47 protein-coding genes (1 of these 47 running past the window's edge) are annotated in these 57,671 nt (G+C 71.6%); 18 read left to right on the forward strand and 29 right to left on the reverse strand.

What is annotated here, in order from left to right; translation table 11 throughout:
- Positions 1 to 159 precede the first annotated feature (159 nt).
- On the reverse strand, positions 160 to 1,128 hold the full coding sequence (locus ACH499_RS00720; protein WP_399013021.1) for a heme o synthase: 969 nt from the start codon (positions 1,126 to 1,128) through the stop codon (positions 160 to 162).
- Positions 1,129 to 1,486: 358 nt separating this feature from the next.
- On the opposite strand from ACH499_RS00720, the gene tkt reads away from it, so the two are divergent.
- From tkt to pgl, 5 genes are read left to right on the forward strand one after another with little or no spacing between them, the layout of a single operon-like run.
- Positions 1,487 to 3,574, forward strand: a complete 2,088-nt coding sequence (gene tkt, locus ACH499_RS00725; RefSeq protein ID WP_356203743.1) for a transketolase — start codon at positions 1,487 to 1,489, stop codon at positions 3,572 to 3,574.
- Between the two features lie 34 nt (positions 3,575 to 3,608).
- Entirely contained in the window at positions 3,609 to 4,727 is a 1,119-nt protein-coding gene (gene tal / locus ACH499_RS00730; RefSeq protein WP_356203741.1) for a transaldolase, read from the forward strand.
- 3 nt (positions 4,728 to 4,730) lie between these two features.
- A complete protein-coding gene (zwf, locus tag ACH499_RS00735) occupies positions 4,731 to 6,254 on the forward strand; it encodes a glucose-6-phosphate dehydrogenase (protein WP_399013024.1) in 1,524 nt (507 codons plus the stop codon).
- Positions 6,251 to 7,303: a glucose-6-phosphate dehydrogenase assembly protein OpcA gene (gene opcA, locus ACH499_RS00740; protein ID WP_356206163.1), complete on the forward strand. Its 1,053-nt coding sequence runs from the start codon at positions 6,251 to 6,253 to the stop codon at positions 7,301 to 7,303. Before zwf ends, opcA begins: the two co-directional genes overlap by 4 nt.
- The gene (pgl, locus tag ACH499_RS00745; protein WP_356206165.1) at positions 7,300 to 8,085 is read left to right on the forward strand and encodes a 6-phosphogluconolactonase; all 786 of its coding nucleotides are present in this window, start codon (positions 7,300 to 7,302) and stop codon (positions 8,083 to 8,085) included. The genes opcA and pgl overlap by 4 nt, the downstream gene beginning before the upstream one ends.
- 61 nt (positions 8,086 to 8,146) lie before the next feature.
- Here pgl and ACH499_RS00750 read toward each other — a convergent pair whose 3' ends face one another.
- The 5 genes from ACH499_RS00750 to ACH499_RS00770 form a co-directional block, all read right to left on the reverse strand.
- A complete protein-coding gene (locus tag ACH499_RS00750; RefSeq protein WP_356206168.1) occupies positions 8,147 to 8,986 on the reverse strand; it encodes a carbohydrate ABC transporter permease in 840 nt (279 codons plus the stop codon).
- Positions 8,983 to 10,341 carry an ABC transporter permease subunit gene (locus ACH499_RS00755; protein ID WP_356206170.1) on the reverse strand — a complete coding sequence of 453 codons (1,359 nt, stop codon included), beginning with the start codon at positions 10,339 to 10,341 and terminating at the stop codon, positions 8,983 to 8,985. The genes ACH499_RS00750 and ACH499_RS00755 overlap by 4 nt, the downstream gene beginning before the upstream one ends.
- A complete protein-coding gene (locus ACH499_RS00760; protein WP_356206173.1) occupies positions 10,338 to 11,663 on the reverse strand; it encodes an ABC transporter substrate-binding protein in 1,326 nt (441 codons plus the stop codon). Before ACH499_RS00760 ends, ACH499_RS00755 begins: the two co-directional genes overlap by 4 nt.
- A gap of 52 nt (positions 11,664 to 11,715) precedes the next feature.
- A complete protein-coding gene (locus tag ACH499_RS00765) occupies positions 11,716 to 13,380 on the reverse strand; it encodes a glycoside hydrolase family 13 protein (RefSeq protein ID WP_399013026.1) in 1,665 nt (554 codons plus the stop codon).
- A gap of 141 nt (positions 13,381 to 13,521) precedes the next feature.
- Positions 13,522 to 14,793 carry an ABC transporter substrate-binding protein gene (locus tag ACH499_RS00770; protein ID WP_399013028.1) on the reverse strand — a complete coding sequence of 424 codons (1,272 nt, stop codon included), beginning with the start codon at positions 14,791 to 14,793 and terminating at the stop codon, positions 13,522 to 13,524.
- Between the two features lie 156 nt (positions 14,794 to 14,949).
- Here ACH499_RS00770 and ACH499_RS00775 point away from each other — a divergent pair, with 156 nt between their 5' ends.
- From ACH499_RS00775 to ACH499_RS00785, 3 genes are read left to right on the forward strand one after another with little or no spacing between them, the layout of a single operon-like run.
- Positions 14,950 to 15,465 (forward strand): PadR family transcriptional regulator, encoded by a 516-nt coding sequence (locus ACH499_RS00775; RefSeq protein ID WP_356206181.1) that lies wholly within the window; start codon positions 14,950 to 14,952, stop codon positions 15,463 to 15,465.
- A complete protein-coding gene (locus ACH499_RS00780) occupies positions 15,462 to 16,217 on the forward strand; it encodes an ABC transporter ATP-binding protein (RefSeq protein WP_356206183.1) in 756 nt (251 codons plus the stop codon). Before ACH499_RS00775 ends, ACH499_RS00780 begins: the two co-directional genes overlap by 4 nt.
- 51 nt (positions 16,218 to 16,268) lie before the next feature.
- A complete protein-coding gene (locus ACH499_RS00785; RefSeq protein WP_399013031.1) occupies positions 16,269 to 18,581 on the forward strand; it encodes an FtsX-like permease family protein in 2,313 nt (770 codons plus the stop codon).
- A gap of 9 nt (positions 18,582 to 18,590) precedes the next feature.
- On the opposite strand, the gene ACH499_RS00790 is transcribed toward ACH499_RS00785, so the two are convergent.
- The 12 genes from ACH499_RS00790 to uvrC all read right to left on the reverse strand — a co-directional run bounded on the left by ACH499_RS00790 (position 18,591) and on the right by uvrC (position 33,978).
- The gene (locus ACH499_RS00790) at positions 18,591 to 19,511 is read right to left on the reverse strand and encodes a hypothetical protein (RefSeq protein ID WP_399013033.1); all 921 of its coding nucleotides are present in this window, start codon (positions 19,509 to 19,511) and stop codon (positions 18,591 to 18,593) included.
- A gap of 88 nt (positions 19,512 to 19,599) precedes the next feature.
- Entirely contained in the window at positions 19,600 to 21,252 is a 1,653-nt protein-coding gene (pgi, locus tag ACH499_RS00795) for a glucose-6-phosphate isomerase (protein ID WP_399013034.1), read from the reverse strand.
- A 114-nt stretch (positions 21,253 to 21,366) separates the two neighbouring features.
- On the reverse strand, positions 21,367 to 21,702 hold the full coding sequence (locus ACH499_RS00800; RefSeq protein ID WP_003976875.1) for an RNA polymerase-binding protein RbpA: 336 nt from the start codon (positions 21,700 to 21,702) through the stop codon (positions 21,367 to 21,369).
- A gap of 199 nt (positions 21,703 to 21,901) precedes the next feature.
- Positions 21,902 to 22,138, reverse strand: coding sequence for a preprotein translocase subunit SecG (secG, locus tag ACH499_RS00805; protein ID WP_356206193.1), 237 nt, complete (start codon positions 22,136 to 22,138; stop codon positions 21,902 to 21,904).
- A gap of 124 nt (positions 22,139 to 22,262) precedes the next feature.
- Positions 22,263 to 23,039 (reverse strand): triose-phosphate isomerase, encoded by a 777-nt coding sequence (tpiA, locus tag ACH499_RS00810; protein WP_356206195.1) that lies wholly within the window; start codon positions 23,037 to 23,039, stop codon positions 22,263 to 22,265.
- A gap of 5 nt (positions 23,040 to 23,044) precedes the next feature.
- Entirely contained in the window at positions 23,045 to 24,256 is a 1,212-nt protein-coding gene (locus tag ACH499_RS00815; protein ID WP_399013037.1) for a phosphoglycerate kinase, read from the reverse strand.
- A 142-nt stretch (positions 24,257 to 24,398) separates the two neighbouring features.
- A complete protein-coding gene (gene gap, locus ACH499_RS00820; RefSeq protein ID WP_356206200.1) occupies positions 24,399 to 25,406 on the reverse strand; it encodes a type I glyceraldehyde-3-phosphate dehydrogenase in 1,008 nt (335 codons plus the stop codon).
- A gap of 226 nt (positions 25,407 to 25,632) precedes the next feature.
- Positions 25,633 to 28,587, reverse strand: a complete 2,955-nt coding sequence (locus ACH499_RS00825; RefSeq protein ID WP_399013038.1) for a M14 family zinc carboxypeptidase — start codon at positions 28,585 to 28,587, stop codon at positions 25,633 to 25,635.
- Between the two features lie 231 nt (positions 28,588 to 28,818).
- On the reverse strand, positions 28,819 to 29,808 hold the full coding sequence (gene whiA, locus ACH499_RS00830; RefSeq protein WP_356206205.1) for a DNA-binding protein WhiA: 990 nt from the start codon (positions 29,806 to 29,808) through the stop codon (positions 28,819 to 28,821).
- Entirely contained in the window at positions 29,799 to 30,890 is a 1,092-nt protein-coding gene (yvcK, locus tag ACH499_RS00835; RefSeq protein WP_356206208.1) for a uridine diphosphate-N-acetylglucosamine-binding protein YvcK, read from the reverse strand. The genes whiA and yvcK overlap by 10 nt, the downstream gene beginning before the upstream one ends.
- Positions 30,887 to 31,921 (reverse strand): RNase adapter RapZ, encoded by a 1,035-nt coding sequence (rapZ, locus tag ACH499_RS00840; protein ID WP_356206211.1) that lies wholly within the window; start codon positions 31,919 to 31,921, stop codon positions 30,887 to 30,889. The genes yvcK and rapZ overlap by 4 nt, the downstream gene beginning before the upstream one ends.
- Positions 31,918 to 33,978 carry an excinuclease ABC subunit UvrC gene (uvrC, locus tag ACH499_RS00845; RefSeq protein ID WP_399013040.1) on the reverse strand — a complete coding sequence of 687 codons (2,061 nt, stop codon included), beginning with the start codon at positions 33,976 to 33,978 and terminating at the stop codon, positions 31,918 to 31,920. Before uvrC ends, rapZ begins: the two co-directional genes overlap by 4 nt.
- Positions 33,979 to 34,397: 419 nt before the next feature.
- Between uvrC and ACH499_RS00850 the strand changes: the two genes are divergently transcribed.
- Positions 34,398 to 35,363, forward strand: coding sequence for a hypothetical protein (locus ACH499_RS00850; protein WP_356206217.1), 966 nt, complete (start codon positions 34,398 to 34,400; stop codon positions 35,361 to 35,363).
- A 29-nt stretch (positions 35,364 to 35,392) separates the two neighbouring features.
- On the opposite strand, the gene ACH499_RS00855 is transcribed toward ACH499_RS00850, so the two are convergent.
- Positions 35,393 to 35,815 (reverse strand): Rieske 2Fe-2S domain-containing protein, encoded by a 423-nt coding sequence (locus ACH499_RS00855; protein WP_399013042.1) that lies wholly within the window; start codon positions 35,813 to 35,815, stop codon positions 35,393 to 35,395.
- 272 nt (positions 35,816 to 36,087) lie between these two features.
- Here ACH499_RS00855 and ACH499_RS00860 point away from each other — a divergent pair, with 272 nt between their 5' ends.
- Positions 36,088 to 36,996 carry a carbohydrate kinase gene (locus tag ACH499_RS00860; protein WP_399013043.1) on the forward strand — a complete coding sequence of 303 codons (909 nt, stop codon included), beginning with the start codon at positions 36,088 to 36,090 and terminating at the stop codon, positions 36,994 to 36,996.
- Between the two features lie 177 nt (positions 36,997 to 37,173).
- On the opposite strand, the gene uvrA is transcribed toward ACH499_RS00860, so the two are convergent.
- Complete coding sequence (gene uvrA / locus ACH499_RS00865; RefSeq protein WP_356199915.1) at positions 37,174 to 40,200, reverse strand: excinuclease ABC subunit UvrA; 3,027 nt, start codon at positions 40,198 to 40,200, stop codon at positions 37,174 to 37,176.
- Positions 40,201 to 40,423: 223 nt separating this feature from the next.
- Between uvrA and ACH499_RS00870 the strand changes: the two genes are divergently transcribed.
- Together ACH499_RS00870 and ACH499_RS00875 are read left to right on the forward strand one after the other, a co-directional pair.
- A complete protein-coding gene (locus ACH499_RS00870) occupies positions 40,424 to 41,116 on the forward strand; it encodes a maleylpyruvate isomerase family mycothiol-dependent enzyme (protein WP_399013046.1) in 693 nt (230 codons plus the stop codon).
- A 45-nt stretch (positions 41,117 to 41,161) separates the two neighbouring features.
- The gene (locus ACH499_RS00875; protein WP_356199919.1) at positions 41,162 to 41,818 is read left to right on the forward strand and encodes an MBL fold metallo-hydrolase; all 657 of its coding nucleotides are present in this window, start codon (positions 41,162 to 41,164) and stop codon (positions 41,816 to 41,818) included.
- 186 nt (positions 41,819 to 42,004) lie between these two features.
- Here ACH499_RS00875 and aroQ read toward each other — a convergent pair whose 3' ends face one another.
- Positions 42,005 to 42,478, reverse strand: a complete 474-nt coding sequence (aroQ, locus tag ACH499_RS00880; protein WP_356199921.1) for a type II 3-dehydroquinate dehydratase — start codon at positions 42,476 to 42,478, stop codon at positions 42,005 to 42,007.
- A gap of 104 nt (positions 42,479 to 42,582) precedes the next feature.
- On the opposite strand from aroQ, the gene ACH499_RS00885 reads away from it, so the two are divergent.
- The gene (locus tag ACH499_RS00885) at positions 42,583 to 43,629 is read left to right on the forward strand and encodes a S66 peptidase family protein (protein WP_399013047.1); all 1,047 of its coding nucleotides are present in this window, start codon (positions 42,583 to 42,585) and stop codon (positions 43,627 to 43,629) included.
- Between the two features lie 23 nt (positions 43,630 to 43,652).
- Here ACH499_RS00885 and ACH499_RS00890 read toward each other — a convergent pair whose 3' ends face one another.
- From ACH499_RS00890 to ACH499_RS00915, 6 genes are all read right to left on the reverse strand, one after another.
- Positions 43,653 to 44,753: a calcium:proton antiporter gene (locus tag ACH499_RS00890; protein WP_399013048.1), complete on the reverse strand. Its 1,101-nt coding sequence runs from the start codon at positions 44,751 to 44,753 to the stop codon at positions 43,653 to 43,655.
- Positions 44,754 to 44,940: 187 nt separating this feature from the next.
- Entirely contained in the window at positions 44,941 to 45,936 is a 996-nt protein-coding gene (locus ACH499_RS00895) for a TerC family protein (RefSeq protein WP_399013050.1), read from the reverse strand.
- A 285-nt stretch (positions 45,937 to 46,221) separates the two neighbouring features.
- Positions 46,222 to 48,264 carry a TerD family protein gene (locus ACH499_RS00900; protein WP_399013051.1) on the reverse strand — a complete coding sequence of 681 codons (2,043 nt, stop codon included), beginning with the start codon at positions 48,262 to 48,264 and terminating at the stop codon, positions 46,222 to 46,224.
- A 95-nt stretch (positions 48,265 to 48,359) separates the two neighbouring features.
- Entirely contained in the window at positions 48,360 to 48,938 is a 579-nt protein-coding gene (locus ACH499_RS00905) for a TerD family protein (protein ID WP_225635961.1), read from the reverse strand.
- Positions 48,939 to 49,081: 143 nt separating this feature from the next.
- Complete coding sequence (uvrB, locus tag ACH499_RS00910) at positions 49,082 to 51,220, reverse strand: excinuclease ABC subunit UvrB (RefSeq protein WP_356199930.1); 2,139 nt, start codon at positions 51,218 to 51,220, stop codon at positions 49,082 to 49,084.
- 40 nt (positions 51,221 to 51,260) lie between these two features.
- On the reverse strand, positions 51,261 to 52,139 hold the full coding sequence (locus tag ACH499_RS00915) for an MHYT domain-containing protein (protein ID WP_399013052.1): 879 nt from the start codon (positions 52,137 to 52,139) through the stop codon (positions 51,261 to 51,263).
- 280 nt (positions 52,140 to 52,419) lie between these two features.
- Between ACH499_RS00915 and ACH499_RS00920 the strand changes: the two genes are divergently transcribed.
- Both ACH499_RS00920 and ACH499_RS00925 read left to right on the forward strand, forming a co-directional pair.
- Entirely contained in the window at positions 52,420 to 53,304 is an 885-nt protein-coding gene (locus tag ACH499_RS00920; RefSeq protein WP_399013054.1) for a glycerophosphodiester phosphodiesterase, read from the forward strand.
- 80 nt (positions 53,305 to 53,384) lie between these two features.
- Positions 53,385 to 53,939 carry a methylated-DNA--[protein]-cysteine S-methyltransferase gene (locus ACH499_RS00925; protein WP_399013055.1) on the forward strand — a complete coding sequence of 185 codons (555 nt, stop codon included), beginning with the start codon at positions 53,385 to 53,387 and terminating at the stop codon, positions 53,937 to 53,939.
- Between the two features lie 45 nt (positions 53,940 to 53,984).
- Here ACH499_RS00925 and ACH499_RS00930 read toward each other — a convergent pair whose 3' ends face one another.
- On the reverse strand, positions 53,985 to 54,413 hold the full coding sequence (locus tag ACH499_RS00930) for a VOC family protein (protein WP_356199937.1): 429 nt from the start codon (positions 54,411 to 54,413) through the stop codon (positions 53,985 to 53,987).
- Positions 54,414 to 54,539: 126 nt separating this feature from the next.
- Between ACH499_RS00930 and ACH499_RS00935 the strand changes: the two genes are divergently transcribed.
- The 3 genes from ACH499_RS00935 (at position 54,540) to ACH499_RS00945 (ending at position 57,641) form a co-directional block, all read left to right on the forward strand.
- Positions 54,540 to 55,448 (forward strand): pseudouridine-5'-phosphate glycosidase, encoded by a 909-nt coding sequence (locus ACH499_RS00935; protein ID WP_399013798.1) that lies wholly within the window; start codon positions 54,540 to 54,542, stop codon positions 55,446 to 55,448.
- A complete protein-coding gene (locus ACH499_RS00940) occupies positions 55,445 to 56,359 on the forward strand; it encodes a carbohydrate kinase family protein (RefSeq protein WP_399013058.1) in 915 nt (304 codons plus the stop codon). The genes ACH499_RS00935 and ACH499_RS00940 overlap by 4 nt, the downstream gene beginning before the upstream one ends.
- Positions 56,360 to 56,513: 154 nt before the next feature.
- The gene (locus ACH499_RS00945; RefSeq protein ID WP_399013060.1) at positions 56,514 to 57,641 is read left to right on the forward strand and encodes a magnesium and cobalt transport protein CorA; all 1,128 of its coding nucleotides are present in this window, start codon (positions 56,514 to 56,516) and stop codon (positions 57,639 to 57,641) included.
- A gap of 19 nt (positions 57,642 to 57,660) precedes the next feature.
- On the opposite strand, the gene ACH499_RS00950 is transcribed toward ACH499_RS00945, so the two are convergent.
- Positions 57,661 to 57,671: the 3' portion of a uridine kinase gene (locus ACH499_RS00950; protein WP_399013061.1), read on the reverse strand. 622 nt of this gene lie beyond the right edge of the window; 11 of the gene's 633 nt are visible here — the last part of the coding sequence; its start codon lies off the right edge, out of view; the stop codon is at positions 57,661 to 57,663.

Raw genomic sequence — 57,671 nt, forward strand, 5'->3', positions numbered from 1 at the left:
GGCGCCGCGGCGGGCCGGGCGCCCCCCCGCCCCCCCCCCCCCCCGCGCCGGGCCCCCCCCCCCCCCGCCCCCCCGGGCGGGGCCCCCCCCGGCGGGGGGGGGGGGGGGGGCGCCCCCCCCCCCCCCCCCCGCCCGTCGGACGGATTCTCCGGGGGTACCTCAGCGCAGGAAGGGGTCCACCGCGATCGCCAGGAACAGCACCGACACATAGGTGATCGACCAGTGGAACAGCCGCATCTCCTTGAGCTTGGCGCCCGTGACCTCGGCCTTGGCGCGGTTCTGCAGCCCGTGGGCCTCCCACAGCCACATGCCGCCGGCCAGCAGGGCGACGGCCGTGTAGAACCAGCCGGTGTAGCCGAGCGGGGTGAGCAGCAGGGACACCGCGACCATCACCCAGCTGTAGATCACGATCTGCCGGGCGACGACCTTGTTGGAGGCGATGACGGGGAGCATCGGCACGCCGACCCGGGCGTAGTCCTCCTTCACCTTCATGGACAGCGGCCAGTAGTGCGGCGGCGTCCAGAAGAACATCACCAGGAAGAGGATGACCGGCGCCCACGACATCGAGTTGGTCACGGAGGACCAGCCGATGAGGACCGGCAGACAGCCCGCGATGCCGCCCCAGACGATGTTCTGCGAGGTGCGGCGCTTGAGGATCATCGTGTAGACGACGACGTAGAACAGGAGTGCGCCCAGCGACAGCCACGCCGACAGCCAGTTGACGGTGAGGCCGAACAGCAGCGTCGAGACGATCGCCAGGGTGATGCCGAAGGCCAGGCACTCGCGCGGGCCGACCATGCCGGTGACCAGCGGTCGCTGCGAGGTGCGGTCCATCAGCGCGTCGATGTCGCGGTCGATGTACATGTTCAGCGCGTTGGCGCCGCCCGCGGACAGATAGCCGCCGACGCAGGTCAGCAGCACCAGCTTCAGGTCGGGCACGCCCTGCTCGGCGAGGAACATCACCGGAACGGTGGTGATCAGCAGAAGCTCGATGATCCGCGGCTTGGTCAGCGCCACGAACGCCTTGACACGGGCCCCGAACGGCCGGTGACTCGGGCTCTGGCTCGTCCCGATAACCCCCGCAGGACGGGATTCAACGGCCGTCACGCACACCCCTGACAGAGACATCCCAGCAAGCCCCCCGTGTGAAGTGGCGGTAAAGGCTCGCGCGTACCACGCCACTTTAGACGTTGCCCAGACCCCGGCATTCGCGGGGGTGCGTTCGTGTTGGCGAGGGCGCTCCGACGTGCGTGGCGCGAGCCGGATGAGCGGTCAGATGAGCGGGCCCGTATTCACTTGCCGAATGCGGTTTCACCCAGTCGACAGGCGGATCCGTGAGAGTCCCGGCAGTCTGGTTTCCAGCGGAAAAACGCACGTACTCACGGGGGTAGGCTCGACTTCGGCCGGCCGTGCACGGAAGACGCCGGCAGCCGGTGGGCGCCACGTGCACCGGTATCCGACATGTGGAGAGGAGCCCTGACTCAGGGTGAGCACCAAGCCGACCACCACAGACCTCGAGTGGACCGAACTGGACCAGCGGGCCGTCGACACCGCCCGCGTCCTGGCCGCCGATGCCGTACAGAAGGTTGGCAACGGCCATCCGGGTACGGCGATGAGCCTGGCTCCCGTCGCCTACACCCTCTTCCAGAAGGTGATGCGGCACGACCCGGCCGACGCGGACTGGGTCGGACGCGACCGCTTCGTGCTGTCCGCCGGCCACTCGTCCCTGACCCTCTACACCCAGCTCTACCTGGCCGGCTTCGGCCTGGAGCTGGACGACCTGAAGTCCTTCCGGACCTGGGGCTCGAAGACCCCCGGCCACCCGGAGTACGGGCACACCACCGGCGTGGAGACCACCACCGGCCCCCTCGGCCAGGGTGTCGCCAACGCGGTCGGCATGGCGATGGCCGCCCGCTACGAGCGCGGCCTGTTCGACCCGGAGGCTCCCGAGGGCGAGTCCCCGTTCGACCACTTCATCTACTGCATCGCCGGTGACGGCTGCCTCCAGGAAGGCATCTCCGCCGAGGCGTCCTCGCTGGCCGGGCACCAGAAGCTCGGCAACCTGATCCTGCTGTGGGACGACAACCACATCTCGATCGAGGGCGACACCGAGACCGCCGTCTCCGAGGACACCGTCAAGCGGTACGAGGCCTACGGCTGGCACGTGCAGCGCGTCGAGCCGAAGTCCGACGGCGACCTGGACCCGCAGGCGATCCACGCCGCGATCGAGGAGGCGAAGAAGGTCACCGACCGGCCGTCCTTCATCGCCATGCGCTCGATCATCGCCTGGCCGGCCCCGAACGCGCAGAACACCGAGGCCGCCCACGGCTCCGCGCTCGGCGACGAGGAGGTCGCGGCCACCAAGCGCGTCCTCGGCTTCGACCCGGAGAAGACCTTCGAGGTCGCCGACGAGGTCATCGCGCACACCCGCAAGGCCCTGGAGCGCGGCGAGGCCGCCCGCGCGGTGTGGGAGAAGTCCTTCCAGCAGTGGCGGGACAACAACCCCGAGCGCGCCGCCGAGTACGAGCGGGTCGCCAAGGGCGAGCTGCCCAAGGGCTGGGAGGAGAAGATCCCGGTCTTCGAGACCGGCAAGGGCGTCGCCACGCGCGCCGCGTCCGGCAAGGTCCTCCAGGCGCTCGGCGCGGTGGTCCCCGAGCTGTGGGGCGGCTCCGCCGACCTGGCCGGCTCGAACAACACCACGATCGACAAGACGTCGTCCTTCCTGCCCGCGGGCAACCCGCTGCCGGAGGCCGACCCGTACGGCCGCACCATCCACTTCGGCATCCGCGAGCACGCGATGGCCGCGGAGATGAACGGCATCGCCCTGCACGGCAACACCCGCATCTACGGCGGCACCTTCCTGGTCTTCTCCGACTACATGCGCAACGCCGTGCGCCTGTCCGCGCTGATGCACCTGCCGGTGACCTACGTGTGGACGCACGACTCCATCGGCCTCGGCGAGGACGGCCCCACCCACCAGCCGGTCGAGCACCTGGCCTCCCTGCGCGCCATCCCCGGTCTGAACGTGGTCCGCCCGGCCGACGCCAACGAGACCGCCATCGCCTGGCGCGAGATCCTGCGCCGCTGGACGAAGGAGTTCGGCAAGGGCCAGCCGCACGGCCTGGCGCTCACCCGCCAGGGCGTGCCGACCTACGAGCCCAACGACGACGCGGCCAAGGGCGGCTACGTCCTGTTCGAGGCCGAGGGCGGCGAGCCCGAGGTCGTCCTCATCGCCACCGGCTCCGAGGTGCACGTCGCCGTCGAGGCGCGCGAGCGGCTCCAGGCCGACGGCGTGCCGACCCGTGTGGTGTCCATGCCGTCGGTCGAGTGGTTCGAGCAGCAGGACCAGGGGTACCGGGACAGCGTCCTGCCCCCGGCCGTGAGGGCCCGCGTCGCGGTCGAGGCCGGGATCGGTCTGACGTGGCACAAGTACGTGGGGGACGCCGGCCGCATCGTTTCCCTGGAGCACTTCGGTGCTTCGGCGGACGGCAAGGTGCTCTTCCGCGAGTTCGGCTTCACTGCCGAGAACGTGGCCGACGCCGCCCGGGAATCGATCGCCGCAGCCCAGCGCTGACGCTCGTATACGACACGTAGGAGATGCATTTTCCATGACAGACGCACTCAAGCGCCTCTCCGATGAAGGCGTCGCGATCTGGCTGGACGACCTGTCGCGCAAGCGGATCACGTCCGGCAACCTCGCCGAGCTGATCGACCAGCAGCACGTCGTGGGCGTCACCACCAACCCGTCGATCTTCCAGAAGGCGATCTCCCAGGGCGACGGCTACGACAAGCAGCTCACCGACCTGGCCGCCCGCGAGGTCACCGTCGAAGAGGCCATCCGCATGATCACCACGGCGGACGTCCGCGACGCCGCCGACATCCTGCGCCCGGTCTTCGACAACACCGGGGGCAAGGACGGCCGGGTCTCCATCGAGGTCGACCCGCGCCTCGCCCACAACACCCGGGCGACGGTCGCCGAGGCCAAGCAGCTCGCCTGGCTGGTGGACCGGCCCAACACGCTGATCAAGATCCCGGCGACCGAGGCCGGCCTGCCGGCGATCGCCGAGACCATCGGCCTGGGCATCAGCGTCAACGTCACGCTGATCTTCTCGCTGGAGCGCTACCGCAAGGTCATGGACGCCTTCCTGACCGGCCTGGAGAAGGCCAAGGAGCGCGGCCTGGACCTGTCCCTGATCCACTCCGTGGCGTCCTTCTTCGTGTCCCGCGTGGACACCGAGATCGACAAGCGGCTCGACGCGCTCGGCACCGACGAGGCCAAGGCGCTGCGCGGCAAGGCCGCCGTCGCCAACGCCCGCCTCGCCTACCAGGCGTACGAGGAGGTCTTCTCCTCCGACCGCTGGAACGCCCTGGAGAAGGCCGGTGCCAACAAGCAGCGTCCGCTGTGGGCGTCGACCGGCGTGAAGGACAAGGCGTACAGCGACACCATGTACGTCACCGACCTGGTGGCGCCCAACACGGTGAACACCATGCCGGAGGCCACGCTGCTGGCCACCGAGGACCACGGCGAGATCACGGGCAACACCGTGGCCGGCAGCTACGAGCAGGCCCGTGCCGACCTCGACGCGGTCGAGAAGCTCGGGATCTCCTACGACGAGGTGGTCCAGCTCCTCGAGGACGAGGGCGTCGACAAGTTCGAGACGTCCTGGAACGACCTGCTGAAGTCGACGGAGGCCGAGCTGAAGCGCCTCGCTCCCTCGGAGGGCTAGAAATTGTCAAGCAGCAACCCGCTGCGTGACCCCGCAGACCGACGGCTCCCGCGTATCGCGGGGCCGTCGGGTCTGGTCATCTTCGGCGTCACCGGCGATCTGTCCCGCAAGAAGCTCATGCCCGCCGTGTACGACCTCGCCAACCGGGGTCTGCTGCCGCCGGGCTTCTCGCTCGTCGGGTTCGCCCGCCGTGACTGGGAGCACGAGGACTTCGCCCAGGTCGTGCACGACGCCGTCAAGGAACACTCCCGTACGCCGTTCCGCGAGGAGGTCTGGCAGCAGCTCATCCAGGGGATGCGCTTCGTCCAGGGCACCTTCGACGACGACGAGGCGTTCGAGCGGCTGCGCGCGACCATCCAGGAGCTGGACAAGGCGCAGGGCACGGGAGGCAACTTCGCCTTCTACCTGTCGGTGCCGCCGAAGTCCTTCCCGGTCGTCATCCAGCAGCTCAAGAAGCACGGCCTCGCCGACCAGACGGGCGGCTCCTGGCGCCGTGCGGTGATCGAGAAGCCGTTCGGCCACGACCTGAGGTCGGCCGAGGAGCTCAACGCCATCGTCCACGAGGTCTTCGCCCCGGACCAGGTCTTCCGCATCGACCACTACCTGGGCAAGGAGACCGTCCAGAACATCCTGGCGCTGCGCTTCGCCAACACGATGTTCGAGCCGATCTGGAACCGGTCCTACGTCGACCACGTGCAGATCACCATGGCCGAGGACATCGGCATCGGCGGCCGGGCCGGCTACTACGACGGCATCGGCGCCGCCCGTGACGTCATCCAGAACCACCTGCTCCAGTTGCTCGCGCTCACCGCGATGGAGGAGCCCGCCTCCTTCGACGCGGACGCGCTGGCGGCGGAGAAGACCAAGGTGCTCGGCGCGGTCCGCCTCCCCAAGGACCTGGGCCGGGACACGGTGCGCGGCCAGTACGCGGCCGGGTGGCAGGGCGGCGCGAAGGCCGTCGGCTATCTGGAGGAGGAGGGCATCGACCCCCGGTCGAAGACCGACACCTACGCCGCGATCAAGCTGGGCATCGACAACCGCCGCTGGGCGGGCATCCCCTTCTACCTGCGCACCGGCAAGCGGCTGGGCCGCCGGGTCACGGAGATCGCGGTCGTCTTCCAGCGGGCCCCGCACTCCCCCTTCGACTCCACCGCGACGGAGGAGCTGGGCCAGAACGCCATCGTCATCCGTGTCCAGCCCGACGAGGGCGTCACCGTCCGCTTCGGCTCCAAGGTGCCGGGCACCTCCATGGAGATCCGGGACGTGTCGATGGACTTCGCGTACGGCGAGTCCTTCACGGAGTCCAGCCCCGAGGCGTACGAGCGCCTCATCCTCGACGTCCTCCTGGGCGACGCCAACCTGTTCCCGCGCACCGAGGAGGTCGAGCTGTCCTGGAAGATCCTCGACCCGATCGAGGAGTACTGGGACACGCACGGCAAGCCCGCGCAGTACCCGGCCGGCACCTGGGGGCCCGTCGAGGCGGACGAGATGCTCGAGCGAGACGGACGGAGCTGGCGCCGGCCATGAAGACAGACCTCACGGACACCACGTCGAGCAAGATCAACAAGGCCTTGGTGCTGGGCCGCCGGGCGATCGGCACGCCGGCCGTCGGCATGGTGCTCACGCTGGTCATCGTCACCGACGAGGAGAACGCCTACGACTCGCTGAAGGCCGCGAGCGACGCCGCGCACGAGCACCCCTCGCGCACGCTCGTGGTCATCAAGCGCGTCTCGCGTTCGCCCCGCGACCGCACCCAGTCCCGGCTGGACGCCGAGGTCCGCCTCGGCGCCGACGCGGGCACCGGCGAGACGGTGGTGCTGCGGCTGTACGGCGACGTCGTGGACCACGCCCAGTCGGTGGTCCTGCCGCTGCTGCTGCCGGACGCGCCGGTCGTGGTGTGGTGGCCGGTGAACGCGCCGCTAGACCCGGCCCGGGACCCGCTGGGCGCGCTGGCCCAGCGCCGGGTCACGGACACCTACGCCTGCGAGGAGCCGGTACGGGAGCTGTCGGCCCGTGCCGAGGCCTACACGCCGGGCGACACCGACCTGGCCTGGACCCGGATCACCCCGTGGCGCTCGATGCTCGCGGCGGCCCTGGACCAGGTGGACTGCGAGGTGCGGTCGGTCGAGGTGGAGGGCGAGGAGTACAACCCGAGCTGCGAGCTGCTGGCGATGTGGCTCGCCGACCGGCTGCGCGTTCCCGTCCGGCGCACGACGTCCGCCGGGCCGGGGCTCACCGCGGTCCGCATGGAGACCGACTGCGGTCCGGTCGTGCTGGACCGGGCCGACGGCTCGCTGGCGACCCTGTCCGTCCAGGGACAGCCGGACCGTGCGGTGGCCCTCAAGCGCCGCGAGACGGCCGAGCTGATCGCCGAGGAGCTGCGGCGGCTGGACCCGGACGACACCTACGCCTCGGCGCTGCGCTACGGGGTGGACCGGCTGAACGCGCCGGACACGGGCCGGCCGGAGTCCCGGGAGCCCGTCGCGGTCCCCGCTCCCGTGGAGACGGCGGCGAAGGCTCCCGCCAAGGACGCGGCGAAGAAGAAGGCACCGGTCAGGAAGGCGGCGGCGAAGTGAGCGAGACCCCCCAGCTCGTCGTGCACCGGGACAAGGAGCTGATGGCCGAGGCCGCGGCGGCCCGGCTGATCACCAAGATCGTGGACGCGCAGTCCTCGCGCGGCTCGGCCTCGGTGGTCCTGACCGGCGGCCGCAACGGCAACGGCCTGCTCGCCGCGCTGGCCGGCTCCCCGGCACGGGACGCCGTCGACTGGGCGCGCCTCGACCTGTGGTGGGGCGACGAGCGGTTCCTGCCGGAGGGCGACGCGGAGCGCAATGTGACGCAGGCCCGCGAGGCGCTGCTGGACGCGGTGCCGCTGGATCCGGAGCGGGTGCACGCGATGCCCGCGTCGGACGGCCCGTACGGCACGGACGTGGAGGCCGCGGCGGCCGCGTACGCGCGGGAGCTCGCGGGGGCGGCCGTACCGGAGAACCACGCCGCCGTGCCGTCCTTCGACGTGCTGCTGCTGGGCGTGGGCCCGGACACGCACGTGGCGTCCCTGTTCCCGGAGCACCCGGGGGTGCGGGAGACGGAGCGCACGGTGGTCGGCGTCCACGGCTCCCCCAAGCCGCCGCCGACCCGGATCTCCCTGACGCTGCCCGCGATCCGCGCCGCCCGTGAGGTGTGGCTGCTCGCGGCGGGCGAGGACAAGGCCAACGCGGTGGCGATGGCCCTGTCGGGCGCGGGCGAGATCCAGGCTCCGGCGGCGGGGGCGCGGGGCCGTGCCCGCACCCTGTGGCTGCTGGACTCGGCGGCGGCCTCGCGACTGCCGAGGTCCCTGTACCCGCCGGCCCTGGCCTGACCGGCCCGTCCGGCGTGTGACGGAACGGGGCGGCGGGGGCGCGAGCCCCCGCCGCCCCGCCTCACTTCACCGACCCGGCCATCACGCCCTGCACGAAGTGCCGCTGGAAGGCGAAGAACACCACCACGGGCACGACGAGCGACAGGAACGCCCCGGGCGCCAGCACGTCGATGTTGCTTCCGAACTGCCGGATCTGCGACTGGAGTTCCACGGTCAGCGGCTGCGACGAGCTGTCCGCGAACAGCAGCGCGACCAGCATGTCGTTCCACACCCACAGGAACTGGAAGATGGCGAGGCTGGCGATGGCCGGCCGCCCGACGGGCAGCACCAGCCGCAGGAAGATCCGCCACTCGGTGCCGCCGTCCATGCGGGCGGCCTCCAGCATCTCCTTGGGCATCTCCGCGAAGTAGTTCCGCAGCAGGAACACCGCGAACGGCAGCCCGTACGCCACGTGGAACAGCACCACACCGGGGATGGTCCCGAACAGACCGAGCTGGCCGAAGAGTTTGGCGACCGGCAGCAGCCCGATCTGCACCGGCACCACGAGCAGGGCGACGACGACCAGGAAGATCGGCTCGCGGCCCGGGAAGTCCAGCCAGGCGAAGGCGTATCCGGCGAGCGCCGCGACCACGACGACCAGGACCGTCGTCGGCACCGAGATCAGCACCGTGTTCCAGAAGGCCTGGGTGATGCCCGCGTTGCCGAGCAGCGCCGAGTAGTTGTCGAGGGAGAGCTGCCCGGGGCTGGCCAGGGCCGTCCACCAGCCGCCCTTCGCCGCGTCCTCGGAGGACCGCAGCGAGGACAGGAACAGCCCGGCCAGCGGCGTCATCCACACCAGCCCGACGAGCACCAGGAAGGCCTGGACCGCCCCGTTGCCCAGATAGCGCCGAACGGCGTTCATCGCTGACTCCTCCTGAAGCGGCGGACGTTGAAGACCATGGCCGGGACGACGAGCAGCAGGAGCAGCACGCCCAGCGCGCTGCCGAGCCCCTGGTCGTTGCCGCCGCCGAACGACACCAGCCACATCTGCGTAGCGAGCACGGTCGCGTCCTCCTGCACGGGTCCGGGCGCGATGATGTAGACGAGGTCGAAGACCTTCATCACGTTGATCACGAGGGTGATGAACACGACCGTCAGCACCGGGGCCAGCAGCGGCACGGTGATTCGCCGGAAGATCTGCCACTCGTTCGCGCCGTCCATCCGCGCCGCCTCCAGGGCGTCGCGCGGCAGCGACGACAGCCCGGCACCGATCAGCACCATCGCGAACCCGGTCCAGATCCACAGGTACGCCCCGATGATCGCGGGGGTGACGAGCGCGGGTCCGAGCCAGGAGACGCCCTCGTAGGGCGGGGCGAAGTTGGAGGCGGGCAGCCTGAGCGTGTACGAACCGTCCTCCAGACCGCCGAAGCGGAAGGAGCCGTCGGATGCCGTGGTGGTCGTGGCGACCGTGCGGCCGTCGCGCACCGCCTCGACGGTCATCTCCGGCAGTCCGCTCTCCTCGCGGTCGACGACGCCCTGCTTCCCTCCCCCGCCGGGTGTGAAGTCCAGGTACACGACGCCGCGCAGCTCGCCGTCGGCCGCCCCGCGCCGCGTCGCCTCGTAGGCGGGCCCGGCACCGGAGGGCAGGTCGTCGGGGGCCACGCCGACCAGGCCGAGCGCCACCGTGTCCCCCGGCCCGGCGCCGGCGGCGGTGCGGTAGGAGCCGTCCGCCTCCTTGGCCAGGCCCTGGCCGTCGCGGGCTCGGGCCGTCGGGTAGGAGGACGTGCCGGCGAAGGCGTCGTGCACGCCGGTGACCGCCGCGTTGAGCACGCCCTTGTCCGGGTCGTGGTCGTAGGCGAGCCGGAAGATGATGCCGGCGGCGAGGAAGGACACCGCCATCGGCATGAACAGCAGCAGCTTGAAGGCGGTGGCCCAGCGCACCTTCTCGACCAGGACGGCCAGGATCAGGCCGAGGCCGGTCAGCAGGGCGGGCGCCACGACGACCCAGATGGCCGTGTTGCGGACGGCCTTGAGCGTGGCCGGGTCGCGGAACATCTCGGCGTAGTTGCCGCCGCCGACGAAGCGCGTCCCGGAGGCGTCGAAGAAGCTGCGCCCGACGGAGAACAGCACGGGGTAGACGACGAGCGCGCCGAGCAGGAGCAGCGCGGGCAGGACGAAGAGCACGGCCACGGCGAGCCCGCGCCGGCGGGGGCGCCGCCCGCGCGCCGCGGGGGCGGCGGACGGCGCTGTCGTCTCCTTGACCAGGGTGCTGGTCACTTCTGGTACGCCTTGGCCGCCGCCGCCTCCAGCTTGGCCGCCGTGCCCTTCGGGTCGGACGGGTCGCGCAGGAAGTCCTGGAGGAGCTTCCACTCGCCCGTGCCCTTGGTGCCGCCGAAGGCCGCCGGTGCCTGGTCGGACATGTCGAAGCGGACGGAGTCGCCGGCGCCGACGAGGGACTCGGCGGTGGCCCGGGTGACGTCGTCGCCGTAGGAGGCGAGGTCGAGCTTCTTGTTCGGGGAGAGGAAGCCGCCCGCGCCGGCCCACACGGCCGCGGCCTCCGGCGTGGCGAGGTACTCCACGAGCGCCATGCCGGCCTCGGAGTTCTTGCCGTCCTTGAGGACGACCGCCGCGTCACCGCCGCTGACCACGGGGGCCTCACCGGCGCCGACCGCGGGGAACGGGAAGAAGTTCGCGTCCTCGCCGATCTTCCTGCCGAACTGGTCCTTCGCCACGCCGGCGACGAAGTCGCCCTCGTAGACCATGCCGGCCTCGGGCTTCGGGCCGAAGACCTTCTCCACCGAGCCGGGGAAGTCGGTGTTCAGGGCGCCCTGCTGCCCGCCCGCGATGAGCTGCTTGTCCTTGAAGAGCTTGCCGAGCGTGGTGAGCGCCTCGACCACGCTGGCGTCGGTCCACTTCAGTTCGTGCGCGGCGAGGGCGTCGTACTTCTCGGGGCCGGCCTGGGAGAGGTAGATGTTCTCGAACCAGTCGGTCAGCGTCCAGCCGTCCTCGCCCGCGACCGCGAAGGCGGCGACCCCGGAGTCGGAGAGGGTGTGCCCGGCCTTGAGCATGTCGTCGTAGCTCTTCGGCGGCTCGACGCCGGCCTGCTCGAGGGCCTCGGGGCTGTACCAGACGGTCGACTTGTGGGCGGCCTTGAAGTACAGGCCGTAGAGGGTGCCGTCGACGCTGCCGTAGTTCTTCCAGACGTCGGCGAAGTTGCCGTCCACGGACTTGCGGGTGGTGTCGGACAGCGGCTTCAGCCAGCCCTTGCCGGCGAACTGCTGGAGCACGCCGACCTGCGGCACCATCACGACGTCGGGGGCGTTGCCGCCCTCGATCTTGCTGCCGACGACGGTGGAGACGTTGTCGCCGGTGGAGACGAACGCGGTCTTGGCGCCGGTCTTCTCGGTGAAGGCGTCCAGCACCTTCTGGAAGTTCTCCTGCTCGGTGCCGGACCAGACGCCGGCCACGGTGACGGTCTGGCCGCTGAGGGCCTTGTCGCCTCCGCCCGCGGAGACCGCGTCGCCGCCGCAGGCGGTCGCGCCGAGCGCCAGGACGAGGGCGGTGCAGCCGGTGAGCAGGGTGGTACGTCGTCGCATCATCGTTGATGTCCCTTCGAAAGGAGTCGAGTGGGGCGGTGCGGGTGACGAGGAGTCAGAGTCCGGCGATCCACCAGGCGGCCGTCGAGCCGGGCAGCTCTCCCGCCGGGCAGGGCCCGACGGCGCTGGACAGCAGCGGGGTGCCGGGGACCGGGGCCTCGGTGGGGGACGTGCCGAAGTTGACGGCGCAGACCAGTCCGTCGCCGCGGACGAAGGCCAGGACGTCGGGCGGGGTGTCCAGCCAGCGCAGCGTGCCGTCGCCGAGCTGGGGCAGCCCGGACCGGAGCTGGAGGCCGTCGCGGTACAGGTGCCAGAAGGAGCGGGTGTCGGCGAGGGCGCGGTCGGTGGCGTACTCGGCGAAGTACTCGGGCTGCGGCAGCCACGGCTTGGCCCCCTCGGCGCCGGAGGTGAAGCCGAACGGGGAGGCCTGTCCCGACCAGGGCAGCGGCACGCGGCAGCCGTCGCGGACGCGGGCCCGGCTGCCGGTGCGCCGGAAGATCGGGTCGGTGAGCACGTCGTCGGGCAGGTCGACGACCTCGGGCAGGCCCAGTTCCTCGCCCTGGTAGATGTACGCGGCGCCGGGCAGCGCCAGCATCAGCAGGGCGGCGGCGCGGGCGCGGGCGGCGCCGAGTCCGCTGCCGCCGGGGGCGGGTTCGCCGTAACGGGTGACGGTGCGGACCTGGTCGTGGTTGTTGAGGACCCAGGTGACCGTGGAGCCGGTGCCGGCGATGTCCTGCATGGCCTCCGAGATGACCTTGCGGAAGGCGTCGGCGTCCCAGGGGGCGCCGAGCAGGTCGAAGAAGAAGGCCTGGTGGAGTTCGTCGGGGCGGACGTAGCGGGCGTGCTCGCGGGCGGAGGGGACGGAGACCTCGCCGACCAGGAGCCGTTCACGGCCGTCGCGGGCGGTGTACTCCTCGCACACGGCGCGCCACTGCCGCCACACGTCGTGCACCTCGGGCTGGTTCCAGGCGAGCGGGTTGACCGAGTCGCGGGTGCGGGCGTCGGCCTCCGGGTCCGGGGAGTCGGGCAGCTCCGGGTGCTTGAAGAGGCCCGCGGCGACGTCGATGCGGAAACCGTCGACGCCCCGGTCCAGCCAGAAGCGGAGTATACGGTCGAACTCGGCGGCGACCTCGGGGGTGCGCCAGTTCCAGTCCGGCTGCTCGGGCGTGAACATGTGCAGGTACCACTGGCCCGGGCGGCCGTCGGCCTCGGTGACCCGGGTCCAGGCGGGGCCGCCGAACATGGCGTGCCAGTTGTTGGGCGGCTCGGCCCCGTCCGGGCCGCGGCCGTCGGCGAAGTGGAACCGGGAGCGGGCCGGGCTGCCCGGCGCGGCGGCGAGGGCCTCGCGGAACCACGGGTGCTCGCTGGAGCAGTGGTTGGGGACGATGTCCAGCAGTACCCGGATGCCGAGCCGCCGGGCCGCCGCGACCAGCGCGTCGAACTCGTCGAGGTCGCCGAAGAGCGGGTCGACGCCGCGGTAGTCGGCGACGTCGTAGCCGTGGTCGCTCTGGGGCGAGGGGTAGAAGGGGCTCAGCCAGATGCCGTCCACGCCGAGCCGGCGCAGATACGGCAGTCCGGCCCGGACTCCGGCGAGGTCGCCCACGCCGTCGCCGGTGCTGTCGAGGAAGCTGCGGACGTAGACCTGGTAGATCACCGCGTCACGCCACCAGTGGTGCGTTGTCACCCCGTTGACCCGTCTGTGAGAGCAACCGTTGTGCATGCATGTTAGGTAGGGGTTTCACGCAGGTGTCAACGAACGAAACAGAAGCTCCTGAGCAGTTGACCGCCCATATACCGACTTGTCAGGACGCAACGCGCACAGTTGAGATGCTCGCGTTACCTAACATGTAACTACGAAGGCTCAGCGGTGGGAGATCGCGGCCAGCTCGCGCGCCAGCCGGCGCACCGCGGCCTCGGGCGTCTGACGCCCGGTCATCGCGTCGTGCACGACCGCCTGCACGGCCAGGCTGACCTGGTCGTAGCGAGGGCTCTTGGGCCGCGGCGCGGCGGCCAGCACGCTCTCGCGCAGCGTCGGCAGGTACGGGAACGCGCGGACGAGTTCCGGGTCCTCGTAGAGGTCGGCCCGCACCGGCGGCAGCGCGCCCCGCGTGAGCACCTGGCGCTGCACGCGCTCGCTGGTGAGGTACGCGATGAGGCGGGCGGCCGAGTCGGGGTGCCGGGCATGGGCGGCGACGGCCAGGTTGGAGCCGCCGAGCACGCTCGTGCCGGGCCCGTCCGGGCCGGGCAGCGGTACGGCGCCGACCTCGCCGGCGACCTCGGACCCGGGGGCGGAGGCGCCGACGTAGGCGTAGGGCCAGTTGCGCAGGAAGAGCAGGCGGCCGTCCTGGAAGGCCTGCTTGGACTCCTCCTCCTTGTAGGTCAGCGCGTCCTTCGGTATCCAGCCCTCGCGCACCCCGCGCGCCAGGAAGCCGATGCCCTCGCGGGCCTCGGCCGAGTCCACGGTGACGCGCTCGCCCTCGTCGCCGAGGATGCTGCCGCCGGCCGAGTAGACGGCCTCGGCGGCGTTGACGGCCAGGCCCTCGTAGGGCAGGAACTGGCCGGCGTAGCCGTCGAGTCCGTACTTCGGGGCGATGGTCCGGGCGTACCGCTCCAGCTCGGCCCAGGTGCGCGGCGGCGGCACGCCCTCCTCGGCGAGGACGTCCTTGCGGTACAGGAGGAGACCCGCGTTGGTGACGTACGGGACGGCGTACAGCCGCCCGTCGTAGGTCGCGGTGCCGACGACCGGCGGCAGGAAGGCGTCGAGCGGGAAGCGGTCGCGCGGCAGCGGGCGGATCCAGCCGGCGGCGGCGAACTCGGAGGTCCAGTTGACGTCGATGTTCAGGACGTCGAAACGGTGCCGGTCGGGGGCCCGCAGGTCGGTGGCCATCTGCGCGCGGGTCTCGTCGGCGGAGTCGGGCAGTTCGACGAGGGTGACCCGCTCGCCGGGGTGGGTGCGGTTCCAGCCTTCCAGCAGCGGACCGAGGTAGCCGGTGAGGTCCCCCGCCGTGGCCAGGGTGAGCGGGCCGCGGACTGCCGCGGTGCCCTCGCCGGCGCGGGCACCGGAGGCGACGTAACCGGTCAGGACGACGACCAGGACGAGAAGCCCCCTACCCGCGGCATGCATCCACCGCATAGGTTCCTCCCGGTACACCCCCGTACGCCGCACACCGTCGTGCGCCGGCACCGGGCGCCCCTCGGCCGTGCCCGGTGTCAGAGGCCATGTATACCTGTTAGGTATGGGCGATACTAGGGCCTGGAGCACACGTGACGAGAACGAGAGGACGGCTGAGTGCGCCTGCACCTCCTCGCTCTCCTGGCCCGCGGCCCCGCCCACGGCTACGAGCTGAAGCAGGACCTTGAGCAACTGCTGGGCTCCGCGTACCCTCAGCCGAACGTCGGCCAGATCTACGTCACCCTCGGCCGCCTCGAGAAGACGGGGCTGATCGAGGGCGAGGACATCGAGCAGTCGAGCCGGCCCAACAAGAAGGTCTACCACCTCACCGACGCCGGGCGCGACGAACTGAGCGCCTGGTACGAGGAGACGGCGGACGAACCGCGGGTGCGGGACGAGTTCTTCATGAAGCTCGCCCTGGCCCCGCGGACCGGGCTCGCCGACCAGATCGCCCTCATCAACAAGCAGCGGCGTCAGTACCTGAACACCATGCGGCACCTGTCGAAGCTGGCCGCCGCCGAAGACCGGGACAACCGCATCGCGCAGTTGCTGATCGAAGGCGCGATGCTGCACCTCCAGGCCGACCTCGACTGGCTGGAGCGGTGCCAGGAAGAGCTGGAGGAGCTGGAGTGAGCGAGGATCCCGCTCCCGTGCTGCGCGCCGAGGGCCTGGTCAAGACGCACCACGGCGAGGGCGCCCCGGCACACGCCGTGCGCGGGGTCGACCTGTGCGTGCGGCCGGGCGAGTTCGTGGCGATCACCGGCCCGTCCGGCGCCGGCAAGTCCACGCTGCTGCACCTGCTCGGCGGACTCCAGCGTCCGGACGCCGGCACCCTGTGGCTGGACGGCGAGAGCACCGACGGGTGGAGCGAGGCCCGCTGGGCCGTGGAGCGCAGGAAGCGCATCGGGATCGTCTTCCAGTTCTTCAACCTCGTGTCGAACCTCTCCGTCGCCGACAACGTCGAACTGCCCGCTCTGCTCGCCGGGGTGCCGCCGAAGCGGGCGCGCGCCGAACGGGAGGAACTGCTGGCCGAGCTGGGCCTGGCCGGCAAGGAACGGGGCATGCCCGGTGAGCTGTCCGGCGGCGAGCAGCAGCGGGTGGCGCTCGCGCGGGCCCTGGTGAACCATCCGCCGCTGCTGCTGGCCGACGAACCGGCGGGCAGCCTGGACAGCCGGGGCACCCGCGAGGTGATGCGCCTGCTGTCCCGCTTCCACCAGCGGGGCCAGACGATCCTGCTGGTCACCCATGACGCGCGGCTGGCGAGCGCCGCCGACCGCGTGATCAGCTTCTTCGACGGACGCATGGCCGACGACGCCACGCTCGACGCCGGCCCACCGCCCCGCCGCCGCCCCGGTGCCTCCGCCGTGCTGGAACTCAAGGACTGACATGCGGGCCCACGACCACCGCGCGCACCGCGCGCCGAGGGGCTGACGCCCGTGCGAGCCACCCTGCGCTGGGCCCACTCCGACCTGCGCACGCACCGGGGCGAGGCGCTGTTCCTGGTCCTCGCCACGGCCGGCATCGTGGTGTCGCTGCTGCTGGCCACGGCCCTGTTCGGATATGCGACGAACCCCTGGCAGCGGGTCTTCACCCAGGCCCGCGGCGCGCACGTCTGGCTGCACACCGCCGTCTCGTCCGACGCCGGGAAGCTGGCCTCCCTGGAGGGCGTCCAGGCCGTCGCGGGGCCCTACCCCACCGCCGCCGTCACCGTCGCCGTCCGCGGCAGCCGTGCCTCCGTGGAGCTGCGCGGCACCTCGGAACGGCCCGACGTGGGCCGCCCGCTGCTCACCGCCGGACGCTGGCTGGACCCGGCCGACCCCGAGGGGGTGGTCCTGGAGAGCCGCCTCGCCCGCGCCCTGCTCGCCCAGCCCGGCGACACCCTCACGCTGCCCGGCACCTCCCGCACGCTGACGGTGCTCGGCATCGCCGACAGCCCCGAACGCCGCTACCGGCCGGGTGAGCGGCAGGGACTGGTGTGGGCGCCGCCGGCCGCCGTCGCGGAACCGAGCGGCCAGATGATCGGGCTCCGGCTGTCCGACCCCGGGGACACGGACTACGCCGTGCAGCGGGCCGTGACCGTGCTCGGCGCCGGGGCGATCGGGCAGGTCTCCACCTGGCAGCAGGCGCGTGCGGAGGCGCAGGGCGACAACCGGCTGCTCGGTCAGGTCCTCGGCCTGTTCGGGCTGGGGGCGCTGCTCGCCGCGGGGCTCGCGGTGCACGGGGCGATCGGCACGCGCATCCGCGGTCATCTGCGGGACATCTCCGTGCTGAAGGCGATCGGCTTCACGCCCGGCCAGGTGGTGCGGGTCTTCCTGCTCCAACACCTGGCGTACGCGCTGCTCGGCGCGGTGGCCGCCGCCGCGCTCACCCAGGCCCTCGGCAGCCGGATCCCCGGGCGGCTCGGGGACGCGGTCGGTGTGTGGCAGGGGCTGCCGGGGCACACTTTCGCGCTGTTCGCGGTACCGGCGGGAGCGGTGCTGTTCATCGGCGCCACCACGGGGCTCGCCGCCTGGCGGGCGGGACGGGTGCCGCCGGTGCCGGTGCCGCGCCCGGCGGCGGTGCAGGGCGGGCGGCTGTCCGGCGCGGCCCGCCGGGCGCTCGGCCTGCGGGTGTCCGGGGTGCGGGGCCGTGCGCTGCGGGTGCCGCCCGCGCTGGTGCTGGGCTGGCACCGGGCGTTCCCGCGCCGCCCGCGTTCACTGGGCCCGGTCGCCCGGCTCGCACTGCCGCTGCTGCTGATCGTGGTGGCGATGAGCGCGTGGACCACCATCGACCGGTTCCACGCGAGCCCCGAGCAGATGGGCCTGCCCGCCGCCCTCACCGTCCGCGCCGACCCGGCGCTCGGCGACCGCGGCACCCGCGCCCTGCTGGAGGACGACCCGCAGGTCGCCGCCGCCTACCCGGGCGTCGAGGTGGCCGCGCTGGTGCCGGGCCAGACCGAGACCATCGCGCTGCGCGGGCTCGGCACCCGTGCGGAGCCCTACCCGTACGCCCTGGCGGAGGGGCGCCGGGCGCACGGGCCGGACGAGGCGGTGGCCGGGCAGGGACTGCTGGACCTGCTGGAGGTGCGGGTCGGTGACTGGGTGCGGATGACGGTGGGCGACCGGCCGCAGATCCTGCACATCGTCGGCCGCAGCATCGAGCCGGAGAACGCCGGCCGGGTCGTCTCGACCTCTCTGGACACCCTCCGGGAAAACGACCCGGGCCTCAGCCCCACCCTGTACCAGCTCCGGCTGCGTCCCGAAGCCGACCCGGAGCGCGTCGCCGACCGTCTGACGCAGGCCGGTCACGGCCGGCTGGACGTGCACGCCGTGCCGAACCCGGCCGACGGGCTCTCCCCGCTGCGCGGTGTCGTCCTCGGGCTGATCGCCGTCCTCGCCCTCATCGGGCTGATCGAACTGCTCACGGCGATCGGCGGCACCGTCCGCGAGAGCGAACGGGACCTGCTCGCCCTCAAGGCGATGGGCCTGTCCCCCCGCCAGATCACCGGGATCACCGTGACGGCGACCGGCTGCACCGCCCTGGCCGCCGTGGTCCTCGGCATCGCCCTCGGCCTGCCGCTCGCGCACTGGCTGATCGACAGTCAGGGCGCCTCCAGCGGCATCGGTGCGGGGATCGCCCGGGCTCCCTCCGCCCTGTTCCTGCTGCTCCTCGCCGTGGCGGCCGTGCTCGGCGCGGCCGCGCTGGCCGCCGTGCCGGCGGCCCGGGCGGCCCGCCGGCGGCTCGCGGACACCCTGAGCGCGGTCGCCTGACCGGCCCGGTCACCCGCCGTACGGTCCGCGAGGGGGCTGGGGCGCGTACGGGGGCCGGGGCACGTACGGGGGCTGGGGGCCCGGCGCGTACGGGTTGCCGTACGGGGTGCCCTGCGGCGGGACGCCGTACGGCGGTGCCGTCGGAGGCATCGACGGGGGCATCGGCGGGGGCGGGCCCGGTACCCGCGGGTGGGTCGCCGGGTGGGCCTTGAGGCGGATGCCGTAGCGCCGCTTGAGCCGGCCCATCTCCAGCAGCGCGATCGAGCTGACCGTGACGGGCGCGCCCAGGATGAAGACGATGCCCAGGGTGAGGCTCAGCCCGTGCAGATCGCCGGTGACGAGGTCGGGGATGGCCATCAGCCAGCTCGTCACGGAGGCCAGCAGCGCAGGGAGGCAGCGGTGGACGGCGGCGGTGCCGAAGAAGTTCCCGGAGACCCTGATGGCTCCCCAGACCACGAAGCCGAGCATCCACAGCATCGTCAGACCGCCGAAGATGATCACCACCGGGTTGGCGGAGGCGTTGATCGTGGTGACGAGCAGCACCAGGGCGGCGACGCAGCCGACGAAGAGCAGCAGCAGCTTGAGCGCGTCGAACAGCGGCCCCCGCAACTGCCGGACGGTGCCGGTGCGCCGCCAGACGAAGAGCATCGCGCCGACCGCGAGCGGCGTGATGAACAGCAGGACGACGGAGGCCGTCAGCGCGTTCTCCAGCAGCTGGGTGGCGTCGAAGCCGCCCTCGAAGATGGTGTAGACGCCGAGCGAGGCGACCGCGCCGGCGATGACCCGGAAGCGTTTGAGCTGTTCGATCGACGGATCGAGCGACGGCGGGATCCACGCGGGGTGGAACACCGCGGTCGCCACCTGCTTCGGATTGAGGAGGGACCGGGCCGTCAGCCTGCCGCCCGTCCAACTTCCCGGTGTACGTGCCATCTTGCTCCCCCGAGCACTCACGGTGATGATCGCCGGGGATTCTACGGCAAGCGGACGGTTGTGCACCGCCCGCTTGTCCGCGGGGTGGTCAGCGCCGGCCGCGCAGCTCCCTGTAGGCGGTGACCAGCGCCTTCGTGGAGGCGTCCAGGCCGGGGACCTCGGCGCCCTCGGTGAGGGCGGGTTCGACGCGCTTGGCGAGGACCTTGCCGAGCTCGACGCCCCACTGGTCGAAGGAGTCGATGTTCCACACCGCGCCCTGGACGAACACCTTGTGCTCGTAGAGGGCGACGAGCTGTCCGAGCACCGACGGCGTCAGTTCCCCGGCCAGGATCGTGGTGGTCGGGTGGTCGCCGCGGAACGTCTTGTGCGGGACCAGTTCCTCGGGCACGCCCTCGGCCCGCACCTCGTCCGGGGTCTTGCCGAAGGCGAGCGCCTGGGTCTGCGCGAAGAAGTTGGCCATCAGCAGGTCGTGCTGGGCCTTCAGCTCGTCGCTCAGCTCGGCGACCGGCCGGGCGAAGCCGATGAAGTCCGCCGGGATCAGCTTGGTGCCCTGGTGGATCAACTGGTAGTAGGCGTGCTGCCCGTTGGTGCCGGGCGTGCCCCACACCACCGGCCCCGTCTGCCACTCCACCGGACGGCCTTCGCGGTCCACGGACTTGCCGTTGGACTCCATGTCGAGCTGCTGGAGGTACGCCGTGAACTTCGACAGGTAGTGGCTGTAGGGCAGCACCGCGTGCGACTGCGCGTCGTGGAAGTTGCCGTACCAGATGCCCAGCAGGCCCAGCAGCAGCGGGACGTTGGACTCGGCGGGCGCGGTGCGGAAGTGCTCGTCGACGATGCGGAATCCGTCGAGCATCTCCCGGAAGCGGTCCGGGCCGGTGGCGATCATCAGGGACAGGCCGATCGCCGAGTCGTACGAGTAGCGTCCGCCCACCCAGTCCCAGAACTCGAACATGTTGGCCGTGTCGATGCCGAACTCCGCGACCTTCTCGGCGTTGGTCGACAGCGCGACGAAGTGCCGGGCGACGGCTCGCTCGTCACCGAGCGCGTGCAGCAGCCAGGCCCGGGCGGAGGTGGCGTTGGTGACCGTCTCGATGGTGGTGAACGTCTTGGAGGCGACGATGAACAGCGTCTCGGCCGGGTCGAGGTCGCGGACGGCCTCGTGCAGGTCGGCGCCGTCGACGTTGGAGACGAAACGGACCGTCAGATCGCGGTCGGTGAAGGCGCGCAGCGCCTCGTGGGCCATCGCCGGGCCGAGGTCGGAGCCGCCGATGCCGATGTTGACGACGTTCCTGATGCGCTTGCCGGTGTGACCGGTCCACTCGCCGGAACGGACCCGGCCGGCGAAGTCCGTCATCTTGTCGAGGACGGCGTGGACCTTGGGGACGACGTTCTCGCCGTCGACCTCGATCACCGCGTCCCGCGGGGCGCGCAGGGCGGTGTGCAGCACGGCCCGGTCCTCGGTGATGTTGATGCGCTCGCCGCGGAACATGGCGTCGCGCAGCTCGAACACGCCGGTGGCGGCGGCCAGTTCACGCAGCAGCCGCAGCGTCTCGTCGGTGACCAGGTGCTTGGAGTAGTCGACGTACAGATCGCCCACCCGCAGGGCGTATCCGCTGCCGCGCCCGGGGTCGGCGTCGAACAGTGCACGCAGCCGCACCTCGCCGAGCTCCTCGCGGTGCTTGGCCAGCGCGGTCCATTCGGGCGTCTGGTTGAGCCTGGTACGGACGTCTGCGTTCATGTCGGACTTCAGCCCTCTTCCTTGGTGTCCCGCTGTTCCGGCTGTTTCCAACCTAATTGATCAACGGTGAAGAAGGCCGAAGGGGACGGACGACGGCCGCGGGCGGGAGGCGTGCTAGATCTCGCCCCGCAGTTTGGCGAGGGCCTCGGCGAGGATGGCCTCGCCGTCCGCGTCGCTGCGGCGCTCGCGCACGTACGCCAGGTGCGTCTTGTAGGGCTCGGTGCGCGGCGGGTCCGGCGGGTTGTCCCGGTCCTGCCCGGCGGGGAAGCCGCAGCGCGGGCAGTCCCAGGTCTCGGGGACCTGTGCGTCGCTCGCGAAGCTCGGCTGTGTCTCGTGTCCGTTGGAGCACCAGAAGGAGATGCGCAGACGCGGCGCGGACTCGCCGCGCTCGGCCTCGCCCATCGGCCCCGCCCCGACCCGGCTTCCCCGGATCGCGTTGCCACTTGCCACGGTCGTAACTCCCTGCGTGATGGTGCCGCAAAGCGAGTCGGCGTTCCGCTTCGCTGCGAGCGCCTCAGTCTACGTAAGGCCCAACGCGCGTCCAGTGGTTGGAGTTACAAGCTCCCGCGCACAGACGCAAGCCCCATGATAGGCCGCGCCTGGAGGCGCGTACCGGACATGGGGCCTTATGTGCGCGGGGCGTGCCGGGTCAGTTGTTCGCCTTCATCAGCAGGCCGAGCACGATGATGCACGCGAACCACAGGAGACCGATCACCACGGTGATCCGGTCGAGGTTGCGCTCGGCGACCGAGGAGCCGCCGACGGACGACTGCATGCCGCCACCGAACATGTCGGAGAGGCCGCCGCCCTTCCCCTTGTGCATCAGCACCAGCAGCATCAGCAGCAGGCTGAAGACGATCAGGGCGATCGAGAACCCCAAAACCACGGCTGGACCAACTTCCTCGGATTCTGACGGACGACGGGGGCACGATGGCAGCAGGCCACCATGCCCCCGCAAGGGTACGACGTATCGCCGCTACCGCATACTCACCGGCGGATCTGCGGCAGGGCTACTGGTCGCGGAAGCGCACGATCTTGACGAACTCGTCCGAGTCCAGCGAGGCACCGCCGACCAGGGCGCCGTCGATGTCGGGCTGCGACATGATCTCCGCGACGTTGCCCGACTTGACCGAGCCGCCGTACTGGATGCGGATCTTGTCGGCCAGCTCCTGCGAGTACAGCTCGGCGAGCTTGCCGCGGATCGCCGCGCAGACCTCCTGCGCGTCCTCGGCGCCGCAGACCTTGCCCGTGCCGATGGCCCAGACGGGCTCGTAGGCGATCACGATCGTCTCGGCCTGCTCGGCCGGGAGGTCCTTGAGACCGCCCTCGACCTGGGCGAGGGTGTGGCTGACGTGGTCGCCCGCCTCGCGGACGTCCAGCTCCTCGCCGACGCACAGGATCGGGGTCAGGCCGTGCTTGTAGGCGGCCTTGACCTTGGCGTTGACCAGCTCGTCGGTCTCCGCGTGGTACTGCCGGCGCTCGGAGTGGCCGATGGCGACGTAGGTGCAGCGGAGCTTGGCGAGCATGGCGCCGGAGATCTCGCCGGTGTAGGCGCCGCCGTCGTGGGCGGAGACGTCCTGGGCGCCGTACTTGATCTTCAGCTTGTCGTGCTCGACCAGCGTCTGCACCGAGCGCAGGTCGGTGAAGGGAACGAGGACGGCGACCTCGACGGCGTCGTAGTCCTTGTCCGCGAGGGCGAAGGCGAGCTTCTGGACGTGGGCGATGGCCTCGAGGTGGTTGAGGTTCATCTTCCAGTTGCCCGCCATCAGCGGCGTGCGGGTGGTCATTGAGGTCAGTCCTCCAGTGCGGCGAGGCCGGGGAGCGTCTTGCCCTCGAGGTATTCGAGGGAGGCGCCGCCGCCGGTCGAGATGTGTCCGAATGCCTTTTCGTCGAAGCCGAGCGTACGCACGGCCGCGGCGGAGTCGCCGCCGCCGACCACGGTGAAGCCCGGGGCGTCGACGAGGGCCTGGGCGACCGCCTTGGTGCCCTCGGCGTAGTCGGGGTGCTCGAAGACGCCCATGGGGCCGTTCCAGAAGACGGTGGCCGCGTCGGCGAGCTTCGAGGCGTAGAGCTTGCGGGTCTCGGGACCGATGTCCAGACCCTCCTGGTCGGCCGGGATGGCGTCCGCGGCGACGGTGGAGGGGTTGGCCGGGGCCTTGGTCTTCAGGTCCGGGAACTCGGCCGAGACCAGCACGTCGACGGGGAGCACCAGCTCGACGCCGTTCTTCTCCGCGCGCTCGATGTACTCCGTGACGGCCGGGATCTGGTCCTCCTGGAGGAGCGAGATGCCGACCTCGTGGCCCTTGGCCTTGAGGAAGGTGTAGGCCATGCCGCCACCGATGAGGAGCCGGTCGGCCTTGCCGAGGAGCTGGTCGATGACGGCGAGCTTGTCGGAGACCTTGGCGCCGCCGAGGGCGACCACGTAGGGCCGCTGGACGTCGTCGCTGAGCTTCTTCAGGACGCCGACCTCGGTGGCGATGAGGTACCCGGCGTAGTGCGGCAGTCGCTTGGGCAGGTCGTAGACCGAGGCGTGCTTGCGGTGCACGGCGCCGAAGCCGTCGCCGATGTACACGTCCGCGAGGCCGGCCAGCCGGTCCGCGAAGGCGGCGCGCTCGGCGTCGTCCTTGCTGGTCTCGCCGGCGTTGAAGCGCAGGTTCTCGATGACGGCCACCTGGCCGTCGGCGAGGCCCGCCACCGTGGACTCGGCAGAGGTGCCGACCGTGTCCTCGGCGAAGGCGACCTCGGTGCCGAGCAGTTCACCGAGGCGCGCGGCGGCCGGGGCGAGGGAGAACGCCGGGTCGGGCGCGCCCTTGGGGCGGCCCAGGTGCGAGGCGACGATCACGCGCGCGCCCGCCTCGGCCAGGGCCTTGACGGTGGGCACCACGGCACGGATGCGGCCGTCGTCGGTGATGGTGGTGCCGTCCAGCGGCACGTTGAGGTCGGCGCGGACGAATACGCGCTTGCCCGTCACACCTTCGGAGAGGAGTTCGTCGATCGTCTTCATGCAGGGGGCTCCTGGAATCTCGTGCTCGGTCGTGATCCTACGAGGGCTGGTCGTCGCGGACGCGGCGCAGGGCCCGGACAGCGCGGCCGTGCGCTGCCCGGGCCCTGCCACCGCGTCGTGGTGCCTGCTCGGTACGGACCGATCAGAGCTGGCTTCCGATGAAGACGGTGAGGTCGACGAGGCGGTTGGAGTAGCCCCACTCGTTGTCGTACCAGCCGATGACCTTCACGTTCTTGCCCTCCTGGACCATGGTCAGGGAGGAGTCGAAGGTGCAGGACGCCGGCGAGTTGACGATGTCGGAGGAGACGATCGGGTCCTCCGTGTAGTAGACGATGCCCTTGAGCTCGCCCTCGGCGGCCTTCTGGAAGGCCGCGTTGATCTCTTCCTTGGTGACCTCGCGGGAGAGCTCCAGCACGAGGTCGGTGACCGAGCCGGTGGGGACGGGGACGCGCATCGCGATGCCGTCCAGCTTCCCCTTGAGCTGCGGGAGCACCAGCGCGGTGGCCTTGGCGGCACCGGTGGTGGTCGGGATGATGTTCTCCGCGGCGGCACGGGCGCGGCGCAGGTCCTTGTGCGGGAAGTCCAGGATGCGCTGGTCGTTCGTGTACGCGTGCACCGTGGTCATCAGGCCGCGGACGATGCCGAAGTTCTCGTCGAGGATCTTCGCCATCGGCGCCACGCAGTTGGTGGTGCAGGAGGCGTTGGAGATGACGTTGTGCTTCGCCGGGTCGTACACGTCCTGGTTGACGCCCATGACGATGGTGACGTCCTCGTCCTTCGCCGGGGCGGAGATGATGACCTTCTTGGCGCCGCCGGTGATGTGCTTCTCGGCGTCGGCCTTCTTGGTGAAGATGCCGGTCGACTCGATCACGACGTCGACGCCCAGCTCACCCCAGGGGATGTCGGCGGGGTTGCGCTCGGAGAGGACCTTGATGGTCTTGTCGCCGACGGTGATGGTGTCCTCGGTGTGCGAGACCTCCTGCTTGAGGCGGCCGAGGATGGTGTCGTACTTCAGCAGGTGAGCGGTGGTCGCGGTGTCACCCAGGTCGTTGACAGCCACGATCTCGATGTCTGCACCCTGCTCCAGCAGCGCGCGGAAGTAGTTACGACCGATGCGGCCAAAGCCGTTGATGCCTACGCGGATCGTCACGAACCGATCTCCTCGTTGGTACGCCGGCCCGATGTGCCGGCGAGCTGTATTTGGGATGTCCCCGACCACCTCCGACCCTACCTCTCCGAGGCTGCCGTGGTGACATCGAGACGGCCCATACCCGGCATGGCGGTCCGTATCCGCCAGTACGGGTACGGACCGCCCGGGCTTCGGGGACGGATCACCCGATTTCGCTACACCGGTTCAGTTCCCAGGGACCGGATCATCACTCGTTCAGGGCACGCAGCGCCTGTCGGACGAGGGCCGCGCGGTCGGCCGGCGCGGTGAGGTGCTCCAGGCCGAAGCCCAGCAGCACGGTGTCGTCGGTCGTGACCGCCGCGTAGGTCTGGAACAGGGTGCCGGTGCGGGTCCAGTCCTTCAGCACGGCCGGGCTGCCGGGCGGCGGTCCGGACACCCGCCAGGCGCCCAGCGACGTCTCGAAGCCCTCGGTCCCCGTCGCCGTGCCGCCGGTGACGAGGGACGCCTCGTCGGCGAGGACGCCGCGGCCGCCGCTGCCGGGGTCGGTGACGTAGGCGATCGAGACCTCCACGGACCTGCCGGCGTAGGCGCTCAGGTCGAACTCCACCTGCCGCCAGCCGCCGGAGGAGCCGGTGAGGCTGTTCCACGTGCCGCTCGTGCCGGACGCGGTGCAGCCGTCGTCGGACAGGGTCAGGTAGCGCTCCAGCCAGGGGTGGTCGCTGATGTAGAAGCCGGCCGAGCACTCGGACGGCACGGCGGTCCCGGTGGCGCCGCCCGCCTCGGGGAGGGTGGTCCAGTCGTCCGCGCCGGTGGTGTGGGCCTCGACCAGGGCGTGGTCGTAGCCGCGCTCGGTGTCCCACAGGAGCTGGGCGCGGAGCGTGGGCCGGTCGGAGGCGCTGACACCGGTGAGGTCGACGGTGCGGGTGAGGCGCTTGTAGGCGTCGTCGGTGTGCACGGCGGCGGCCATCCACTCACCGGCGTAGGGACCGTACGGGTTCACGGTGCCGGCGAACTTCCCCGCCCCCGCGCTCGCGAACTGCGGGTGGCTCGCCGCCGGCAGCTCGTCCGAGGTCACGCTGTAGGTTCCGGCCGCGTCCAGCGGGTTGCCGGGCGCCGCGCCGAGCGGGCCGCCGGTGGCGTCGAGCGGGCCGGAGCCGGTGAACCCGGTGGCGCCGGAGGTGGACGTGCGGGTGTAGGCGCCCAGGTAGTACTGGCTGAAGTCGTCGGAGGGGTTGCCGCCGCCGAGGTCGACGCTGCCGCCTGCCCGCTCCCCCGCCTCGATCAGCTTGCCGCCCTCGTTGAGGAAGGCGCGCAGCTGGAGCTGGGTGGCGTTGCCCGGGGTGGCCGCGCCGGTGTAGTGGACGACGGTCGCGAAGTGACCGAGGACGCCGAGCGCGTCGGGGGCGCCCTGGGTGGCGACGTCCCAGACGGCGGCCCGCAGGCCGTTGGCCTTGAGGGCGTCCACGTAGGTCTGCGTCTGCGTGGCCTTCACGCCCTCCTCGGCGACGACGAGGACGTCCGCGCGGGGCCGTTCGGCGATCGTGTACGTGAAGTGTTCGCTGGAGACCTTCTTGCCCTGCCGCGTCTCGCCGGTGAACCAGACCTCGACCTTGTCGCCCGGGGCGCCGTCCTTGACCTCGGCCCGGTACTCGTCGAAGTAGAGGTTGTCCTCGCCGCCGTACGTCTCGCCGCCGCGCCAGGGCCTGAGCGCCATGCCGTGGGTGCGGCCGCCGTTGACGCGGTACTTCAGCTCCTTGTCGCGCACCGCCTTGCGGACGACGACGGAGACCTCCTGGTCGGCGCCGCGCGCGTACGAGGTGGTGAAGGGGGCCGGGGTGAAGTCGGCGGCTTCCAGGCCGACCGCGGAGGACGGCCGGTCGGGGTGGGAGGCGGTCTCGGCGACGGAGAGCGCGAAGGGGATGTTCTTGGCGAACTCCTGCTGGATCAGCCTCTCGTCGTCAGGGAAGTTGAAGCCCGACTGGCAGTCGGCCGCGTTCCACTCGTCGTCGGGGTCCATGTCGGACACGGTCTGGCAGGTCGACATCTCGGGGGTGAACATCGCCATGCCGTTGACGTTGGCCGCGTGGCCGTCGGCCTCGCCGTTGGTGGTGTACAGCTCCGAGGAGACCTGCGGGTGGTAGCCGGGGATCGCGGAGTTGTCCGGCGTTCCGGCGAGCGCCTTGTAGAGGACGTCGTCCGGGGTGTCGGTGGCCACCTGCCAGCCGACGCCGTAGAGCAGGAGTTCGGCCGCGGAGTGGTAGTTGATGCCGTAGGCGAAGCCGATGCGCTTCTGGAAGGCGTCCAGCGCCTTGGTCTCGGGCTCGGAGCCGGGGCTCGCGCCGCGATAGGTCTGGCTGGTGGGGTTGGGGGACGAGCCCTCGTCGTCGTAGCCCCACTTGTAGGCGAAGTTGCGGTTGAGGTCGATGCCGTCGCCGGTGCTGATGGCGCCGTCGCCGTTGACGTCGCGCAGGTTCTTGCGCCACAGGCGGTTGGCGGGGTCCTGGAAGGTGTAGTCGTAGCCGTCGGGGTTGGCCGACAGGACGAACCACAGCTCGGTGGAGTCGACGATCTGCCTGATCCGCCGGTCCTTCTTGTAGCTGTCCAGGTAGTGGTGCATCAGCCGCCGGGTCATCTCCGGGGTGATCCACTCGCGTGCGTGCTGGTTGGACAGGTAGAGGACGGATGGCCGGGAGCCGTCCTGCGTCTTCCTGGCGTTCTTGGTGAGTTTGAGCGCCAGGATGTCCTGGCCCCTGACCGTCTTGCCGATGGAGACGACCTTGGTGAGGCCGGGGTTCTGCTGGGCGGTGCGCAGGATCTCCTCCCGCAGGCCGCCGCTGCCGCTGTACGGGCGGAAGACGCCGTCGGCCGCCTTCTCCACGCGCTGCTCGGCGCGGGCGGAGAGGGTGTGTTCGGCGAGGTCGACGCCCTGCTTCTCCAGCGTCTCGGCCTGCCGGTCGGTGAGGTAGACCTCGACGGTCGCGGTGCCCTCGTCGGGGATCAGTTCACCGAGTTCGTGGCCGTCCTGCCCGGCGGCCAGCAGCAGGGGGACCTGTTCCTGGGTGACGTCGGCGCGGAAGACCTTCACTTCGTCCGCGTCCCGGGTGCCCGGGTCCGCGGGTCGTGCCTGGGCGACGGGCGCGAAGCCCGCTCCGCCGATCAGGAGCGCGCCGACGGCGAGGATCGCTCTCGCTCTTCGTCTCATGAACCCCCCTAGCTGGGACCTGTCCGACAGGCCTGGATTCGCCCCAGTGGCGAACAGATGCCAGGCTCATGACACCTCATGATCGAGTCAAGAGCGCGGGACGGACACGCCGAAGCCGGTGCCGGTCACCCAAGTGGACGTCGGCACCGGCTTGTTGACGGCCGGTCGGTCAGGGGCGGGCGGCACCGGCCGGAACCGCGTGCCCGGTACCCGGACCGGCCGGCGGTGCGGTCAGCCGACGAGGTTGTCCGCCAGTTCCTCGCCCAGGTTGGCCTCCGTGCCCGGGATGCCGAGGTCCGCGGCGCGCTTGTCGGCCATGGCCAGCAGGCGGCGGATGCGGCCGGCGACGGCGTCCTTGGTCAGCGGCGGGTCGGCGAGCGCGCCCAGTTCCTCCAGGGAGGCCTGCTTGTGCTCCATGCGCAGCCGGCCCGCGGCGGCGAGGTGCTCGGGCACGTCGTCGGCGAGGATCTCCAGCGCGCGCTGCACCCGGGCGCCCGCGGCGACGGCCGCGCGGGCCGAGCGGCGCAGGTTGGCGTCGTCGAAGTTGGCGAGGCGGTTGGCGGTGGCCCGCACCTCGCGGCGCATCCGCCGCTCCTCCCAGGCCAGCACCGACTCGTGGGCGCCGAGCCGGGTGAGCAGCGCGCCGATCGCGTCGCCGTCGCGGACGACCACGCGGTCCACACCGCGCACCTCGCGGGCCTTGGCGGCGATCGACAGCCGACGGGCGGCGCCGACCAGGGCGAGCGCGGCCTCGGGGCCGGGGCAGGTCACCTCCAGCGAGGAGGAGCGGCCGGGCTCGGTGAGCGAGCCGTGCGCCAGGAAGGCCCCGCGCCAGGCGGCCTCGGCGTCGCAGGTGGCCCCCGAGACCACCTGCGGCGGCAGGCCGCGGATCGGCCGTCCCCGGCCGTCCACCAGACCGGTCTGCCGGGCGAGCTGGTCACCGCCCGCGACCACCCGGACGACGTAACGCGAACCCCGGCGCAGCCCGCCCGGTGCCATCACGATCAGCTCGGAGCTGTGCCCGAAGATCTCCAGGACGTCCCGCTTGAGTCTGCGGGCCGCCATCGCGGTGTCCAGCTCCGCCTCGATCACGATGCGCCCGCTCACCAGGTGAAGGCCGCCGGCGAACCGCAGAACGGCGGATACCTCCGCCTTTCTGCAGCAGGTCCGGGTGACGGGGAGCCGGGAGATCTCGTCCTTCACCGCTGCCGTCATCGCCATGGGCCGATCCTTCCATGCATCCGAAAAATACGGTCGTACGCGGCGGCCAGCAGCTCCGGGTCGTGCCTCGGGGTCCCGTCGGTCCGGGCTACCGGAGCCAGTTCGACCGCGGCGCCGAACCCTTTCGCGGCGTCGGTGAGCGAGTCACGGTCGGGCACGGCTGCTTCGTCGGCCAGCACCACGTCCAGGGCGAGTTTAGGGGCGTGTCGTCCCAAAACCTCCAAATGACGCTGCGGGGAGAAGCCCGCGGTTTCTCCGGGCTGCGGTGCGAGGTTCAGGGAGAGCACCCGGCGCGCCTTCGTCTGGGTGAGCGCGTCCAGCAGTTCCGGCACGAGCAGGTGCGGGATGACCGAGGAGAACCAGGAACCGGGGCCGAGCACCACCCAGTCCGCGTCGAGCACGGCCTCGACCGCCTCGGGAACGGCGGGCGGGTCGTTGGGCACGAGGTGCACGGACTGCACCTCTCCGGGGGTCAGGGCGACCGTGGCCTGTCCGCGGACGGTGTCCACGTCCTCCGGCCGGTCCGGGTCGTGTCCCCTGACCAGGGCCTGCAGCTCCAGCGGGACGGCGGACATGGGCAGCACGCGCCCGTGCGCGCCGAGCAGCTTGCCGACCAGGTCGAGGGCCTGCACATGGTCGCCGAGCTGCTCCCACAGCGCGACGATGAGCAGATTGCCGACGGCGTGTTCGTGCAGGTCGCCCTGGGACTGGAAGCGGTGCTGGATGACGCGGGCCCAGGTCTGTCCCCAGTCGTCGTCCCCGCACAGCGCGGCCAGCGCCTTGCGCAGGTCGCCGGGCGGCAGGACGCCCAGCTCGTCGCGGAGGCGTCCGCTGGAGCCGCCGTCGTCGGCCACGGTGACGACGGCGGTGAGGTCGCCGGTGATCCGGCGCAGCGCGGCGAGCGACGCGGACAGGCCCATGCCGCCGCCGAGGGCGACGACCTTGGGCTGGGCACCGCGGCGGCGCGGGCGGCCGCCGCGGGCCTGTTCGGGCCGGGCGGCACGGGCCTCGGCGGACCTGCCGCCGCGGCCCTCGGGCACCACCCGGCGCAGCCTGCTCAGCCGCGGAGTACGTCCTGTCATTCCCGTCCCATGTCCCGGTGGACGACCACCGTCTCCACGCCCTCCGCGACGAGCCGGGCGGCGAGCTTCTCCGACATGGCCACGGACCGGTGCTTGCCCCCGGTGCAGCCGACGGCGACGGTCACATAGCGCTTGCCCTCACGACGGTAGCCCGCGGCGATCATCTGGAGCAGCTCGGCGTAGCGGTCGAGGAACTCCTTGGCCCCGGGCTGGTTGAGGACGTAGGCCGAGACCTCCTCGTTCAGGCCGGTGAAGGGGCGCAGCTCCGGGACCCAGTGGGGGTTGGGCAGGAAGCGCATGTCCACGACCAGGTCGGCGTCGACCGGCAGGCCGTACTTGAAACCGAAGGACATGACGGTGGCCCGCAGCTCGGGCTCCTCCTCGCCGGCGAACTGGGCGTCCATCTTGGCGCGCAGCTCGTGCACGTTGAGGCTGGACGTGTCGATCACCAGGTCGGCGTCGCCGCGCAGCTCGCGCAGGAGTTCCCGCTCGGCGGCGATGCCGTCGACGATGCGGCCGTCGCCCTGCAGGGGGTGCGGGCGGCGCACCGACTCGAAGCGGCGCACCAGGGCGTCCTCGGAGGACTCCAGGAAGACGATCCGCCGGGTGACGCCGCGGGCGTCGAGGTCGGCGAGGGACTCGCGCAGGTTGTCGAAGAAGCGCCGGCCGCGGACGTCGACGACGACCGCGATCCGCGCCACGTTGCCCTGGGAGCGGGCGCCGAGTTCCACCATGGTGGGGATCAGCGCGGGCGGCAGGTTGTCGACGACGAACCAGCCCAGGTCCTCCAGGCACTTGGCCGCGGTCGACCGGCCGGCCCCGGACATGCCGGAGATGATCACCAGCTCGGGGATGGCCGACTCCGGCACCCCGGGTGCTTCGTTGCCCGTATTCACCTGTGCTCCGTCGTCCTGGTGCCCTTCGGGGAGGGCCGTGGGCGGGGCCGTTTCCCCGCCGTCCGTGATGTGGGTCTGTTCTCGTTCCGTGGTCGGCGGTGTGCCGTGTTCGGACCGCGTGTGGTGCTCGGTCATCTCTCCTGCCCCCGTCGTTCGTCCGGGGTGCCCGCGGACACGGGCTCCCCGGGGGTATCCGCCGTCGTCCCGGGTACCCCGTCCTCTGCTTCTTCCATGATCTCTCCGGTCGCCGTGTTGACGGCCGGCGCGGCCGGGGTCGCCCGGGCGAGGGCCACGGCGACCGTCTCGGCCGTCTTGCGGCCTATGCCGGGCACCTCGCAGATCTGGTCGACGGTCGCCGACCGGAGCTTCTTCACCGAGCCGAAGTGCTTGATCAGGGCCTGCTTGCGGGTCTCCCCCAGGCCGGGCACGTCGTCCAGGGGGCTCGCCCGGAAGCGCTTGGCGCGCTTGCTGCGCTGGTAGGTGATCGCGAAGCGGTGGGCCTCGTCGCGGACCCGCTGGAGCAGGTACAGGCCCTCGCTGGTGCGCGGCAGGACGACCGGGTCGTCCTCGCGGGGCAGCCAGACCTCCTCCAGACGCTTGGCGAGACCGCACACGGCGATGTCGTCGATGCCGAGCTCGTCCAGGGCGCGCTGTGCCGCCGCGACCTGCGGCTGACCGCCGTCGACCACGACGAGCTGGGGCGGGTAGGCGAAGCGCCGGGGGCGGCCGTCCTCGTCCTTGAGGGGCTGCTCCCCCTCCGGGACGTCCTCGCCGTCCCATTCGCCGGTCCGCTCCTTCTCGGCGAGGTAGCGCCGGAAGCGGCGGCTGATCACCTCGTGCATGGAACGGACGTCGTCCTGTCCCTGGAAACCCTTGATCTGGAAGCGCCGGTATTCGCTCTTCCGGGCCAGTCCGTCCTCGAAGACGACCATGGAGGCCACGACGTCGTCGCCCTGGAGGTGGGAGATGTCGTAGCACTCGATGCGCAGCGGGGCGCTGTCCAGCCCGAGGGCGTCGGCGATCTCCTCCAGGGCGCGCGAGCGCGTGGTGAGGTCGGAGGCGCGCTTGGTCTTGTGCAGGACGAGTGCCTGCTGGGCGTTGCGCTGCACGGTCTCCATCAGCGCCTTCTTGTCGCCGCGCTGCGGGATGCGCAGCGACACCCCGGAGCCGCGGCGGCCGGTGAGCCACTGCTGCACCGGCTCGACCGGGTCGGGCAGGGCCGGGACCAGGACCTCCTTGGGCACGGCGTCGCCCTTCTCCTCTCCGTAGAGCTGCTGGAGGGCGTGCTCGACGAGGGCGCCGGTGGTGATGTCCTCCACCTTGTCGGTGACCCAGCCGCGCTGGCCGCGCACGCGTCCGCCGCGCACGTGGAAGATCTGGACGGCCGCCTCCAGCTCGTCCTCGGCGACGGCGATCAGGTCGGCGTCGGTCGCGTCGGCGAGGACGACCGCGCTCTTCTCCATGGCCTTCTTCAGGGCGCCGATGTCGTCGCGCAGGCGCGCGGCGCGCTCGTACTCCATGTCCTCGGCGGCCTCGGCCATCTGCTTCTCCAGGCGGCGCAGATAGGTTCCGGTGCGGCCGGCCATGAAGTCGCAGAACTCCTCCGCGAGCTCCCGGTGGTCCTCGGGGGAGATCCGCTCGACGCAGGGTGCGGAGCATTTGCCGATGTAGCCGAGCAGACAGGGGCGGCCGGTGCGGGTGGCGTTCTTGAAGACACCGGCCGAGCAGGTGCGCACCGGGAACACGCGCAGCAGGAGGTCGACCGTGTCGCGGATCGCCCAGGCGTGCCCGTAGGGGCCGAAGTAGCGCACGCCCTTCTTCTTGTGGCCGCGCATCACCTGGACGCGCGGGAACTCCTCGTTCATCGTCACCGCGAGGTACGGGTAGCTCTTGTCGTCGCGGTACTTGACGTTGAACCGGGGGTCGTACTCCTTGATCCAGGAGTACTCGAGCTGCAGGGCCTCGACCTCCGTGGACACCACCGTCCACTCCACGGACGCGGCCGTGGTCACCATGGAGCGGGTGCGGGGGTGGAGGTTCGCCAGGTCCTGGAAGTAGTTCGCCAGGCGCTGGCGCAGGCTCTTCGCCTTTCCGACGTAGATCACCCGGCGGTGCTCGTCGCGGAACCTGTACACCCCCGGGGAGTCCGGGATCTCTCCCGGCCTGGGGCGGTAGCTGGAGGGGTCGGCCATGACTCACACCCTACTGGCGGGGACCCACACTCCGGCGGGCCTGTGGACGACGGGCGCGGGGGGCTGTGGACAACCGGTCACAGGCGTCGCGGGCGGCGGGATCCGCGGTCTCGGACGACCGGTGACCGGGCCGCGCGGCAGGCCGTACGGCAGGTGTCCGGGGACCGTCCGGGGCTGCCCGGTCACGCGTGGTGGCACCGGGGAGCCGGGCGGAAAGTTCTCGGCCAGGAGTGTGGCGCGGTGCGGCCACAGGTGTTGTCGGGCCTGGGTCAACACGCTTCAATGCGGGGGAAGTCGGGGCCCTGAACCGCGGCGTACGGATGTGAAGACCTCCCCCGCGCCGCGACGGGGGCGGCCCCGGCCGATCCGCGCCGAACGGTCCGACCAGCCGTTGTGAACCTGCACAGAAAGGCCCCTGCATGCCGCACGCCACTCAGTCCGCGGACGCCGACACCGTGGACGCCGTCACGGCGGAGCTCGACTCCGCCCTGCGCGGCGGTCCGTTCCACGTCGCCCTGCGTGCCGCGATCGCCGCTCGCGGGCTGCCGCTGCAGCGGGTGCAGCACCATCTGTCGCGGCAGGGGGTGAAGGTGGGCGTCACCAGTCTGAGCTACTGGCAGCAGGGCGCGCGGCGTCCGCAGCGGCCGGAGTCGCTGCGGGCCGTACGGGCCCTGGAGGAGATACTCCAGCTCCCCGAGGAGTCGCTGATCCGGCTGCTCTCCGACACCGGCGGGCGGATGCCCGCGCAGCGGCCCGCGGTCCGCTCCTACCGCGCCCAGGTGGAGGCGTCGGGTGTCCTCGGCCGGCTGCTGGACGAACTCGGCCACCCTGCCCCGGACGCCGCCCTGCACTCCCTCGCGCTCCACGAACGCGTGCGGATCGGGGCCCGGCGGGAACTGGCCGGGCGCGAGTCGCACCACATCGTGCGCGCCGGCCGCGACGGCGTGGACCGTTACGTCGCCGTCCACCACGGCGACCCGGGCTGCGTCCCCGCGCGCACGGCCGTGCACGCGCTGGAGAACTGCCGTACGGGACGTGTCCGCACCCATCACGGCACCGGGGTGCTGGTGACCGAGCTGCTCTTCGACACGCGTCTGCGGGCCGGGGACACGTACCTCTTCCGTTACCGCTTCGAGGACGGCACCGGGGGCGTGTCGCGCGAGTACCTGCGCGGGTTCGGGGCGGCCGGCGGACAGTACGCGCTCGAGGTGCGGTTCGACGCGGCGGCGCTGCCGGTGCGCTGCCACCGGTTCACACAGCACTCGGCGGCCGCGCCGCGCGGTGGCCTCCGGGACCTGGCGATGAGCGGCCCGCACCGCTCGGTGCACCTCGTGGAGGCCCGGGTCCGGCCGGGCCTGCTGGGCATCGGCTGGGACTGGGAGTGAGCGGGCGCCCCTGACGGGAGCCGGGCCGGTCAGGTCTCGGGGGTGGCGACGATCCGGCCCTGCTTCACCTCGGCCCGCAGTTCCACCAGCGGGACGCTCGCCGGGGCGCGCAGCACCTCACCGGTGCGGGCGTCGAACTCGCTGCCGTGGCAGGGGCAGACGAGCTTGGTGCCCTCCAGCTTCTTGATGGGGCACCCCGCGTGCGTGCAGATCGTGCTGTACGCCTTCAGCGAGCCGTCCTCGGCCCGGCTGACCACCACGTTCTGGTCCCGGTAGAGCTTGGTGGCGCCCTTGGCGACCTCGCCGTCCGTGCCGAGCTCGACGGGCGCGGTCGGCTGGGCGGCCGCGCCGTCGTCGCCCGGCGAGCAGGCGGCCAGACCGAGTCCGGCGACGGGCGTGATCGCCGCCGTGCGCAGGACGGTACGACGGCTCGGGACGGGGCGGCCGGACATGGCATCTCCACTGTTCGAGGGTGTGCACGGCGACGATATCCGGCGGCCGCGGACGCCCGGGCGGTGGGTCTCCCACGCGGAGGTGCCCCGCCGGGGCAGCCGCGCGAGCGCCTGTGCGAGCGTTCATGCGTGCCGCCGTATGGGATACGGTCCCGGCTGGACAAGGGGCCGAGGACCGCACGTCGTGCGGCTGCCCCAGCAGTCCGAGCAGCCTTCCGAGCAGCCGGAACAGTCCCCGCGAGCCCCCGCCCGGCCCCTGAAAGGACCCTCCCGTGATCGTCGTCGCCGGTGAGGCACTGATCGACCTGGTACCGCAGGGCACGGGCGCCCTCGCCGCGCTGCGCCCGGCGCTGGGCGGCGGCCCGTACAACACGGCCGTGGCACTGGGCCGCCTCGGCTCCCCCACCGCCTTCTGCTCCCGCGTGTCGTACGACGCCTTCGGCGAGGCGCTGCTGGACCGGCTGCGCGAGACCGGTGTGGACGTGTCGCCGGTGCAGCGCGGGCCCGAGCCGACGACGCTCGCCGTGGCCACGGTCGGCGCGGGCGGCTCGGCCGCGTACACCTTCTACGTGGAGGGGACCGCGGACCGGCTCTTCACGGCACCGTCCGCGCTGCCCTCCGGCACCCGGGCGGTGTCCTTCGGCACCTGTTCGCTGGTGCTGGAGCCGGGGGCGAGCGCGTACGAGGCGCTGCTGCGCGAGACGGCCGCGCGGGGCGTGTTCACCGTGCTCGACCCGAACATCCGGGCCGGACTGATCCCGGACCCGGACGCCTACCGGGCCCGGTTCACGAGCTGGCTGCCGTCGGTGTCGCTGCTCAAGGTGTCCGTGGAGGACGCCGCGTGGCTCGGCGGGGCGCCCCGGGAGTGGCTCGCGGCCGGCCCGGCGGCGGTCGTGGTCACGCGGGGCGGCGAGGGGCTGACGGTGTTCACCCGCGACGGGGGCGAGTACGCGGTGCCGGGCGAGCGGGTCGAGGTGGTGGACACCATCGGCGCGGGCGACACGGTGAACGCGGCGCTGCTGCACGGCCTCGCCGCGCGGGACGCGCTGAGTGAGCGGGCGGTGGCGGCGCTGGGGCCCGACTGCTGGGCCGAGCTGCTGGGGTTCGCCGCCCGGGCGGCGGCGGTCACCTGCTCGCGTGCGGGCGCGGAGCCTCCGTACGCCCATGAGGTGGCGCTGTGACGGCCCCCGGGGCCGTTCGGCGCTGCGGCACCGGAACGCGGGTGGAGCCGGCGGGCGCCTGAGGCGCCGATACGCGGACGCGCCGTGCCCCACGGGTCTTCCGTGGGGCACGGCGTGTCGGCGCGGTGCCTGCCGGCACGGGCGGGCGGGCTCCGGGTGCCCGCCCGCCGGCCGGACTCAGGCCTTGCCGGTCCGCGTCGTCCTCTTCGCGGCCGGCTTGGTGGTCTTGGCCGTCTTCGCGGCGGACTTCGCCGCCGTGGTGCCGACCTTCTTGGTGGCCGTCTTCCTGGCCGTGGACTTGGCCGCCACCGTCTTCGCCGCCGTCCTGCGCGTGGTCTGCGCCGGGATGGCGTCGCTGACCCGGTCGGCGCCGAGGATGTCCCGCAGGAACTTGCCGGTGTGGCTGGCGGGAACGGCGGCGATCTCCTCCGGCGTGCCCTCGGCGACCACCAGGCCACCGCCGGCGCCGCCCTCGGGGCCCATGTCGACGACCCAGTCGGCGGTCTTGATCACGTCGAGGTTGTGCTCGATGACGATGACCGAGTTGCCCTTGTCGACCAGTCCGGACAGGACGGTGAGCAGCTTGCTGATGTCCTCGAAGTGCAGACCGGTGGTCGGCTCGTCCAGGACGTAGACCGTGCGGCCGGTGGAGCGGCGCTGCAGCTCGCTGGCGAGCTTCACGCGCTGGGCCTCACCGCCGGACAGGGTGGTCGCGGACTGGCCGAGCCGGACGTAGCCGAGGCCGACGTCCTTGAGCGTCTTCATGTGCCGGGCGATGGCGGGGACCGCCTCGAAGAAGTCGGTCGCCTCCTCGATCGGCATGTTCAGGACGTCGGCGATGGACTTGCCCTTGTAGTGGACCTCCAGGGTCTCCCGGTTGTACCGGGCGCCGTGGCAGACCTCGCACGGGACGTAGACATCCGGGAGGAAGTTCATCTCGATCTTGATCGTGCCGTCGCCCGCGCAGTTCTCGCAGCGCCCGCCCTTGACGTTGAAGGAGAACCTGCCCGGCATGTAGCCGCGGACCTTCGCCTCCGTCGTCTCGGCGAACAGCTTGCGGATGTGGTCGAAGACGCCGGTGTACGTCGCCGGGTTCGACCGCGGGGTGCGGCCGATGGGCGACTGGTCGACGTGGACGACCTTGTCGACGAGGTCGTCGCCGTCCACGCGCGTGTGCCGGCCGGGCACGCTGCGGGCGCCGTTCAGCTCGCGCGCCAGGTGGGTGTAGAGGATGTCGTTGACCAGCGTCGACTTGCCGGAGCCCGAGACGCCGGTGACGGCCGTGAACACCCCGAGCGGGAAGGACACGTCGATGTCCTGGAGGTTGTTCTCGCGGGCGCCGTGCACGGTGAGCTGCCGGGAGGGGTCGCGGGGACGCCGTACGTCGGGCAGCGGGATGGCTTTCCTGCCCGACAGGTACAGCCCGGTCTGCGACTCGGCGTTGTCGAGCAGTTCCTTCACGGAACCGCTGTGCACCACCTTGCCGCCGTGCTCACCGGCGCCGGGGCCGATGTCGACGATCCAGTCGGCGACCTTGATGGTGTCCTCGTCGTGCTCGACGACGATGAGCGTGTTGCCCATGTCGCGCAGCCGGACGAGGGTCTCGATCAGCCGGTGGTTGTCGCGCTGGTGCAGGCCGATGGACGGCTCGTCGAGGACGTACAGCACGCCGACGAGTCCGGAGCCGATCTGGGTGGCCAGGCGGATGCGCTGGGCCTCGCCGCCGGAGAGCGTGCCGGCCGCGCGGTTCAGGGAGAGGTAGTCCAGGCCGACGTCGACCAGGAACCGCAGCCGCTCGTTGACCTCCTTGAGCACCCGCTCGGCGATCTTCTTGTCGCGAGCGCTGAGCTTCAGCTCGCCCAGGAAGTCCGCGCAGTCGCTGATGGACATGGCCGAGACCTCGGCGATCGACTTGCCCATGACGGTGACGGCGAGGACGAGCGGCTTCAGGCGCGTGCCCTCACAGGTGGGGCAGGGCACCTCGCGCATGTAGCCCTCGAAGCGCTCGCGGCTGGCGTCGCTCTCGGACTCGCTGTGCCGGCGCTTGACGAAGGGGACGGCGCCCTCGAAGGCCGTGGTGTACCGGCGCTCGCGCCCGTACCGGTTGCGGTAGCGGACCTCGACCTGGGTCTTGTGCCCGTACAGCAGGGCCTTGCGGGCGCGCAGCGGCAGTCCCCCGAAGGGGATGTCCGTACGGAAGCCCAGCGCGTCCGCGAGGGCGCCGATCAGGCGGGCGAAGTAGTCCTTGGTGTGCCCGTGCGACCAGGGGTGGATGGCGCCCTCGTCCAGGGACTTGTCCGGGTCCGGGACGATCAGCTCCGGGTCGACCTCCATGCGCGTGCCGATGCCCGAGCAGTCGGGGCAGGCGCCGAAGGGCGAGTTGAAGGAGAAGGACCGGGGCTCCAGCTCCTCGAAGGACAGGTCGTCGTACGGGCAGTACAGGTGCTCCGAGTACATCCGCTCGCGCTCGGGGTCGTCCTCGGGCAGGTCGACGAAGTCGAGCACGACCATGCCGCCGGACAGGCCGAGCGCGGTCTCGACGGAGTCGGTGAGGCGGCGCTTGGCGGAGTCCTTGACGGTGAGGCGGTCGACGACCACCTCGATGGTGTGCTTCTCCTGCTTCTTCAGCGTCGGCGGGCTGGAGAGCTGGACCGTCTGGCCGTCCACGCGCGCGCGGGAGTAGCCCTTGGTCTGGAGGTCGGCGAAGAGGTCGACGAACTCGCCCTTGCGCTCGCGCACGAGCGGCGACAGCACCTGGAAGCGGCTGCCCTCGGGCAGCTCGAGGACCTTGTCGACGATGGCCTGCGGAGACTGGCGCGAGATGGGCCGGCCGCACTCGGGACAGTGCGGCTTGCCGATGCGCGCGAAGAGCAGGCGCAGGTAGTCGTAGACCTCGGTGATGGTGCCGACCGTGGAACGCGGGTTGCGCGAGGTCGACTTCTGGTCGATGGAGACCGCCGGGGAGAGGCCCTCGATGAAGTCGACGTCCGGCTTGTCCATCTGGCCGAGGAACTGCCGGGCGTACGAGGAGAGCGACTCCACGTAGCGGCGCTGCCCCTCGGCGAAGATCGTGTCGAAGGCCAGGGAGGACTTGCCCGACCCGGACAGGCCCGTGAAGACGATGAGCGAGTCACGAGGCAGGTCGAGCGAGACGTTCTTCAGATTGTGCTCGCGCGCGCCACGGACGATGAGACGGTCGGCCACGCCGGTCCGCACCTTTCTTGAGAGAAGTGACAGGGGCGGGGCCCCCGTCCTTCTCAGACTAGGGGGAGCCACTGACAACGCCGGTCGGATTCACCGGTTGTCAACAAACCCCGACTCTCCAGAATGCCCGACGTCACGCCCGACCATATAGCACGTGCATTCGATTTGCGGGCGGCATCCGCCACCTTCACCCGAAGGTGTGGTGCGGTCTAAGGTCGGCGGCATGATTGATCACGCGCGTGACCTGGCGTCTGTACACGACGCCACCGAACGGCTGCTCACCGCGGTCGGCAAACTGGACAACGCGGGCGTGACGGACCAGTCACGGCTTCCCGGCTGGACCCGCGGCCATGTCCTCGCCCACCTCGCCCGCAACGCGGACGCCCTCGTGAACGTCCTCGAGGGACGCCCCATGTACGTCTCCGCCGAGGCGCGGGACGCCGACATCGAGCGGGACGCCCCGCGCCCCCTGGAGGCCCAGCTCGCGGACGTGCGCGAGAGCGCCGCCCGCTTCGAGGCGGCGAGCGCCGTGCCCGCGGACTGGTCGCGCACGGTCGCGCTGCGCAACGGCGTCACCGACTCGGCGTCCCGGCTGCCCTTCCGGCGCTGGGCGGAGGTGGAACTGCACCACGTGGACCTCGGGATCGGGTACGAGCTGGAGGACCTTCCGCAGGAGTTCACCGAGCGGGAGACCGAGTTCCTCGCCGCCCGGTTCGCCGGGCACCCGGACGTACCGCCCACCCGCCTGACGGACGGCACGCACGCGTGGACCACGGGCCGCGAGGAGGGCCCCGGCGAGGCCGCCGTACGTGTCACCGGGGCCCCCGCCGACCTGCTGGGCTGGCTCGCCGGACGACGCGAGGGATCCGCGCTGACCGTGGAGGGCGGCGCGCTGCCCACGCTGCCGCCCCTGTAGCCCCGGGCGGGCTGCGCGGCGCCTGCCGGCGCTAGGCTGGCCGTCATGACCTACAGCGGAGAGGTGAGGGTCGGCGGCCCCGCCGACGTGCACGAGCTCAAGGACCTGATGATCACGAAGGTCGCGGTCGGCCCGATGGACAACAACGCCTATCTGCTGCGCTGCCGGGCCACCGACGAGCAGTTGCTGATCGACGCCGCGAACGACGCGCACACGCTGCTCGGCAGCATCGGTGACGACGGGATCGCCTCCGTCGTCACCACCCACCGGCACGCCGACCACTGGCAGGCGCTCGCCGAGGTCGTCGCCGCCACCGGTGCCCGCACCTACGCCGGCCGGTACGACGCGGAGGGCATTCCCGTGCCCACCGACGTCCCGGTGGACGACGGCGACACCATCCGGGTGGGCCGGGTGGAGCTCACCGCCCGCCACCTGGTCGGGCACACGCCGGGTTCCATCGTCCTCGTCTACGACGACCCGCACGGGCATCCGCATGTCTTCACGGGTGACTGCCTCTTCCCCGGCGGTGTGGGCAACACCCGCAAGGACCCGAAGGCCTTCGCGAGCCTGATCCACGACGTGGAGACCAAGGTCTTCGACGTCCTCCCGGACGAGACGTGGGTCTACCCGGGCCACGGCAACGACACCACGCTCGGCGCGGAGCGCCCGCACCTGCCGGAGTGGCACGCGCGCGGGTGGTGAAGCCCGGGGCGTGAGACCTCGTGCGCGCCCCGTGTGAAACGTTCACCAGCGGCGCCCCGCCGCGCACACTGGTCCCGCGCGGGGCGGCGCGGTGCACTGGGGGCAGCCCCGCACAGGAAGACGGCTCCTGGGCGGCACGGGCCGCCGGCCTTCCCACTCCCGCCCTCGGCCGGCGGCCCCGGCTTCTCAGGTGGCCGCCCGCCCGGCCCCCGCCAGCGCCGCGACCCGCTCCACACCGAACACGTACCCCTGGACACCGCACCCCGCGATCACCCCGTCGGCGCGCTGCGAGACGTACGAGTGGTGCCGGAACGGCTCTCGCTGGTGGATGTTGGAGATGTGGACCTCCACCACCGGAAGCCCGTCGCAGGTGTTGAGAGCATCCAGGATCGCGATGGACGTGTGCGAGTAGGCGGCGGGGTTGATCACGATGCCGCAGTGGTTCAGCCGCGCCTCGTGGATCCAGTCGACCAGTTCGCCCTCGTGGTTGGACTGGCGGAAGTCCACCGTGCCGCCGTGGGCCCGGGCCGCCTCGGCACACCTCGCCTCGACGTCGGCGAGGGTGTCCGAACCGTAGATCTCCGGCTGCCGCTGGCCGAGCAGATTCAGGTTGGGGCCGTTGAGGATCATGATCGGGGCGTTGGCCAGGGTGCGGGGCACGGTTCCTCCGGTCCGTTCGAGGTGCGCCGCTCCCAGGCACGGCCGGCGCTCGGACCTGGTTTATCACGGTGCGGCCGTCACCCCTGCGGCCCTACCCTCCCCTCATGCCGAGGATCATGTACCCGCCCAAGCCGTCGCCCGGCGACCGTGTGGCGGTGATATCGCCCGGGTCGGGGCTGCCCGGACTGTTCCCGCTCCCCTACGAGTTGGGGCTCGAGCGGCTGCGCACCGAGTACGGGCTGGAGCCGGTCGAGTACCCGGCCACACGGAAGATGGGCTCGACGCCACGCGAACGGGCCGACGACGTCCACGCGGCCTTCGCCGACCCGGACGTCAAGGCCGTCATCGCCTCCATCGGTGGTGACGACCAGATCACCGTCCTGCCGCACCTGGACCGGGAGCTGATCCGGGCCAACCCGAAGCCGTTCTTCGGGCTGAGCGACAACACGAACCTGCTCGCCTACCTGTACAACACCGGGATCGTCGCGTACCACGGCGCCAGTGTGATGTGCGAGCTGGGCCGCCCCGGTGCCATGAACCCGCTGACCGCCGACTCCCTGCGGGCCGCGCTGTTCACGTCCGGCCCCTACGAACTGCGGCCCGCCGAGCGCTGGAACGACGTGGACCGGGACTGGGCCGACCCCGCGACCTTCGATGCCGAGCCGCGGACCCGGCCCGGTTCCGGCTGGTCCTGGGTCAACGCCGACCGCGTGGTCGAGGGCCGTGGCTGGGGCGGCTGTCTGGAGATCCTCGGCTGGCTGCTGATGGCCGACCGCGAGATCGCCCGCGACCCGGCCGAGTACGAGGGGGGTGTGCTGCTCCTGGAGACCTCGGAGGAGCTGCCGAGCGCCGCGGAGGTCTTCCGGACGCTGCGCAACATGGGTGAGCGCGGGCTGCTCCGTCCCTTCTCCGCACTGTTGATGGGACGCCCCAAGACATGGTCCTTCGAGCGCCCGAACAGCCCCGAGGAGGGCGTCCGCTACGCGGCCGAGCAGCGCGAGGCGGTGCTGCGCGCGATGCGGACCTACGCCCCCGACGCCACGATCGTCTTCGACGTGGACTTCGGCCACACCGACCCGCAGCTCGTCGTCCCGTACGGCGGGACCGTCCGGGTCGACGGGCCCGCCCGCCGCATCACCGTCACGTACTGATCCCGGTACGGACTCCGCCTCGGCTACGGGTTGACCGCCAGCTCCAGATAGGCGGCGAACAGCACCAGGTGGACGCCGCCCTGCAGGGGTGTCGCCCGTCCCGGCACGACCGTCAGGGACGCCACCACCACGGTCAGCGCGAGCAGGACCATGTGGGTGGAGCCGAGACCCAGGACCAGCGGGCCGGGGAGCCAGACGGAGGCGAGCGCGACCGCCGGGATGGTCAGGCCGATGCTGGCCATCGCGGAACCGAGCGCGAGGTTCAGGCTGGTCTGCACCCGGTCGCGGCGGGCGCTGCGCAGGGCTGCGATGGTCTCGGGCAGCAGCACCAGCAGGGCGATGATCACACCGACGACGGCGTGGTGGAGTCCCGCGGCCTCCACCCCGTCCTCGATGGTGGGCGACACCCCCTTGGCGAGGCCGACCACGCCGATCAGGGCCATCGCCAGCAGGCCCAGGCTGATCAGGGCGGTGCGGCCGGTCGGCGCGTCGGCGTGCCTCTCCGCGGTGATCACCTCGCCCTGCCGGGTGATCGGGAGGAAGTAGTCGCGGTGCCGCACGGTCAGGGTGGCGATGAAGAGCCCGTAGAGGATCAACGAGGAGAGCGCCGCGAAGGTGAGCTGGACGGTGGAGAACTCCGGTCCCGGCGCGCTGGTGGTGAACGTCGGCAGCACCAGACTGAGCGTGGCCAGGGTCGCCACCGTGGCGAGGGCGGCACCGGTGCCCTCCGGGTTGAACACCGCCGTGCCGTGCCGCAGGGAGCCGACGAGCAGGCTGAGGCCGACGACGCCGTTGCAGGTGATCATCACGGCCGCGAAGACAGTGTCCCTGGCGAGGGTCGCGCTCTTGTCACCGCCGTCCGCCATCAGGGTCACGATGAGGGCGACTTCGATGACGGTGACGGCGACGGCGAGGACGAGGGAGCCGAAGGGTTCGCCGACCCGGTGCGCGACCACTTCCGCGTGGTGGACGGCGGCCAGGACGGCCAGCGCGAGGACCACCGTGAGCAGCGCGACGACGGGGCCGGGCAGATCGCGTCCCCAGGTGAGGACCAGCAGCACGACGGCGACCACGGGGGTGACGGTCGTCCAGTGTGTCAGGAACTCCCTGGGCCGACTGATCATGCCGTGATCGTCGCAGAGGTGAACCCACCTCGCACTCCCGGTCGCACGGACCGGGGAACGCCTCAGGGGCACCCGCCCCGGCACGGTCCTCTCGTGCCGGGGCGGGTGCCCCTGAGCGGCGTGCGGCTGTGCGCCGCCCGCCGCTCTTTTTGACCGCCGGGTACGCCCGACGGGGGCGTGCGCGGGGTCAGGCCCCGACGTCCTCCTTCGACGCATCCCGCTCGGCCGCCGCCTCGGCCGCGGCCTGCTTCCGGGAGGCCCGGAGGCTGGTGATCGTGGTGACGATCAGGACCGAGCAGATCACCCCGAGCGAGACGGGAATGCTGATCTCGGGGACGTGGACCCCGGACTCGTGCAGGGCGTGCAGCACCAGCTTCACGCCGATGAAGCCCAGGATGATCGACAGGCCGTAGGAGAGGTGGACCAGCTTCCTCAGCAGACCGCCGATGAGGAAGTAGAGCTGCCGCAGACCCATCAGGGCGAACGCGTTGGCGGTGAAGACGATGTACGGGTCCTGCGTGAGGCCGAAGATCGCCGGGATGGAGTCGAGGGCGAAGAGGACGTCGGTGGTGCCGATCGCGAGCATCACGACCAGCATCGGGGTCATGATCCGCTTGCCGTTCTCCTCGATCCACAGCTTGGTGCCGTGGTAGCGGTCGGCGACACCGAAGCGGCGCTCGGCCGCCTTGAGCAGCTTGTTCTCCTCGAACTCCTCGTCCTCCTCGTCGGCCCGGGCCTCCTGGATGAGCTTCCAGGCGGTCCAGATCAGGAAGGCGCCGAAGAGGTAGAACACCCACGCGAAGCTGGCGAGGATCGCCGCGCCGGCGGCGATGAAGACCGCCCTGAGGACCAGGGCTATGAGCACACCGACCAGGAGCACACGCTGCTGGTACTGCGAGGGCACCGCGAACTTCGCCATGATCAGGACGAAGACGAAGAGGTTGTCGACGCTCAGGGACTTCTCGGTGATGAAGCCCGCGAAGAACTCTCCGGCCGGCTGGCCGCCTCCGAAGAGGAAGAGACCGAGTCCGAAGAGACCGGCCAGCGCGATCCAGACGACCGTCCAGATCCCCGCTTCCTTGATCGACACGTCGTGCGGCTTGCGGCCGATGAAGAAGTCGACCGCGATGAGGGCGGCGAGGCCCAGGATGGTCAGGACCCACAGGGTCATGGAAACTTGCACTTGCGCCTCCGGCAGTACGTCACAGGGCAGATGTCAGCGTCGTCGCTGCTGGAGGTCTCTTCCACCCCGGGTGTCCGGCGCGCGAGGCGCGTGCGGAACCCACGGGCCGACGCCCCGGGATCTGGCCTGATCCGTATTGACGGGCACGTCGCAGTAGGCAGGGAGTACTCCCCTCCGTAAGAACGACGGTACCCCAACCACCAAGGAAAGGTAAAGAGACAGGTAAAGTCCCGGGCAAAACAGCAGGTCAGTTGATCTTTACCAGTGCTTGGGACAGGACGTGGCTCACCGGTTCCACGAGCGCCGCGCCGCGGCCACCGCGCTGAGCACCCGGTGGAGGACCTGGCTGCCGGGCGGCACGAGCGGGGGCTCGTAGGTCCAGGCGTGACCGACCCAGGGGTCGGCCAGGTGATCGTCGGCCACCGGGGTCAGGCGCAGCAGTGAACGCCACAGCGGGTCGAGCAGCGGCCCGTACCCCGCGGACTCCTCGCGGTCGGCGACCAGCATCAGGTGCACGCCGACGGCCGGGCCCTCGTCCGCGAGGTAGCGGAGCTGGTTCACGGCGCGGTCGTCGAAGCCGTGCGGGAAGTCGTTGACGATCAGGAGCTGCTGGGACGTGTCGAGTCCGGGGGGAAGCGCGTCGGCGGCGCCCCCGCGCAAGGCCATCTGCACCAGGTCGACGCGCTGGGTGAGCCGGGCCAGCACGTCGGCCACCCCCACGGCGCCCTGGGCCGGCGGCGCGGCCAGTACCCCGGTGTGCACCAGCGGCGCCAGCGGCTGCGCGCCCGCTCCGGCCGGGTCGATGACGTGCACGGTGAACTCGCCCGCCGGATAGACGGCGAGCAGCCGCGCCGCGTGCGCGACGGCCGTCTCCAGGCCGAGGCGGCGCATCTCGTGGGAGTCGGCGAACGAACCGTCGAGCGAGCGGGAACGCCCGCTGTCGATCCACAGGCCGCGCTCGAGCGGCAGCCGGACCAGCATCGGGATGCGTATCCGGTCGGCCTCGGGCAGGCGGAGGTCGCCCAGCCGCAGGGCCATGGGGATCTCCATCGGCACGCGGTAGGCGTGCCAGACCGGGTTGTCCCAGCGTGCGTAGGCCGCGGGCAGCGCGGGCTCGACGACCTCGGCCTCGGCGGCGAGCTGAGCCAGGTCCCGGTCCAGGGCCTCCTGGGCCTGGGCCACGAGCGCGCCGTGCCGGGCGCGGGCGGCCTCGCGCGCGGCGTCTCCCTGACCGCCGATCCGGCTGCGCGGGTCGGACAGCGCCTGGTCGAGTTCCTTCTCCATGCGCGAGTCGGCGAAGTCGACGGCGCTGCGGTACGCGGCCGCGGTGCGCGCCAGGTCCTCGAACATGCCCCACACCTGGTTGTAGAGCCGCTCGTCCATGGACCAGCCGGTGGCGTCGCCCGCGACGGGCCGGGCGGACTGCCCGGGCGCGGCGGGAGGCGCGGCCGGCGGGGGCGGCGGCGGCGCCGCGTGGCGGCGGTTCGGGTGGCTGTAGTCGATCGGGCCGCCGCCGGCCGGGGCGGACGGCTCGGCGGTGTGGTCCCCCACCACGGGCCCGCCCGGGTACGGCGCCGGTCCGGGCTGCCCCGGGACACCGGGCGCCTGCGGGCCGTCGGCGCCCTGGGGGCCGTAGGGGGACGGCGCCGGTACGGGACCGGGGGCGCCCTGGGACGCGGTCGCGCCGTGGTCCGGTCCCAGGGCCGGGGCGGCGGGCTGCCGTGAACGGTCGCCGTCCGCCGTGCGCGGCGGGGGCGCCGGGACGGAGCGGGCCAGGCCGCCGGCCACCGCCTCCTGGACGACGCCGGCGATCTGCTGGGCCTCGACCATGCCCTGGTCGGCGAGGAGTTCGGCGAGACCGCCCGCGTAGCCCTGGCCGACGGCGCGCACCTTCCAGGCGCCCTGCCTGCGGTACAGCTCCAGCGCGACGACGGCGGATTCGGCCTCCAGGCCGGTGAGGGTGTAGCTGGCGATCTCGGCGCCGTCGAGACCGGTGACGGCGACGAAGGGGGCGGCGACGGCGCCGAAGCGGAACGGGCCCGACGCGTCGGCCGCGGACAGGGCGAGCAGCACGCTGACCCGGTGCACGGCGTCCGGCACGGCGTCCAGGTCCACCGCGAGGCGGTGCTCGGCGGCGGCCTGGCGGGAGACCTCCAGCCCGGGCAGGGCGGGAGCGCCCGGGTGGGCGACCCATTCGGCGCCGTGAACCGTCCCGTTCTCGTCGCCGAGCGTGGCCGCGGCCACCAGCGGCGTGCCGGCCGAGACCCGGATCTCCAGACGGGCCTGGGGAAGCGGGTGGTTCTGCCCCCGCACCAGCTCGGCCGTCATCGCCTGTCCCCCTGTGTCATGTGTGTACGGCTCGTGGTGTGTGGTGCGCCGCGTGCCCGTCCCCCGGCGGGACGGGCACGGCGGATGATGTTTCCCTACAGGACAGGCAGGATCGCCGGCATCAGGTCCTGGAAGGTGCGGCCGTTGGCCGGGCTGCCGAGGGCCGTCATCGACCAGCCCTGTCCCACCCGGTGCACCTTGGCCATGATCTGCGCCGTGAACGCGCCGCCGCCGGCCAGGGTGTAGCGGGCGAGCTCCTGGCCGTTGGTCTCGTCGACGAGGCGGCAGAAGGCGTTCTGCACCTCCTGGAACGTCTGGCCCGTGAAGGAGTTCACGGTGAAGACGATCTGGTCGATGTGGACCGGGACGCGCTGCAGGTCGACGAGGATCGCCTCGTCGTCGCCGCCCTGGCCGACCCCGCCGACCAGGTTGTCGCCGGTGTGCCGCACCGAGCCGTCGTCGCTCACCAGGTGGCGGAAGAAGACGACGTCGACCGGCTGCTTGTCCGCGAACAGGACGGCGGAGGCGTCGAGGTCGATCTCCCGGGTGCGCGAGCCGAACAGGCCGCGCCGGGGGGCCGCCTGCCAGCCGAGACCCATGCGCACCGACGTCAGGCTGCCGCCGTCGTTCTTCTGCAGACTGATGGCCTGACCCTTGGTCATGTTGACGGTCACGCGCTGATTCCCCTCTACGAACGGTCCCCTGTTGCCGCGGCGCCCGCGGTTGTCCAGAACCCTACGCAGGGGCACTGACAGTGCCCTAGCCAGGGCCGCACTTTGTGTCGGTCTTGCAACACACCGCGTGTCCTGCTGGGCCGTCAGGCCAGTCCGGCCTCCTTCATCTGGCGCAGTTCCTTCTTCATCTCGGAGACCTCGTCACGCAGCCGGGCGGCGATCTCGAACTGGAGGTCCGCGGCGGCGGCCCGCATACGGGCGGTCAGCTCCTCGATCTGCTCGGCGAGTTCGGCCGCGGGACGGTCGGTGGGCACCGTCTCCTTCTTGCGGCCCTTGGCCGTCTTGGTGCCGGCCGCCGCCTTGCCGCCGAGGGAGGGCACCGGGGCCTTGGCGCCCTTGCCGTCCTTGCTCTGGCGGTAGCCCGAGCCGAGGAGCTGCTCGGTGTCGATGTCCTCGCGGGCGATCTGCGCGACGATGTCGTTGATCTTCTTGCGCAGGGGCTGCGGGTCGATGCCGTTCGCCGTGTTGTAGGCGATCTGCTTCTCCCGGCGCCGGTTGGTCTCGTCGATGGCCTTCTCCATCGCCGGGGTGATCTTGTCCGCGTACATGTGGACCTGGCCGGAGACATTGCGCGCGGCACGGCCGATGGTCTGGATCAGCGAGGTGCCGGAGCGCAGGAAGCCCTCCTTGTCGGCGTCGAGGATCGCCACCAGGGAGACCTCGGGCAGGTCGAGGCCCTCACGCAGGAGGTTGATGCCGACCAGGACGTCGTACTCACCGGCGCGCAGCTCGCGCAGCAGCTCGACGCGGCGCAGCGTGTCGACGTCGCTGTGCAGATAGCGGACCTGGATGCCGAGCTCCAGGAAGTAGTCGGTGAGGTCCTCGGCCATCTTCTTGGTGAGCGTGGTGACGAGGACGCGCTCGTCCTTCTCGGTGCGCTTGCGGATCTCGTGCACCAGGTCGTCGATCTGGCCCTCGGTGGGCTTGACGACGACCTCCGGGTCGACGAGGCCGGTCGGGCGGATGATCTGTTCGACGGCACCGTCCGCGCGGGACAGCTCGTAGGTGCCCGGGGTCGCCGACAGGTAGACGGTCTGCCCGATGCGCTCCTGGAACTCCTCCCACTTCAGCGGGCGGTTGTCGAGCGCGGAGGGCAGCCGGAAGCCGTGGTCGACCAGGGTGCGCTTGCGGGAGGCGTCGCCCTCGTACATGGCGCCGATCTGCGGGACGGTGACGTGCGACTCGTCGATGACGAGCAGGAAGTCGTCCGGGAAGTAGTCCAGCAGGGTGTTGGGCGGGGAGCCGGGCGAGCGGCCGTCGAAGTGCATCGAGTAGTTCTCCACGCCGGAGCAGGTGCCGATCTGGCGGAGCATCTCGAGGTCGTAGGTCGTGCGCATCCGCAGCCGCTGGGCCTCCAGGAGCTTGCCCTGCTTCTCCAGCTCGGCCAGGCGCTCCCCGAGCTCCTTCTCGATGTCGTTGACGGCCCGCTCCATGCGCTCGGGGCCGGCGACGTAGTGGGAGGCCGGGAAGACGTAGAGCTGCTGGTCGTCGCTGATGATCTCGCCGGTGACGGGGTGGAGCGTGGACAGGGCCTCGATCTCGTCGCCGAACATCTCGATGCGGACGGCGAGCTCCTCGTAGACCGGGAAGATCTCGATCGTGTCGCCGCGCACCCGGAAGGTGCCGCGGGTGAAGGCCATGTCGTTGCGCGTGTACTGGATGTCGACGAAGCGGCGCAGCAGCTCGTCCCGGTCGTGCTCGTCGCCGACCCGGAGGGGGACCATGCGGTCGACGTACTCCTGCGGGGTGCCGAGGCCGTAGATGCAGGAGACGGAGGCGACCACGACGACGTCGCGCCGGGTGAGCAGCGAGTTGGTGGCGGAGTGGCGCAGGCGCTCCACCTCCTCGTTGATCGAGGAGTCCTTCTCGATGTAGGTGTCCGACTGCGGGACGTAGGCCTCGGGCTGGTAGTAGTCGTAGTACGAGACGAAGTACTCGACCGCGTTGTTCGGCAGGAGCTCGCGGAACTCGTTCGCCAACTGGGCGGCCAGGGTCTTGTTCGGCGCCATCACGAGAGTGGGGCGCTGGAGCTTCTCGATCATCCACGCCGTGGTGGCCGACTTGCCGGTGCCCGTCGCGCCGAGCAGCACGACGTCCTTCTCGCCTGCTCCGATGCGCCGGGCGAGGTCGGCGATGGCCGTCGGCTGGTCGCCGCTCGGCCGGTAGGGGCTGACGACCTCGAAGGGCGCCACCGTGCGTTCGATGTGGGAAACGGGCCGCATGGAATCCACCGTACGACCCCGCACTGACAAAGGGCCCGGATCAGCGGTTCTGCGGGGTGCGCGAGCGGCGGTGGGCCAGGGGGCGGCGCGTGGGGTGCGCCGGGTGGCGCCCCGGGTGGCGGGCCCTGCGCCGGAGCTCGGTGTGGGCGGGGACGCCGGGTTTCTGCTCGACGGGCACCCCGGCGGTCCTGCCCATGACCATCAGCGGGTCGAACAGCACCACGACGCCGGCGAGGACGAGGAAGGCGAGGGGGCCGATCAGCATGGGGGCGAGGAGCTCGGCCGGTGAGCCGCCGGTGGTGGGCTCGGACGTGCCCTGAAGGTGGACGTCGAGGGCGGCCATGCCGGTGTAGTGCATGCCGGTGACGGCGAGGCCCATCACCAGGCTCGCGCCCACGCTCCAGAGGAACCCCCGGACCTGTCCGGCGGCCCACAGCGCGGCGGTCGCGGCGGCCATGGCTATGACAACGGACACGGCCACGGTGAACGTGTTGTACTCGAGCTGTCCGTCCAGCCGCATACCGGCCATTCCGAGGTAGTGCATCGAGGCGATGCCCAGTCCGGTGATCGTGCCCCCGGTGAACAGGGCGGTTCCCCGCGCGCCCCGGTAGCCGACGATGAAGATGCCCACGCCCACCATGACGACGGCGACGGCGAGGCTCGCGAACGTCATCAGCCAGTCGTAGCGGATCGGTGTGTGCTCGACCGTGAACCCCATCATCGCGACGAAGTGCATGGTCCAGATCCCGGAGCCGATCGCCGCGGAGCCGAGGGCGAGCCATCCCGGTCGCCACGAGTGGGTGACCAGCAGGGACCGGGTGGTGCAGCGCAGGCCGAGCGCCCCGCCCAGGCAGGCCGTGAAGTAGGCCACCAGCGGTGTGACGAGTCCGTAACTGAATCCGTCGACCGTGCCGTGCATGTGCGGCCGCCCTTCCGCCCTCTGAAATATCCCGGAGTGCCCTGAAATACGCCATTCCCGGGACCGTGCATACGACCAGGGTCGAGGCAGAGAGTATGGCCCCCACCGGAATGGTCGAACGATTCTCCGGCAAAGAATCACGGCCTCGCCCCAGTTGTGCGGCCTCCGTGACCGGAGTTGATCAACTCCATTCAGCCTGTGGCCATTCTGCACCCATCTCTCGTTGACCCTCTGCTGTCACAGTAGTGCTGTCCGTGAACGCTCGACGCGAGGAGTATGTATGCACGCGCGCGCAGTTGCCGTTCTGACCACCGCGCTCGCGGGGGTCGTCCTCATAGCCCCCGGGGCTCACGCGGACACCCTCGACGGAGGTGACGCGCCCACGGTCGTCGCCCACCGGGGCGCCTCCGCCTACGCGCCCGAGAACACGCTCGCCGCCGTCGACAAGGCCGCAGAGCTGGGCATCCGCTGGGTGGAGAACGACGTGCAGCGCACCAAGGACGGTGAGCTCGTCGTCATCCACGACGACAGCCTGCAGCGGACCACCGACGTCGAGGAGGTGTTCCCCGACCGCGCGCCCTGGAAGGTGAAGGACTTCACGGCCGCGGAGATCGCGCGACTGGACGCCGGGAGCTGGTTCGGCCCCGAGTACGCGGGCGCGCGCGTGCCGACGCTGGAGCAGTACCTGCACCGCGTGGACCGCCACCACCAGAAGCTGCTGCTGGAGCTCAAGAGCCCGGCGCAGTACCCGGGCATCGAGCGGGAGACCCTCAAGGTGCTCGCCAACGAGGGCTGGCTCGACCGGCGGCACGTGGCCGGCCGGCTGATCGTGCAGAGCTTCGACGCGGCCAGCATCCGGACCGTGCACAGCCTCAAGCCGGCCCTCAAGACGGGGTTCCTCGGTACCCCGGCCGTGTCGGACCTGCCCGAGTACGCGAAGTTCACGGACCAGATCAACCCGTCCTACGGCTCGCTCTCCGCGAACTACGTCTCCTCCGTCCACGCCCTCAAGGGGGCGCACGGCAGGCCCCTGGAGGTCTTCACCTGGACCGTCGACAACCCGGACGTCGCCAAGCGGGTCGCCGGGTACGGCGTGGACGGCGTGATCACCAACAAGCCGGACGTGGTGCGGGACGCCGTGGAGGCGGCCGCGGCCGGGCAGTGACCCCCGTGACGCCCGGGGCGGTGGCGGCGTCGTCCGCCACCGCCCCGGGCGTTGTCAGTGGCGGGCCGTACGGTGGGCGCATGGACAGCCATGGGCAGTGCGAGCAGCGGGTGGTGTGGGCCGTCGTCGGCACCGGCATCGGCCCCCTGCTGCTGGCCGCGACCGGCGACGGTCTGGTCAACGTCGTGTTCCACGCCACGGACACCGTGCGCGACCGGGCGCTCGAACGGCTCGCGTCCCGGCTCGGCACCCGACCCGTCGAGGCGCCCGGCTCGCCGCTGCTGGCCGAGGCGATACGGCAGGTCGAGGCGTACTTCGCGGGCGAGCGGCACGGCTTCGACCTGCCCCTGGACTGGTCGCTGACAGCGGGCTTCAACCGGCAGGTGCTCAGGGAGCTGGAGTCCGGGGTGCCCTACGGCTCGGTCGTCGGGTACGGCGAGCTCGCCGGCCGCCTGGGCCGTCCCGGCGCGGCCCAGGCGGTGGGCCTGGCGATGGGGGCCAACCCGCTTCCGGTCGTCGTGCCGTGCCACCGGGTCGTGGAGAACGACGGCGGCATCGGCGGATTCGGCGGCGGCGTGGACACCAAGCGGAAGCTGCTCGCGCTGGAGGGCGTGCTGCCCGAGCCGCTGTTCTGAGGGGCCCGGGCGTCCGCAGCCGGCGGTCTGGGGGGGCGGCGGGGGCTACGCGTAGTGCCGTGCCTCGAAGACGTTGCCGTCCGGGTCGGTGAAGTAGAAGCTGCGCCGGGCCGGGCCGCGGGCGCCGTAGGAGTCGTGAGCGAGCTTCGAGACCGGGACCGACTGTTCCTCCAGCCGGGCCCGCAGTGCGTCGAACTCCCGTTCCGGCAGGGACAGGCAGACATGGTTGACGGGGTGCCCTGCGCTGCCCTCGGACCCGGGCAGCATCCGCATGCGCTCCGCCAGGGAGTGAGGGGCGAGGTCGAGGATGGTCTCGTCGTTGACGCGCACCGAGGGGAAGCTCACGCTGCCCTCGGCGTACTCGGTGACCCGCAGGGGCTCCATCCCGAGGGCCCTCTCGTAGAAGCCGGCCGCGGCGACCGGGTCGCGCACCCACAGGACGACGTGGTCGAGGCGTGTCGTGTTGTCCGTCATGGTTCCCAGGCTGCTGGCCGTCCCGGGCACCCGCAACGGGTTTCGGGCACAGGCGCCCGCGCGTGTTTGACCGGGTCTCCCGACCGCCAGGGATGAAGGAGAACCCACGGACAGGAAGGCGGGCGCCTGATGCTGGTGGTGTCGGAAGAGGTACGGGAGGCGATCGACGCGCGTCGCCCGGTGGTGGCCCTGGAGTCCACGATCATCGCGCACGGGCTGCCGCGCCCGCGCAATCTGCTGGTGGCACGGGAGCTGGAGGAGGCCGTACGGCGGGAGGGCGCGGTACCGGCGACGGTCGCCGTGCTGGACGGGCGTCCCCGGGTCGGCCTGGACAAGGAGCAGCTCGAGCGGGTCGCGAACGAGGACGGCATCCGCAAGCTCGGCCACCGCGACCTGCCGCTCGCGGTGGCGGCCGGGGCGAGCGGGGCGACGACGGTCTCGGCGACCGCTCTGCTGGCCGCCCTGGCGGGGGTACGGGTCTTCGCCACCGGGGGGCTCGGCGGGGTGCACCGGGAGTGGACCGTCACCCAGGACGAGTCGGCCGATCTGGGACTGCTGGCGCGCACCCGGATCACGGTGGTGTGCGCGGGCGTGAAGTCCATCCTGGACGTGCCGGCGACCCTGCAGCGGCTGGAGACGCTGGGAGTGGCGGTGGCCGGGTACGGCACGGACCGCTTCCCCGGCTTCTACCTGTCCGACTCGGGACACCCGGTGGACTGGACACTGCACACCCCCGAGCAGGTGGCGGCGGTCATGCGGGCGCAGGACGCGCTCGGCGGGCCGGACGCGGCGCTCGTCGTCGCCCATCCCGTCCCGGAGGAGGAGCAGCTCGATCCCGCACTGCACGCGCGCGTGCTCACCGACGCGCTGCACGCGTGCGAGGAGGAGGGCATCACGGGCCAGGCGGTCACTCCGTTCCTGCTGGACTACCTGGTCCGGCACACCGACGGGGCGGCGCTGAGCGCCAATCTGGCGGCGGTGCGCGGCAACGTCCGGCTGGCCGCCCGGGTCGCGGCCGCGTGGGCCGGGGTGTGACCACCACGACGGGCGGCGCGCTGCTGGTGGTCGGGGACGTCGTCACGGACGTCGTGGCCCGGTACCGGGGGCCGCTGGCCACCGGCACGGACACGGCGTCCTCGATCCGGCTGCTGCCGGGCGGGGCGGGGGCCAATGTGGCCTGCTGGGCCGCCTACAGCGGGTGCGGGGAGGTACGGCTGCTGGGGCGGGTCGGCGCGGACGCGGAGTGGCACGGGAGGGAGCTGCGTGCGCAGGGGGTGCGGCCCCTCCTGGCCGTCGACCGGTCGGCCCCGACGGGGACGGTGATCTGCCTGGTGGACGCGGGCGCCGCGGCCGAGCGCACGTTCCTGACGGACAGCGGTGCGTCGCTGCGGCTGGACCCCGGCGACTGGTCGGACGCGCTGCTCGACGGTGTCGCGCGGCTGCACCTGTCGGGGTACCTCCTCTTCTCGGAGCCGAGCCGTGCGCTGGTTGCGGTCGCGCTGGCCTCGGCACGCGCGCGCGGCGTGCCGGTGAGCCTGGACCCGGCGTCGGCGGGCTTCCTGGCGGAGCTGGGCGTGGACCGGTTCCTCGGCCTGGTCGAGGGCGTGGACGTGCTGCTGCCCAGCCGTGACGAGGCGTGCCTGCTCACCGGGCTCGACGACGTCGCGGACGCGGCGGCCGAGCTCAGCCGGCACGTCCCCGTGGTGATCGCCAAGCAGGGCGCCGCCGGGGCTCTGGTGGCGCGGTCCGGTGCCGTGTGCGCGCGCATCCCGCCCTTCCCGGCGTCCGCGCGGGACAGCACGGGCGCCGGTGACGCCTTCACGGGAGCGTTCCTGGCGGCACTGGTCGGCGGGGCGGCGCCCGAGGACGCGGCGGCGCGGGGATGCCGGGCAGGGGCCCTGGCGGTCGAGCGGGTGGGTGGGAGGCCGCCGGGTCGAGGGGGGTGAACGGGGGCTCCGCGCGACGGCTCCGTCCACAGCCGGGAACGAAGCGGAATCTCCCGTTTCCACAGGCTCGTACGCCGCTCACGGGAAGCTGGCAGACTGGCGCGCCACGGCGCCGGGCGCGCGAAGCGAGGAGATCCACGGCGAGGGGACCGAGATGTCGATGGCGGGGAATCTGCGGAAGGTGACGACTCTCGGCAGGGTCGGCGGCCTCCGCAGAGTGGCGCGGCTGGCCCGGCGGCGCCCGCGCGTCGACCTGAGCCACCCGGCCCGCTCCCCGCTGGGTTCCTCGGTGGTGAACTGCGTGACCTACCGCGAGGGTGTCCGCACCCCGGCGGACGGCGACCCGGTCGAGGCCGTGCGGCGGATGCGCGAGCACGGCGACGGCTTCCTCTGGCTGGGACTGCACGAGCCCACGGAACAGGAGTTCGCCGGCATCGCGGAGCTGTTCCACCTGCACCCCCTGGCGGTCGAGGACGCGATCGAGGCCCACCAGCGGCCGAAGGTGGAGCGGTACGGCGACACGCTGTTCGCCGTGTTCAAGACGGTCTGCCACGTCGAGCACGAGGAACTCACGGCGACCAGCGAGGTGGTGAGCACCGGGGAGATCATGGTGTTCGTCGGCGAGGACTTCGTGATCACCGTGCGCCACGGCCGGCACGGTTCGCTCGGCCCGCTGCGCGAGGGTCTGGAGACCGATCCGGCGCAGCTCGCCAAGGGGCCGTCGGCGGTGCTGCACGCGATCGCGGACCATGTGGTCGACGACTTCCTGACGGTCATCGAGGCGGTGCAGGCGGACATCGACCAGGTCGAGACGGACGTGTTCGCGGAGGACGGGGCACGGGTCGACCCGGGGCGGATCTACCAGCTCAAACGTGAACTGCTCGAGCTGAAGCGGGCCGTGGTTCCTCTCGGCCGGCCGGTGGAGGAGCTGGCGACGAGGCCGAGCCGGGCGGTCGACCCGGAGATACAGGCCTACTTCCGTGACGTGTCCGACCATCTGCTGCGGGCCACGGAGCAGATCGCCGCGTTCGACGAACTCCTCAACTCCATCCTGCAGGCACACCTCGCCCAGGTGACGGTCGCCCAGAACGAGGACATGCGGAAGATCACGGCGTGGGCGGCGATCGTCGCCGTACCCACGATGGTCTGCGGGGTGTACGGCATGAACTTCGACCACATGCCGGAGCTCGGCTGGCGGTACGGCTACGGACTGGTCCTCGGCGTCATATCCGCCGCCTGCCTGACGCTGTACCGGGGCTTCCGGCGCAACGGCTGGCTCTGAGGAGCGCCCGCGGGGCGGTTCAGCCGTTCC

This window comes from Streptomyces sp. NPDC018947 (assembly GCF_044390505.1).
GTDB lineage: Bacteria > Actinomycetota > Actinomycetes > Streptomycetales > Streptomycetaceae > Streptomyces.

Coding starts and splice junctions, on each gene's coding strand:
- ACH499_RS00720 (WP_399013021.1), bottom strand. CDS start 1,128: ATGTCTCTGTCAGGGGTGTGCGTGACGGCCGTTGAATCCCGTCCTGCG.
- tal (WP_356203741.1), top strand. CDS start 3,609: ATGACAGACGCACTCAAGCGCCTCTCCGATGAAGGCGTCGCGATCTGG.
- opcA (WP_356206163.1), top strand. CDS start 6,251: ATGAAGACAGACCTCACGGACACCACGTCGAGCAAGATCAACAAGGCC.
- ACH499_RS00750 (WP_356206168.1), bottom strand. CDS start 8,986: ATGAACGCCGTTCGGCGCTATCTGGGCAACGGGGCGGTCCAGGCCTTC.
- ACH499_RS00760 (WP_356206173.1), bottom strand. CDS start 11,663: ATGATGCGACGACGTACCACCCTGCTCACCGGCTGCACCGCCCTCGTC.
- ACH499_RS00765 (WP_399013026.1), bottom strand. CDS start 13,380: ATGCACAACGGTTGCTCTCACAGACGGGTCAACGGGGTGACAACGCAC.
- ACH499_RS00770 (WP_399013028.1), bottom strand. CDS start 14,793: ATGCGGTGGATGCATGCCGCGGGTAGGGGGCTTCTCGTCCTGGTCGTC.
- ACH499_RS00790 (WP_399013033.1), bottom strand. CDS start 19,511: ATGGCACGTACACCGGGAAGTTGGACGGGCGGCAGGCTGACGGCCCGG.
- pgi (WP_399013034.1), bottom strand. CDS start 21,252: ATGAACGCAGACGTCCGTACCAGGCTCAACCAGACGCCCGAATGGACC.
- tpiA (WP_356206195.1), bottom strand. CDS start 23,039: ATGACCACCCGCACGCCGCTGATGGCGGGCAACTGGAAGATGAACCTC.
- ACH499_RS00815 (WP_399013037.1), bottom strand. CDS start 24,256: ATGAAGACGATCGACGAACTCCTCTCCGAAGGTGTGACGGGCAAGCGC.
- ACH499_RS00825 (WP_399013038.1), bottom strand. CDS start 28,587: ATGAGACGAAGAGCGAGAGCGATCCTCGCCGTCGGCGCGCTCCTGATC.
- whiA (WP_356206205.1), bottom strand. CDS start 29,808: ATGGCGATGACGGCAGCGGTGAAGGACGAGATCTCCCGGCTCCCCGTC.
- yvcK (WP_356206208.1), bottom strand. CDS start 30,890: ATGACAGGACGTACTCCGCGGCTGAGCAGGCTGCGCCGGGTGGTGCCC.
- rapZ (WP_356206211.1), bottom strand. CDS start 31,921: ATGACCGAGCACCACACGCGGTCCGAACACGGCACACCGCCGACCACG.
- uvrC (WP_399013040.1), bottom strand. CDS start 33,978: ATGGCCGACCCCTCCAGCTACCGCCCCAGGCCGGGAGAGATCCCGGAC.
- ACH499_RS00850 (WP_356206217.1), top strand. CDS start 34,398: ATGCCGCACGCCACTCAGTCCGCGGACGCCGACACCGTGGACGCCGTC.
- ACH499_RS00855 (WP_399013042.1), bottom strand. CDS start 35,815: ATGTCCGGCCGCCCCGTCCCGAGCCGTCGTACCGTCCTGCGCACGGCG.
- ACH499_RS00870 (WP_399013046.1), top strand. CDS start 40,424: ATGATTGATCACGCGCGTGACCTGGCGTCTGTACACGACGCCACCGAA.
- ACH499_RS00875 (WP_356199919.1), top strand. CDS start 41,162: ATGACCTACAGCGGAGAGGTGAGGGTCGGCGGCCCCGCCGACGTGCAC.
- ACH499_RS00885 (WP_399013047.1), top strand. CDS start 42,583: ATGCCGAGGATCATGTACCCGCCCAAGCCGTCGCCCGGCGACCGTGTG.
- ACH499_RS00890 (WP_399013048.1), bottom strand. CDS start 44,753: ATGATCAGTCGGCCCAGGGAGTTCCTGACACACTGGACGACCGTCACC.
- ACH499_RS00900 (WP_399013051.1), bottom strand. CDS start 48,264: ATGACGGCCGAGCTGGTGCGGGGGCAGAACCACCCGCTTCCCCAGGCC.
- uvrB (WP_356199930.1), bottom strand. CDS start 51,220: ATGCGGCCCGTTTCCCACATCGAACGCACGGTGGCGCCCTTCGAGGTC.
- ACH499_RS00915 (WP_399013052.1), bottom strand. CDS start 52,139: ATGCACGGCACGGTCGACGGATTCAGTTACGGACTCGTCACACCGCTG.
- ACH499_RS00920 (WP_399013054.1), top strand. CDS start 52,420: ATGCACGCGCGCGCAGTTGCCGTTCTGACCACCGCGCTCGCGGGGGTC.
- ACH499_RS00925 (WP_399013055.1), top strand. CDS start 53,385: ATGGACAGCCATGGGCAGTGCGAGCAGCGGGTGGTGTGGGCCGTCGTC.
- ACH499_RS00930 (WP_356199937.1), bottom strand. CDS start 54,413: ATGACGGACAACACGACACGCCTCGACCACGTCGTCCTGTGGGTGCGC.
- ACH499_RS00945 (WP_399013060.1), top strand. CDS start 56,514: ATGTCGATGGCGGGGAATCTGCGGAAGGTGACGACTCTCGGCAGGGTC.